Below are 48,125 nucleotides of genomic sequence, written 5' to 3'. Positions count from 1 at the left end.
CCTACACCTCTGAGTTGGAGAAAAATCTCCAACACCAGAAAGTGTAGACCCAAAATGAGCCACACCTCAAATTGAGGTGTGGCTCATTTTGCATATCCACGTTTAGTTAAATGCTGGTTTCTTGGGCAGAACTGACTTGAGCCATTCGCCGAGGAATGGGTACTGGTTGTCCAGTTCGATAATCTGGGTGGTTGGTTCGGGGTAGCCGAGGGTGACAGTGCCGCTCATCGGGTTGACACGGACGGTGAGGTCCTTGTGGTTCGGCAAGCTCAGACTGTATTCACCCGGGTTGACGCTTTCCTTCATCAGAATGGCGTTGCTGGAGGCGATGACAAACAGTTCGTCCATTGCGGGAACGTTGTCGACGGACTGAACAGATACTGCCAGCGTTAACTTCTGGCCGACGAGGTCTTCGGGGATGCTGGTGCTTTCCCAGACGAACTGGTCGCCTTCACGCGTGTCGGTTCCGAGGTCCATCCAGTCGTGGTGCTCTTCGTCGTACACGTGGTAACCAGCGGCCGTGCCGTTGATGGTGGCGGCCAGGCGAATGTTGCCGGCTTCCTGCACGGTGGCACTGGCCAGAAGTGGGCGGGAGGTGTCGAACTTGGTGGCGAAGGTGAGGCCATCAACCGGCTGCAAGACGGTTTCGTCGACGGTGCGGAACGCATAGCCGGCCGCGTACAGTTCCTTGACCATGGCGATGAGTGCGGTGACTTCATCGTCGCTGTAGCCGAGGGCATCATCGCTCTTGGCGGTAATCTGAATCAAGGTTGGCAGGTTGGACGCAACCAGCCGGCCGTCTGTCCGCAGGGGGTCAACGATGGTGAAGAGTTCCTTGTTGCCATCAGGAGTGGCCTGGAAGAAAACAATGGTGGTGTGGTCCGCATCGGGCACCACGGGCTTGAGCCACAGCTGCTTGAAGAAGTTGCTGGTGCCCAGTCCGTTCACGTCGGCGAGGCTCTGGTGAATCTTGTCCGCGAGCAGCGTGGTGAAGTCCAGCAAGGTGTTGGTCTGGGCAGAGTTGTTAGCAGCCCAGAGTTCGCTGTCCTTCATTGCTTCGATGGTGGCGTCGCTCTTGACGGTGATGCGTGTCCGCGATTCCGCGATTTCGAGGTCGCTGGTGATGATGCTCGTGATTTCTTTGTCGTTGTAATTAAGCACGGCTGTTGTCCTCCTCTGCCTTCTTCAGCGCCTGGGTGTAATCCTTGGGCAGGTTAGTGAGAATGTTGATGAACTGATCGATTGAACTGTAGGTGGCAAGGACAGCCTGGTATTCGTAGCGGGTAACCGCAGCGGCAACCTGCAGTGAGCGCTTCTTCGCGTCGAATTCAGCGTCAGCGGCTTCCTTAGCTTCCTGGAATTGGGCCCGGACGCGGTTGATGTCGACTCCGTGGTATGAACGACGGGTCGTTGGTGTTGGTGCGGCGTCAGTCTCGGGTTCTTCGGTGGTCTCCGCATCTGGATCCATGAAGTTCTTCAGCAAACCACGCAGACGCTTGGTGGTGTTCCCCCCAGCGGGTGCCGTAGTGCGCGCTGGTTCAGGACTGCCGGCACTGTCTGCTTCGAGTGTTTCGAGCTGACTGTGCAAGTCGGTTGCTTGTTGGTAGCAGTCTTTGCGCAGCTGTTCAATCTGGGTGTCCAGGTAGTGATCTGGGTCCGCGGCGAACGCTTGCAGGTGGGGCAAAATAGCACGCTGTTCTTCATCTTGGTGCATGATTTCGCGGGCGAAGACATCGAGCCGGCCGAATTCACGGCGGTGGTACCAGTCCCCGAAGAAGACGCGGCCATCATCGGCAACTTCAAAAAATGGGACGTATTCACGCAGCCACTGAATGAAGTTCTTGCGCAAGTAGTGGTGCAATTCCTCCTGCGCACTCTTATCATAGGCGAGCACGTAGCCAGGAACTTCGTGGATGTCCAGGCGCAGGGTGTGGGCGGCGTCGTCAATGCCCTTGTACAGGCGGTAGTCGGACTTATCAGCCCAAGCTTTGGCGAAGGCGGTGAAGAATTGCTGCTGGTATGCAAGGCTAGTTTCTACAGACATATCGTTACCTCTTATTTATAATTAACTGCCGTCAAAAACGGTTTCCAAGTGTTATTACTAAAGCCATTGTACAACAATGACGCCAGATTTAGGTACCGTTACCACGGATTTGGATGTTTTTTATTCGGCTTTTCACAAGTAAACGCACGGTTTGGTTTCTGGTTGCAATATTTTTGCGTAATCGTCCGTGTTTTTGCGGCTGGTAGGGACAAATGAAAGAGTTGCCCATGAAGTGCTCACGACTGTCTCAGAGACTGCCGCATGGAGCATTTTTTCGTCTATACTACTATGAGGACAAGGCCGGAAGTGGTCTTGATAAAATGAAAAATGCTGTGGAGAAGGTGGTTAGTTGCAAAACAAACAACAAAAACAAATTAAACTGTCGTGGCTATTCCTGGGCTACCTGATTACCAATACCGGGTCGAGCTTCATCTGGCCGCTAACCACCATCTATATGCACGAAACGCTGGGTGAGTCGCTGACAACGGCGGGGATTGTGCTGTTCTTCAACTCCATGTTCATGGTGATTGGGAGCGCAGTTGGTGGCCGGCTGTTCGACAAATGGCGGGAAGACGCGACAATTCTGATTGGGATTACGATGATGACGGTTGCCACCGCCGCGCTGATTTTTTGGCACGGCTGGCCGGCGTTCCCGATTCTGCTCGTGGTGTCCGGTTTTGGTAGCGGGATGGTGGTAACCTGTGTGAACGGGTTCGCCACGCGCATCCGCACCAAGCGCGCCAGCTACATTTTCAACGTGATGTATTTCATCAGTAACCTGGGACTCGTGTTCGGGACCCTCGGCGTGGGGATATTCCTGCCCATGGGCATTCAGTACATCTTCACCATCGCCTTCTTCATGTACCTGCTGTTTTTGATTATTGCCTTCTTTGAGTATCGGGGCAAAAATCGTGTGCGGACTGCGGGCCAGGCGAAGATGGTCAAGGACAAGATGCATATTTCCGCACCCGTCTTCACGGTGTTGCTCACGCTGGTAATTATCTGGATCTTCTACGAGCAGTGGCAGAGTAACATCTCCGCGTTCATGCTCGACGAAGGGCTCAAGGTGCGCGATTACAGTTTCCTCTGGACGGTTAACGCCATCCTCATCGTGGCGTTCCAGCCGGTACTGACGATGTTCGATGATTGGCTGAACGACCACCTGCACGGCCGGCTCTACGTTGGCTTTGGTTTACTCGGTGGTAGTTTCCTGATTCTGCCGTTTGCCCACCAGTACTGGGTGTTCGTCGTGACGATGGCGGTGTTGACGATTGGCGAAATCACCGCGTTGCCGGCAGTGTCGACCTTCGTCGATTTGACGGCGCCGGAAAGCCAGAAGGGCCGGTTCCAAGGCCTCGTGCAAGCCTGCGCATCTGCGGGCCGGGCACTCGGGCCACTGATTGGGGCGCTCGTGATTGAGCGCACGTCGTACCGGTTCATGTTCATCGCGGCCACGGTCGTCATCATGGCCAGCGTGCTGCTGTTCGCGTTTAGCAACGAGTTGTCCAAACTTAAAGCGCGGCGGCAAAACTAACAGTATTTAGCCAAATGAAAAAGCCGATTTCCACGGTGACCGCGGAAATCGGCTTTTTGGTTAGTGGATCTGAACGGGTTTAATACCGTTGCTTTGTAGAATGCTGATGTGATACGGGTTTAGGGCACGTTTGAGGGACGTTTCAGACACCGTGACCCCGGCCGTGACCCCGGATTGATGTTTTGACCCCGATATTTAGCTTAAACCAAGGTACCGGGCGCCAATCTCTGCTCCCTCTTTGGCTTGTTCTTTCGATACGTGGGCGTACACCTTGAGCGTTATCTCTGGGGATGCGTGGCCCATGCGCTTTTGGACGGTGGCCACGTCTACACCAGCCGCCAGCATGTTGCTAATGGCCGAGTGCCTAAACCCGTGAACAGAGATGTACTCGAGACCGTTGGCGTCACACAGCGCACGCAGACGCTTGTGCGGGGTATCCAGTGAATGCAGCCCATTCTTTCGATTCGAGAATACCAACTGTTTGCGTGCATCCCCGCGAACGCCTAACGCCAGTAGCCACTGGGCCTGTATGAGGTGCCAGCGCCGTAATACCTGCATGGCCCCGGTGTCCATGGGGATGGTGCGGCGGCTTGTCCTGGTCTTTGGCGCGTCGAGCATCAAACGGCCCTTAACGCCAGCTGCCAACGTCTTATTCACGGTGATACTGCTATCACTGAAACTAACGTCCGACCAGGTGAGGGCCAGCAATTCGCCACGCCGCATCCCACTAGCTGCCAACGTGTAAAACATGGCGTAGGTTTCCGGATCCGCGTCCTGGTCGATGCAGTCGAAGAACCGGCGCATTTGTACCGGCGTCCAGCTCTTTAACTTGTCAGTGCCTGCCTTGTCCTGGTGACGCGGTAAGGTGACCAATTTCGCCGGGTTGCTTTCGCAGTAACCTTGCTGCATTCCGTACTCAAACAGCTGCTTTGTGAAGATGAACCACCGCTTGTAATTCTGCGTTGTCTCCGCTGCCCACTGCTTAACGGCGCGCTGTACGTCTCTGGTGGTGATGCGGTCGATGTACTTTCTGCCAAACGCTGGTAGAATGTGAATATCGAAGAAGCCCACTGTTTTGCTCCAGGTCGATTCGCGCACAGTATTTTTATAATTGTCTAGCCACTCTACATACACCTCTGCGAAGGTGTATTTTTTTTGCTTTGGTTTATCTAGTTCGCCATTCTCAACGTCAATCATGAAACGCGCCGCTGCCAATTACGCCACCTTTCGAGTGGCGAATCCGCGCCGTGTGGTTGACCGTTCCCGGCCAGTCTGTGGATCCCGACCGATGTACGTCTTGAACATCCAGAACGTGCCCTTGCTTGTCTCGTACTGCTTAAATGCTGCCATGCTATTCAATTCCTTTCGTACAAGGCTGGGGCGGCCGTATGTATGAAGTATGAGCATGGTGGCAAGTGAACAGGAGGTAATTCCAGATGTGACGCCCTAATTTTAGCTTAGGGGGTTAACGGGGATGCTGCGTTTCATCGTTGCGCAGTTCTTTAAGAGCCTTTCTTGCAAGCCGACGTATTTCATCAGGATCATCAGTTTCTACAATCTGCCTAAGTCTTTTAACCAATTCCTTAGCTAACTCCAGGTCATGCAAATCACCAGTAATGGGTAATCCTTGGAGATACGACACCGGAACGTTAAAAACATCGGCGAGCTTCTGCCATGTTGCCATTTTAGGCTCAGTTTTCCCGTTTTCGTAGTTGTTTAGCGTGCCGCGTTTTATGCCGCTTCTTGCTGCCAAATCATCCAATGTCCAACCGAATGTATTACGAACCTGCTTAAGTCTATTTTCGATTTTAAGTCTCCTCCCTTCATGCTCACAATTGTAGCACCGCACCCAAGGTAAATCTAATTTTTTTAGATATTTCATTGACATCTAAGAAATTTAGATATATTGTACTTTGTGTTATCTAAGTTTTTTAGACGTAAGCAAGGGGGGTAAATATGACAAAAACAACAATTTCAACCGACTTCATTCATGCTCTACGAAGAAAGCGCGGAGATGAAAACATTAGTGTTTTAGAGCTTTCACGACAGTCTGGGGTTAGCCGGTGGACATTGGATAACATTCTGGCGGCTGATACTGAAATTCGGGTGTTTCCTTCCACGATTGCCAAGCTAAACGCATGGCTGTACACGAAGATCTAGGGGGATGAACATGGATATTCTGGTATTCCTTGACGGAGCAACCACCAAGGCCGACACATACACAACGACGGACATTATCGCCAAGTATGGACAAGTAGAAGCCCATGCCGTTCGACAGATGGTTCGTCGCCACGGAGCCGACCTTTCAGAGTTTGGAGTTTTGGCATTTGATGTGCCGAAACCTCCTAAGGGATCTAAAGGCGGACGACCGCACAAAAACTACAAATTGAACGAAGAACAAGCTGCGTTGCTGATTACTTATCTGGCCAACACGCCGCCCGTTCGTCGATTCAAAAAAGAATTAGTTCGGCAGTTTTTTACACAACGTGAGGAGCTGGCCACACGACGGGCATACCGCAGCATTGAACGCAAGACGCGCAGGATGCTGACCGATTCCATTCAGGCGTGGCCACACCGCAACCAGTGGAGTTACAAGCAATTCACTGACCTGCTGTGTAAGGCCACTACGGGGATGAATGTGAAGCAACTCAGGCAGGAACGTGCTGCCGGGACTAAGGCCCCTGCCGCTGACCTGTACACCGCAGCTGAGCAAGCCGACTACCAGCGGTTAGAACGCGGGACCATTGCGCTGATGGATATTGGCCAGACCTACGAGCAAATAAAGGCCGCCGTGTTGGCCATGAACGCGGTGGCCACGTCCTAACGATTAACAAATGAACCGCAAATGATTGTTCCGGAGCATGACCATACTGGGCAACAATGTGAAGTTACGTGTTCAAATAATCAAAAATTGCCAATTATTTTTGCGATTCATATATATTTTTCGGATTGTGCACGTACTTATAGTGCTGGAAGGAGATGACGAGGCTAACAGCGAGATCCACAGAATTTTGCGTGGCAACACAAAACTCTGCATTACTGATTTTTGAAGTTCTAGGGGCACGACCATCCCCGAGTTAGCTGGCGGGCCTAACCAAAAATCCCAACCGACCAAAGAGATAAATACGGGATTGAGCCGCATAGGGTATGCATCACAAATCACAAGCACAAAACGGGCAATGATTGACCTGACTACTCCCCATCGGCCTGTATTCGATTAAGGCACTGAGGCCAGTAATATCAGGTAGTTACGAGGTGATCGTGCAGAAATCGTTATAAATCGAACTTTTTTGAAAAAATGATAGATATTTTCCTAGCATGGTTCGTACTTATAGCGTTGAAGGAGGTGAGCATATGGCGGTGCATCCCCGTGAGGAACAAGAAACTATTATTCGGCGAGATTTCGAGTTGGACAGATGGTATTACTACTCAGATGTTCCCGCGGATAACAAGAAATGGCGGTCACTAGTCGATGCATCACGGTGCGAACTTGATTCATCGGGACACGTAACTGTTCTGGAGGGTGTAATTACCGGCACCGTGATACTCAGAAACAAGCCAAAGAAGTTAACACATGATCAACGTACCGAACACCTGAACAGGCTGAAGACCGCTAGAATGCAAAAATTGTAACTTTTTTCCCTGCAATACAGGGCAAAATTAGACCTCTCCCCCTTGGTCGGTGTAATTATACGTCTGATGGTCAGAGAGCCTCACAGGCGACGAGAGCGCCACGAAAGGAAGTGACACAGATGCAAGTAGCCATTGAAGTTCCAGCCGATGACATTACCAAGCAGATGCAGGTCGTAGCAGCCGAGGCGTTCGCCAACGCAGCCAAGCGGTACCAATACGCGGAACTGCTGAGCATCGAGGACGCAGCGGCGTTCGTCGGGTGCACAGTAACCACGTTCAAGGCGCAATTCATCAACGCGGGTTTACGGGTGGCCACCTTTTCCCCGAAGCTCAAGCGGGTGCGGAAAACGGAACTACTGGAGTTCATAAAAGAGCATGAATAAACACGACTGGGGCGGCCGTATTCATGATTCTTCACGGGGATGGCAACCATCCCCAACATACAGAAACACCCCGCAGCAGATAGCTACGGAGCACATACAGCAAGCAGAAAGGGACTAGCAGCATGACAAGAACCAAAGAACAGACGCTAAGAATGGCGTGCACATTGGCCTCAATTCGCAACCTGCTGAACAGTCTGGAAGGCTACACGGCCGACCAGACCAAGGCAGCAACGAAGATACGCAACACGGCCACAATCTACCAGAACAACCACACAGAGAGCACACGCGCCGAACTAGTGGCGGTGGCCACCGCCCAAGGTGATTTCATTTGGGGTGTTTCTGGAGCCGTGGCCAACAGCATCGACATAATTAAGCAGTTGGTCGATGACTTGGAAGAACAAAAATAGCCTTACCCGCACGGCAATGCGGACAAGGCCAGTAGGTTCAGTATGCTGAATACCCAACATGTTTAGTGTACTGAACCCTAAGACAAATTAACAGGGGGTTAAGCAATGCTAAGTAATAACGAACTAAGAACATTAATCACCCCGCGCGATGGCGACACCGTGCAAGGTTGGTTAGCAAGAATGGATTACGTTATCCAGCGTTCGGGTAATGATCCAATGCTTCCCGTATTGGCAGACACCCGCGAACAGATGCGGGACAAGTATCGGGACATTCTCCCCCGCCAACTAACTAGGGCAGTGTTACCGTTTCTGGCTTGGGCGGAATGCACTGGCGGTACAACAGTTATTCACTGTACTGACACCAACGGCAACGAGTTGGCGGCCAAAAAGAACGCATTCCCAATTGTGGCCAACGATTGGGAAGCGGCACACGTCGACACGTTCATTGAGTTGCTTAATGCTACGTTCTCTCACTCGCAGGAGGTGCAGCATGATTGAACTTTGGCGAGCGTTGGCGTTTGGAGCCGTCATGTTCCTCTGTGGGTTGTTAGTAGCTCACTGGCGGGAGGTGCTGGCCGTGGATGATGAGAGAGAACGAGGATCCGAAAAATGATTGTAAACGAACAAGAACAACAGCAACTAGCATTGATTACAGCTAATTTAAAGACCGCACGTCAGTTCACTTACACGCTAATGGATAGCATCGGCGAACTAGAAAACGCCTTGTCAGAGGATTCAATGCCGGCCACAACCGCAAGTTCATTAACTCTGCGCGAAGAACACCCCAAAATGACGGCAGCAGTAATCAATGCAGCTAACATCATGGACAATCTACTAGAGTTACTGAACACCATCACGGAAGCAGTTTACCTAGACAAGAAGCACGGTAGTCATCTTGCAGGAATTGAAACGGATTCGGCTGGAAAGTTGGAACTTGTTACCACCTTCAGAGAAGGAACGACCGGCGTCAACCCGGATAGCGTGGCGGGGTTGTCGATTGTCGACGACGCACCACACAGTAAGGCCACTGAATCACCTGCATCCCCCAATAACCAGGATGCAGTTCTAGATCTTACAGAGCAGGGTTCCAACATCATGCATATGCTGATGGTGGCACTGGATGAGTTAAGCACCTTTAATCCTCCTGCAAGCGTTGCGGAGCTGACTAACAACCAGCTAACCGACCTGGGACGTAAGACCGCAGTGCACTTCACGGGTATGAACCTGTTGTTGCTACACGTGCTGGACATGCTCGCGCAGCAGCAGGAAAAGACCAGGGACATGTTGGCCACCGGCAAGGAGGCGCAACATGCTAAGGATTAGGCACAGTCAAAATGTTAAGCGCGCGACGTTCGCACCAAACTACGGTAACCCTTGGACACCGGAATTAGACCGGCAACTGATGGTGCTAAACCAAACCGAACCCGATAAGGTAATTGCTGAACGGCTAGGCCGCACGATTAACAGCATCTGGGCGCGTCGTTCGAAAATTCGAGATCAATGGGAGGAGGCCAACAATGCCCGTGTTTAACACAGTTGTTCAACCATTCACCTCCATCATGAATGCAACATTGCGCGATGAACGATTAAGCCTAAAAGCGCATGGTTTGCTGGGATACATGCTTTCTATGAGCGGTGAATGGCAATTCTATACTGCCGAAATAGCCAAGCATTTCCCTGATGGTGAAAAGGCAATTCGCTCAGCTGTTAACGAACTAATCGCTGCCGGATATGTAGTTAAACAGCAGCCAAGAGTCTCGGGTGGCCGAATGGGTGAAACCGTCTGGAATGTGTACGGTGTACCGGACGCCCAAAACCGGCACGCGGTGAAAAGCCTGGCACCACAGCATTCGGAAAACGCAAACGCTGATATAACGGCACTCTCACCGGATAGCCAAAACCGGCACGCGGTGAAAAGCCCAGTATCGCAACGTTCCGAAAACGTAAACGCTGATACAACGGCACTCTCACCGGATGCCCAAAACCGGCACGCGGTGAAAAGCCCGGTACCACAGCGTTCTAAAAAGACAAACGTTGATATGAAGGCATTCTCACCGGATGCCGGTTTACGGCACGCCGTTAAGGGCCGACTAAGAAAGAACAACAGTAAGAATAATCAAAAAGAATTAACAACAAGAAACAACAAGGTTGTCGCCGACTACGACGACGACAACCAAGAACCAAAAGAAAAAGCGTCGTCGGTCGTCGTCAAAGGGCAAGTAACTGAATCGCATTCATTCCACCAGGTAACTCAATTCTGGCAGGAACAAGGATTCGGGGCACTTGCTCCCCTCACTGCTGACAAGCTACGCAACTGGCGTGACGACTTTCAGGCCATTGGCAGCAGTTCCGATGATGCAGCCGCATTGCTAATTCTGGGGATGGAAACGGCAATAGACGCCGGTCACACCAACTACGGTTATCTGAACGGCATACTCCATAATTGGGAATCCAAACGCCTCACCAATGTGGCAGCAGTCAAGGCAAGCGAACAACAGCGTGCTGCATCACAGTCATCCCCGGCGCGTGGCCACAACCGGCCCACAGATCTCCGTAGTGAGGTTTATCATGACTCGGACTGGGATGCCATTGATGCGAGGTACGCCGCTGAGGATGCAGCCAAGGCCAAACAGACCGGAGGCGAAGCGCATGGCTAACGGAATGGAAAGGCTAACCGGAGATGAATCCGGAAGCTGGATGACCGCTGAAGTTCAACGGGCCATGAAGCACGTCCGCAGAATGGACGACACGTGTCCGCTGTGTGGTCATCCCCTGTATCAGGTCACCACAGACGGAGACACTTGGAGTCCTGGCATATGCACAAATGTAGGTGTTTTCGGGTGTCCAGGATCATACCGCAACGATGACGGATCAGTGTTGCAGACCTACATGCAGAAAACCGGCCGTCATTCCACCGCCACCGAGGACATGGCCAAGCGCGCCAGATGGAGCGACGCCACTAACTTCATGCGTGGCCACTCAATCTATGCAACATCGAGTATGCGAGATAACGACCTGAACAACTGGAAGGCAGAAACACCGGAGCAAGGTAACGCTCTGAGACTAGCGCAGTCGTTTGTAGCTGATGTTATCGCAGGCAAAATCACCCACATGATTCTTCTTGGCCACACTGGTGCCGGTAAGTCGCACATTGCTAACGGTACGATAAAGGCCATTGCCAAGAAGTCGGAATTTAGACGTAAAGTGTACTTTGTTAGCTGGCCAGATTTTTGTGCCGCAACCAAGCAAGGCATTAACAAGGACGCGCAAGACCTGCGCAAGAAGGCCGACCGCATTCGCAAGGCCTGGCACAGTAATGCCGTAGTGGTCATTGACGATCTAGGCGCTGAGGACAGCACGCCATTCACGCGTAACCTTGCTACAGAAATGGCCTACGCTTTGGGTGACCGCGATTGCATTATCACGACCAACCAGCCATGGCCAAAGCTGATAGAACGCTACGGGGAACGTGTAACGCGCCGCCTACTTGATCACCGCGACAAGTACGTTATCCGCCTAACAGAGCAGTATGGGCAACCAATCGACGCCGAGCAAATGCGGTTATTGGGGATGTAATGTGAAATGGAATCAAGATTAAATAACAACAAGCTGAATATGTAACTATCTCCCCGCCGGTCAATTATGACTATCATCACGGCGGGGACTTTGTGTGTTAGAAACGGGAGGCAAACGCATGGCCAGAAATTCACTTTATAAAAGTTTGACTGCTGGACTGAATGAAGCAGAAACAGCGAAGGTGGCAGCACAGTCTATTTCTGACTATCAAAAATGGCGAGCTGAATCAGTAATCAACGGTTTAAGGACGGTGCACCTGGACGGTATGCCCCGCGCAGGCTCTAATTCGAATGTAGCCGAAACTAGGCTAGTTGATGCCATGACCGCAGCGGAAAAAATGCAAATTGTGGACGATTTATTACAGACCATGCGCACGATGTTCCATGAATACCCATACGCTGACATTATCAACTGGACTTACTGCCGGCCCCTGGGCACGTTTCAGATGGTAATTGACCGGATTGGCTACAGTTCGTCTCAGGCATTCAGATACAGGCGTCAGGCGCTCTGTATATTGGCTGTTTTGTGGCCGAAGGAATGGGGCGAAATTGTTGTACGTATCTGAGTTTGGAACCGTATAAGCGAAAGGAAAATCACACATGATTAGTCTATTTTGGCCACGCGGACAGCCTGAACCATTGCGGCGGGATTCGTGACCCAAGGAGGTACAACATGAATAAAATTGACGATCAAGCCAAAGCGATGGCTACTATTTTCGCAGAGGGCTTGACTAATACGAAGCAGGAGACACCTGCAAACAAGACCGACGCCGATTCTGGGAACAAGTTTCTGGAGGCGCTCAAAGCAAAGGAGAATGCACTATGACAATCAAAGAACAACTAGACGCAATGAACACCAAAGACGTTGCAGACTGGACGGACGACGATCAAAGCCGCTTAGACACGATGCTGAAGCCGTTCACTGACGGCTGGAAACTGGTTCATGACCTCGATAAACAGCTGACAGAGGTCAAGACGGCACTGGAGACGGCAAACAGCGCCAAAGTTAGCATGGATGCACTTGAACAGCGTGACGAGTTAAAAACCAAAGTTGTGCGCCTTGAACGGGTGCGCAACGAGGCACGCAAAGACCTAGAAGCTATTCCACGTGGGGACGTACGTGCGGCATTCAGGGCATTGAACAAGGACTACACAGCGTCGGCTAAGGATAGTTCGCAGCCGTACATTGAGCGCATGAACCAGGCAATGGCTGATTTAGCGATTGCCGAAACAGAGTTCGCATATTTCTGCAAAAACAGCAACGCCCAATGGCAAAAAAAGGCACAAGAATTTGCGGGACAGACCTCAATCACATTAGGATTCGATGGTGACATGGGCAATGCTGTAGCTTTTCAGCATAATCATATGCTACTCGGAGTGGTCTACGTCAACGCATTGATTAAAGAGCAGGAAAAGAACGCGTAACGCGAAAAGGAGCGCTCCCATTGAAAAGGAGCGCTCCTTTTCAATGGGTACACGACATTAACGCTCTTAAACCGCGTAATACCAACGTTCACAGCGAACATGGCGCTCGCTTTCTTGCCTTGAACATCCTAAGAAATCCTAAGGTTGTTTCCGATGCGGTAACGCTCCGATTAAGATGCCTGCACTGGTATTTCCATGGCGTGGCCACGGTAAAAATAATATCAAGGTGACGTTGGTACCAGGTAAAAAAAGGCCCTCACCGTTTCCAGTGAGAGCGCCGCCCCGAGCCGATAGAATTTCGTGACCCCGGCTGTGACCCCGGGACATTTTCAAATTATGTGATTTTACGTGTTTTTTATTTTTGGCAAATGCCTGATAAACGTGCATTCTAACGCTATTTGCTGTTATGAGAATACAAAAAAATGGATCTGAACGGGTTTGAACCGTCGACCTCCTACATGCGAAGCAGGCGCTCTCCCAACTGAGCTACAGACCCAAAAGTACGATTCCTATCTTAGCACACACGCTTACATTCGCCAAGCCGGACGGGATAAAAAAATCCCGTCGACCTGCAGTAGTCGGCGGGATGGGGGTAACCTCGGTTTTGGAGGAACCGGAGTTTGTGCTGGACTTGGAGGATCCAGCAGTTGGAGGAGAAATATTATGAAGAAGAAGTTTTAATGAGGAATGTATCTCATCTCTACGTTTATAAGAATACCGGCCGCGTGTGAAGAAAATGTGCCCGGAATTGGCCCCTTTTGCACCTTTTACGTAAAGGAAAAGTAATGGTGGTTAAGAAATTGTGTCCGCCAGCGCCACTTAGACAAAAAAATGGACTCCCAGGGGTTGACCAGGAGTCCAAGGAGTAAGGGTTGGCAGGTGGAAGGGTGGTCCACCTGCGATTTTACTTTGGAGGAGTAAAATGAAAAAAGTTGGGTTGGGTATCGAAATAAGGGGTTGGCTTATCTCGATACTTATATAGTATAGCCTGTTTGTGAAGAAAGTGTGACCGTGGACGCGAATTTCGCTAAAAATAGCTAAAGGATTCTTTAACTTACCGAAAATAAGCATTGCCAAAGCCACCGCACGCGTATAAAGTAGGGGGCGTAAGGTGTTGACTTATAAAAAGTAAGGAGATAAAGATTATGGAAATCAAGTTTGATGACGCGGCGCGGGCCAAAATTCAGCCCCATTTGGCACCGGACAAGAAACTGCTGTTAACGTTCGAAGACGGTGTGGGCCCCTACTCACAGCACGCCATGATCCACATGCAGGTGCAGTTCAGTTTGAATGTGGTGCCGGCAAGTGATGCAGCCAGTGATTACGACGCCACCATCACCAGCAATCTGGGCACAATCTACTATAAAGGTTACTCGGCAGAGGACCTTGATGCGCACATGGCGGTGCACCTGAACGAGCGCATGAACCAGCTAACCCTGTCTGGGGACATCGGCGTGATTGATTCGAACATGGGCTTCATTGACTTTACCCAGGCGGACGGGCTTAAGAACAATCCGGCGCGCTAAATGACGAACTGAAAACTTTTCACGGGTTTAAGCAATTATTCAGAATTTTTGCTGAAAATCTGTGGCGGAATGTTGTACTATACTCCATAGAACATTTGTGGGGGAAGAATTGTTGATTACTTATAGTTTTGAAAACGGCCTGAATATTCACGAAATCAAGGCGCTGTATGGCGGCACGAAGATGACTGAATACTTGAAGAACATCGCGGAAACGGCGGAGGGCCTGGCGAATTCCACGCTGATGACCGCCCGTGATGACGGCAAGCTGGTCGGTGTGATTCGGGGGCTGTCCGATATGCACACGGTGCTCTTCATCGATGACGTGGTGGTACTGCCTGAATACCAGGAAGATGGCGTGGACGTTGAGCTGCTGAAGCAATTCACCGCGTACTTCCGGCAGGTTGCCCGCGTCATTGCGTATGGCCGTGACGACCGGACCGTGGCCGCTTTGAAGCAAGTTGGTTTTGAAGACAGCGATACCGCTAACCAAGAATGCTTGGTACGCCCACAGCAGATTTTGGAGATTAAATACTAATATCGTAATTAGATGATGGAGGTAACCATGGCAGCAGAGGAACCAGTAACACGCAATCAGAAAATTAGTGGTGCGAACGCGATTATGGATTTCGGCTACGTCACTGAACGTACGATTCCGGAAATGATGGACCGCGCCTACGCCCAGCAGTTCCTGCTTGAGGTGCAAGATGAGCTGCAACTGCGCAGCTTAACGGTGCCCGTGGTGATGCAGACGTTCAACTACTACATGGGCTCAGGCGTCATCATCTACGACCCGAAGCGGTTCAGCACCGATGCCGCGAAAGAGACGCTGCAACACGAACTTGGTTACCGTAAATAAATGAGTGGTCCGCTACTGTGATGTGGCGGGCTATTTTTGTGCAAAAAAACACCCAACCGGAATTGCGGTTGGGTGCGCTGGTTTAAGCTTAGGTTAGCGTTCTTCCCGGACCCGATCATAGTCGGTTTCGGTGGTGATGAACTTGGTGCGCAGAGCCGCAATCATGGCGAGGAAGGCGATGATGCCAGAACCGGCACCGAGGAAGAGCCATTCGGGATCCAGGCCAATCATGTACAGGTGCACGAACGCGAGGAGGACGGTGCCCCACAGCCAGTCGCTCAGGAAGCGGACGAACTTGCTCCGGGCGCGGCCGTCCAGCACGGTGAGGATGATGAGCCCGAGGGTCAGGATAATCCCGAAACTGACGGTGCTCATGCGGTCGACCATGGACGTTGGCTTGGTCAAATAGAAATCAATGCCGATGAAGATGAGTGCGACAATGATGGTCGCGATGACGATACCTTTATTTGTGTGCTTTGCAGGCGCGCGGTGCATCCTGCCACCTCCGATTGAAACTAGTTGCCACTAGTCTCCGTATTTTCATCCAGTGTACCAGATAAGCAGCGCCCATGCTATGCGGCGGGGGTAATGGTCATGATAAAGTAACCAATGAAAAACTTTCGTAACACGCACTTTTGGTTTGCAAAACGTTGGTGGACGGGCAACCTTTCCTGCACCCACCCGCCATCGGGGCCCAGTTGGCGCGTAGTTTAACAATTGTCTAAGAATGCTTTTGCTTGTTTAGCGCGGGTGAGGTGCTAAAATAAATGTAGCGAGTATCTTACGCAGTGATGCGCCTTGAGCCGTTAACTGCGAAGTCTGGAAGGTAATACAATGACAGAAAATTACGGAATTGGATTCTATGCTGCAAAGCCAGTAACTGCAGACGATGCGTTCGTGCGGGTTGAGTTGCCCCTGCCCGAGCCGCGGGCGACGGACGTGGTGGTCAAGGTGGCGGCGTCCTCGGTTAACCCGGTGGACACAAAATTCCGCCAAAGTGCAAAGCCAAGCACCATTGCGCGAATTCTCGGATTTGATGCGGTCGGCACCATCACCGCGGTCGGTTCCGCCGTCCGTGATTTTCACGTCGGCGACCGGGTACTATATGCGGGGAGCAGTCAACGTAGCGGCAGCAATCAACTGTACCAAGCGGTGGACTACCGCATCATTGCGCACGCACCGCAGAACTTAGGCGACGCCGAACTTGCCGCGATTCCCCTCGTCGGGTTGACCGCGTGGGAGCTGCTGTTTGAGAAGATGGGCTTTGTAGCCCAGCCCGACGCAAACAAGGGTAAGACACTGCTGGTCATTAATGGTGCCGGCGGTGTGGGCTCCGTCATGACGCAACTTGCACAGTGGAGCGGGCTCAAGGTGATTGCGACTGCCAGTCCGAAGAACTTCCCGTGGCTGCGGGCGCGGGGCGTTGATTGCCGCATCGATTACCACGAAGACATCGCCCGCGAATTGCACGAGCATGGTTTCGAGCAGATTGACGGCATTGCTATCTTGTACGCACCAGAGCCATACCTCGAACTTGCGGGGCAGTTGGTCGCACCATTTGGCCACATTGGCAGCATTGTGCAGCCCACGCAGCCGCTGGACGTTGGGGCGCTGAAGAACAAGGCAGCCAGCCTCGACTTCGAGTACATGTTCGCTAAGACCGACAACCAGCACGACCTGGCGTCTCAGGGTGAGATTCTCACCCAGCTTGTTGCACTGTATGCCGATGAAACGCTAATGAGCAACGTCACTAAGGCATATTCCGGGCTCACGGTAGATTCGCTGCGGGCCGCCACAGCGCTGGTCGAATCCGGGCACGCGCAGGGCAAGGTCGTCATCAAATATTAAGTTGCAGCATGAAAAAAGCATCCGCAAGCAATTTTGCGGATGCTTTTTTAGTTTAGCTCAGGAGCACTGCGTCGTCGGTCATTGCCGCGCCGCTGCGTTCCTTGAACAGCTCGAGTAAGTCCGGAACGGTCAGATTCTGCTTCTCCTCGCCGCGCACGTCAACGACGATTTGGCCGTGGTCCAACATGATGAGCCGGTTGCCGTACTTCAAGGCATCAGCCATGTTGTGGGTAATCATCAGTGCGGTCAGGTGCTGCTCGGCGACAATCTGGGCGGTCAGGGCCATCACCGTGGCGCTAGTTTGCGGGTCAAGGGCGGCGGTATGTTCATCCAGCAGCAGCAGTTCCGGCTGGTTGAGCGTTGCCATCAGCAGGGTGATTGCCTGGCGCTGGCCCCCAGACAGGAGGCCAATCTCGGCCCCCAGGCGATCTTCGAGGCCGAGGTTCAAGCTGGCGAGGCGTTCCTTGAACATTTTGCGTTCGTTGCGCTTAACCCCGCTGCGCCAGAAGTTACGCCATGAGCCGCGCTTTAAGGCGAGCGACAGGTTCTCTTCGACGGTCAGAAGGGGCGCAGAACCTTGCTTCGGGTCCTGGAACACCCGGGAGATGAGCTTGGCGCGGGCTTCAACGCTCTGGTAGGTGACGTCCTTGCCCCCGATTTTGACCTGCCCGTACGTGACGGGCAAAGAACCGGCAACACTGTTGAGCAACGTGGACTTGCCGGCCCCGTTCCCGCCGATGATCCCGACGAATTCACCTTGCTCAAGCGTGAGGTCGATGCCCTTGAGCGCGTGATTTTCGTTGGGCGTGCCCTTTTCGAAGTACTGGTGCAAACCTTTAACTTCAAGTACTGGATTAGTCATTACTTTGCCTCCTTCTTCATTGCCTGGGTGTTCCGGCGCCGCTGCTGGGCCTGCTTAATATTTTTCTGGATCAGTGGCAGGGCGAGGAAGACGGTCAGCATCACGGCGTAGAACAGGCGCAGTGCGTTCGGGTCGACCCCCCATTCGAGTACCAGCGCGATAATTAGCCGGTAGATGATGGCCCCGCCGATGATGGTGATGAGGCGCATCCCGAATGACAGGTGCTTCAGCAGGATTTCGGCAATGATGATTGCGGCCAGGGCGATAACGATGGTCCCAATCCCCATGGAGATGTCGGCGTACCCGTTCGTCTGGGCCATGAGGGCACCAGACAGAGCAATCAAGCCGTTACTAATCATGTACACGACAATCTTCATGTTGTCGGCGCGAATCCCGTTGGCGGCCGACATGTCTTCGTTGTTCCCCACGGCGCGGGCAGCCAGGCCCATTTCGGTGTTGAAGAAGAAGACGAGCAGGGCGATGACGACAATCAGGAAGATGGCGCCGACAACGATGGTGGTCGTGGTGGAGTCACCGACCGCAATGGTGGTGAAGATGTTCTTGAGCGTCTTACCGGCTGCATCCATGGTCAGCGGCACGTTGGCCCGCCCCATGATGAACAGGTTAACGGAGTACAGACCGGTCATGGTCAGAATCCCGGTGAGTAGGTCGGGGATGTGCAACTTGGTGGTCAGGAAGCCTGACACCAGGCCGGCCAGCGCGCCACCAGCGGTTCCCATGAGGGTTGCGAGCAGGGGGCTGACGCCAGTAACGATGGCGTGGGCTGTAATTGCTGCACCGAGTGGGAAACTACCCTCGGCCGTCATGTCGGCGATGTCGAGGATGCGGAAGGTGAGGTACACCCCGATGGCCATGATTGACCACAGGATGCCTTGGGCGATGCTTGATGTCAGAATATCCATGTTTTCCTCCAATACGAAGCGGCAAGCCGCTTGGGACGATGAGTGCGCCCAGAACGGACGACACTACTTACAATAATTTATTTCAAAACGGATGGGTCAACGTTAAACAGCTTCATGCGCTTGTCGTCCTTCACGATGGAAGTCTTGGCCGGCTTTTCAACTGCCAGCTGCTTAACCTTCTTGCCCTTGAGAATCTTGATGGCCATGTCGGCAGTTTGCTTACCCAGCTGTTTGTAGCTAATCCCGCGGGTTGCAACCCCAGCCTGCTTGATCATCGTGGCGTCGGCGTTCACAACGGGCACCTTCGCCTTTTCGGAGACCTTACCGATGGTGGACATTGCGGCAGCAGCGGTGTTGTCGGTTGGGATGTAGATGGCGTCAGCCTGGCCGGCGAGGGCAGTGGCGGTTTGTTCCGCATCGTTGGTTGATGCGATCGTCTTCTCGACGGACTTCAGACCGAGCTTCTTGATGGCCTTCCGTGCTTCCTTAATCTGGATAACGGAGTTTGGTTCAGCGGCGTTGTAGAGCAGGCCCACCGTCTTAGCCTTTGGGAACATCTTGTGCAGCAGACCAATCTGACCGGGGATGTCGACGGCATCGGTGACCCCGGTGGCGTTCTTGTCGGGGGCGTTCACGTTGCTAACCAAGCCAGCGGACTTCGGGTCGGTGATGGCGGTGAACAGCATTGGCGTGTCCGGGTCCGCCTTTTGCAGTGCCTGCGCGGCTGGGGTGGCGATGGCGAGGTTGAATGCGTTCTTGTCACGCTTGAGGCGCTGACTCATGGTGGTCAGGTTGCTCTGGTCACCCTGGGCGTTAACGTAATCAATCTTGATGTTCTTGCCGTCCTTGTAGCCGTGAGCAGCCAGTTCCTGTTCGAAACCTTTGCGGGCGTCGTCGAGAGCGGACTGGTTAATCAGTTGCAAGATCCCAATCTTGGTGACCTTGTCCTTGCTGGCAGAACTGTCAGCCTTGTTGCCGCAAGCGGCGAGTAACGCAACGGTAGCGACGGTCATTGCCGCAGTCATAATCTTCTTGAGCTTCATAATATTTTTCCTCCAAATGTACGTTCAACAGCGAGCGTTTTGACTTGATAATTGCGTGGCGCGTAGGAGTCCGCAGCCGTGGTTGCCGGTACAAAAAGGCCGGCCACGGATTAATCCACGTGGCCGGCCTACTTTTTTCCGGAAAAATAAAAAGCCACATGGATTAACTTCCTCCATGTGGCGTCAGATGCACGTTAAGTGATACGACCATCATGGATACAAACCTTGAGTCGGCTTGCATCCTGATGCAAACCGCTATCCGTAATAGCCGTAGTAATAAGCGTTAAACAAGTTCTTGCTGTGTAAGTTAGTCATGGTTAACGCTCCTTTCAAGTAATAGCGGTATCGTATGGCTGTAATACTATACTCATGGATTTTTAAAGTCAAGGAGAATATTTATTTAGTTTTAACGCGGCGTCCGTGAAAACGGATTACTGCGCGGCGGTGCGGGGTTTAAAAAATCTGGTTACTTAATGGTACTTGGGTCAATGTTCAGTGCCTTAGCAATCTTCTTGTTCACCACGACGGAAACCTTGGCGGGGGATTCAACGGCCACGTCCTTTACGGCCTTGCCCTTCAGAATCTTCACGGCCATCTTCCCGGTCTGAACGCCGAGATCCTTGTAGTTAATCCCGTTAGTGGCCAGGCCACCATCCTGAACCATGGTGCTAGCTGCGGCGATTACTGGCGTCTTCGTTTCGCTGGTAATCTTGCCGACCGTCGCCATCGCTGCGGCCATCGTGTTGTCGGTTGGGATGTAGATAGCATCAACCTGGTGGGCAATGGAAGTCGTGGTCTGCGCGACGTCGTTGGTGGAAGCAACTGTCTTTTCGACCACCTTCAGGCCCTGCGCCTTCAGTGCGGCCTTGGCGAGCTTAATCTGCACCAGTGAGTTGGCTTCAGCGGCGTTGTAGAGCAAGCCAACCGTCTTGGCCTTTGGTGCGATGCGGTGCAAGAGCTTAATCTGTCCGGCAACGGAAACCATGTCGGTGACCCCGGTGGCGTTCTTGTCGGGCGCCTGCAAGTTGCTGACGAGCCCGGCTGACTTCGGGTCGGTGATGGCGGTGAAGACCATTGGCGTATCCGTGTCTTCCTTCTGCAATGCCTGCGCGGCTGGGGTGGCGATGGCGAGGTTCAGGTCGTTCTTATCCCGCTTGAGGCGCTGACTCATGGTGGTCAGGTTTGCCTGGTCCCCCTGGGCGTTGACGTAATCAATCTTCAGGTTCTTGCCTTCTTTGTAACCTTCCTTGGCCAGTTCCTGAATGAAACCTTTGCGCGCGTCGTCCAGTGCGGACTGGTTAATGAGCTGCAAGATCCCGACTTTCACGGTCTTGGTGCTGGCCTTCGAATCAGCCTTGTTCCCGCAGGCAGCGAGCAGGGCAACGGTAGCAACGGTCATTGCGGCGGTCATAATCTTCTTCATCTTCATGTTTGTTTCCTCCAAGTGTGTGTTCATCCAGTTGTTGCCATGCTTTGTTTACTAGGTGTGCACCCGAGGAAAACAAAACGGCCGGCCACAATTCATGTGGCCGGCCGTATATCTCCGGAAAATAAAAACCACCACATGGATTGAAGTTCAAAATCCATGTGGCGGTTGAATGGCAAGTTAAATTGCTTCGGCCTCATGGATGCAAGCTGCGCGGCTTGCATCCACGATGCAAACCGCTATCCGAAAAAGCCGAAGAAAAACGCGTTATTCAGTTGTGTTTGGCTGATTTTAATCATCAGGAGCACTCCTTACTTTGATAGCGATGTGTTTGTTTACGTGACTGAGAATACCGAATATTCATACAGGTGTCAACACTTTTTTTAATATTCGTGGGGACGATGTTGGTCAATAATGCGAAAATAATGAGAACAAAGCCCGAGCTGACGGGCGTTATGGAATACAAAAAAACCGCAAGTACCAGCCAAAAATATTTGGCGGCACTTGCGGATAAAGGTAATGCTAGTTGATTTTTTGAATGGTTAGGCGCGTTGAAGCGGGCACCGTTCCGCGCAGAGTTTCGAGCACGGTTTCCAGTGGCTGCTTGAAGATCAGTTGCACGTTGCGCCGGTTGAATGAGAAGACCGCAATGACGACGCCGCGACCGTTGCGGGCGTTGATTGGGGTGAGCGCGATGTTCTTGAGTGTGTCGTACTTGAACACGCGGCCGAATGCACCCTGGCCAATCAAGCGGTTGGGGCCAATCCCCCCGACGCCAGCCATGACGTAAATGAGGACGAAGGCGGCGGTGCAGACGACAAGTGGCCAGCTGTGCAGGCCCGTGGTGGTCATCCAGACGGCGATGATGGCACCCCAGAAGATTTCACCGAATGCGTAGTTGGCGCGCAGCTGAATCTGGGACTGCCAGAAGATGTTGTATGCGCCCAGTGATAGTAGCGCGGCTGTGATTACAATCAGAACGATATCTGCCATGAGGATTCCCTCCCTTTTCTTACTAACTCCATGATACCAGAGTGGGCGTGAAAAACCATGAACAAGGCGAGAGTTATCCTTGATTTACGATTTGCGTGGGCATAATTAGGTGCAAAATGCCGATTAAGCCTAATAAATCAATGTTTTTCGGCGTTTTGTGTTGCAAACAGGCGTTCGGATTGGTATTCTTAATTTAACGAAACGGAAGGCGAGGCAAACGGTATGCCAAATGAGAAGACCAAGGCGCGTTGGACACAGATTCTGACCACGATTCATGACGGAATTGAAGACCGCGGATTCCCCCCAACGGTGCGCGAAATCGGCGCGGCAGTTGGGCTGAGTTCATCATCCACCGTCGCAGTTTACCTAGAGAAGATGCAGGCAGCGGGGCTCATCGCCAAGGACCCCGCTAAGCCACGCACGCTCGAATTAACGGCTGCTGGTCTGGAATATATTGGGGTGCGTGAGCAGCTCGGTATTCCGGTGGTGGGCACGGTTGCGGCCGGGATTCCCATTACTGCCGAACAGAACATCGAGGATTACTTCCCCGTGCCCACGGGCCTCAACTACGACGAAGAAGACCTCTTCATGCTGCGCGTGCAGGGCAGTTCCATGATTAAGATTGGCATTTTGAACGGCGACTTGCTCATCATCAAGAAGCAACACGAAGCCGAGAACGGCCAGATTGTGGTGGCCATGACCGAGGATATCGAAGCCACGGTCAAGCGCTTCTACCGGGAGAACGGCCGCGTGCGCCTGCACCCCGAAAACGACGACATGGAAGACATGTACTTCGATACCGTCACCATCCTGGGGCTGGTCGTCGGGTTATACCGCGAAGATCTCGAATAACAAGTAAAAGAGTGTGACCACAGTTTTACGTGGGCACACTCTTTTTGCTTGCGTACATATGCGGATCTGGTATTACGAGGCCAAGAACGTCATGACGAGGGGAATGACCACCATGGCGAGCACGGTGGAGCTGGCCACCCCAATTGCGGCGAACTCCGTGTCGGCATCATACAGGCGCGCGACAACCGGCGCGTTGGTCATGACGGGCATGCAGGACTGAATGATGAAGATGGACCGCATCAAGGGCGACATGTCGGCGAACGACAGGAGAACCGTCATCACGAGGGGCGCGGCGATGAAGCGGCCAAACAGGACCCCGAGCAGGTCTTTATTAAACGTGAACGCCTTGCGCAGGCCCGCCTGGTAGATGGTAATCCCGATGAAGAACATGGAGCCGGGGATGGTCAGGCTGCCGACGTAGTTCAGGTCGGCCATCAAGAAGTCGGGTAGCTGGATGTGCAGCAGGACGATGATGATGCCGACAATGAAGCCCAGCAGGGGCGGGGAGAAAATCTTGCCCAGTGTCTTGCGCCAGTCGAACGACGCGGCGGTGGGGCCATCGTGCTGGATGAGGTACACGCCGATGGTCCAAAAAATCGTCGTGTTGGCCATGTAGTAGACCAGCACGTACGGCAGACTCTTGGCGCCAAACAGCGCGAGGTTCACAGGTAAGCCGATGAAGACGGTGTTGGAGTTTAGGAACATTGAACAGAACAAACCTTCGTGCATCTTCTCCACGTGAATGAGCCGCATGACGATGGCGGAGAGGACACCGAGAATGGCCATGGAAATCAGGGGGTACCGCAGTTGCGGCAGAAGGTTGATTAACTCTTTGGCGCTGAATTTGGAACTGACCGTGACGACCATGTACGCGGGCAGCGCGACTTGGGTCACAATTTTGGCAATGATTTTGCCGCTATCCTTGCTCAGCCAGTTTTTGGCCGCTAAGAAATAACCGAGGGCAATCAGGACGAGAATCTCCGTCACGCCCAAAACGCTAGATATGAATGCTGTCAATGTATAGGACCTCTTATGTAGGCGGGCGGACCCGCAAATTTAGTGGAGCGTGATGATATGTTGCAACGCAATGTCGAACTCGTCTTCCGGCCAGAAGCTGGTGTCAAATGCTTGAATGGGCAGGGCCAGCGCAACGGTTGTCCCGGTATATTGGGCCAGGAAGCGGTCGTAGTAGCCGCCGCCAAAACCCAGCCGTTTGTGTGAATCCAGTGCGTAGGCGAGCCCGGGCACGACGACCAGGTCGGGCGCGTTGTTCATGGTTGCCTCGTCATAGGCCGGCTCGAGCAGACCGAACTTGCTACGAATCAACTTGTCTTGACCGCGGTACGGCATGAAGGCCATTTGGCGCTTGGGCATGACGCGCGGAAGCAGAATCGCTTTGCCCGCCTTTTCAGCCGCCGCAATCACCCCGGCAGTGCCGAATTCGAACGGGCCACTGATCGTGGTGGCGATGGTTTGGGCTGCTTGCCAGGCGGGCAGCGCGGTTAACTGCGCAATTATGGCGGCAGTTTCGGTAGCACGCAAATCTTGGGGGTAGTTCTTGAGGGCGGCGATTTGCTGGCCGCGGGCGGATTGTTTGTCCATTGGTAACCTCCTCATGCAATTAGCGAGTGTGGTATGCGGGTGTTTCTGAAAATGTTACCTTCAATATAGCACGCAATGCGCGCACATGGGAAATTTGCCGCGCGGATTTTACTGGCCGGCGTTGTATAATTGAGCTAAGAGGTGAGTGCGGTGATTCAATATTATCGGATTAATGCAGGCCATGCGGAGACAACCACGGCGGATCTGGCGACGTGGGTCCACTTGGAGGCGCCCACGGACGCGGAGCTCGCGGCCGCCAGCACAACGTACCAACTTGATTTGCGTGAAATGCAGGCTGCTAGTGATGCGCATGAAGATCCGCGCAGTGCCTGGCTCGACCCTGACGACAATCGCCCCGGGCTCATTGTTGTCCGCTACCCCGTGCTCAAATTGAACGAAATTGGTTATTTGGAGTACGAGACTGCACCCCTGACATTGTTTTTGATGCCGGATAAGTTACTGACGATTAGCGCGGTGCGCATTCCGGCCCAGATTGGTGCGGGCGTGCGTGGCGGCCGTGAGATCAGCAGCCGGCCCGAAGAATTCGCCCTGCATATCTTGTGGTGTGTGCTCCATGATTTCGTGCACGCGATGGTGCGGGTGAACGACGAGGTGGACCAGATGCAGCTGGGGCTGGGCAAGGCCGTCGCGAACAAACAGCTTTACCAAATCATGGCGTTGCAAAAGTCGCTGATCTACTTCGAGTCGGTGCTGGACAACACGATGCCGGTGCTCAAGAAACTACGCGTTAAGGACCGCTACTTCACTACGGACGGCTACGATGAATGGCTCAAGTCGGTGATGGTGGAGGCGCACCAGGCACGCACGATGGTCGGGGTGACCGAACGCATTCTGGAACAATACAACACCACGGTCAGTTCGATTGTTTCGAACAACTTGAACATCATCATGAAGGTGCTCACCAGCATCACCATCATCCTCACCGTGCCTACCGTCATCGGCGGCTTGTGGGGGATGAACGTGCCGGTGCCCCTGGCGCACCACTACTGGTCGTTCTGGGCGATTCTGGCCGGGACCACGGTGATTTGTGCGGTGAGTGCGTACATGCTGCACAAGAAGGATTACCTCTAGCCGTGTTGCAACCGCTGACGTGCGGGTTGCAACATGCTAAGTGAAGACTTTTCATCAATAATCGAGTTACGTGAGCAAATAAAGCTGGTATTATCATATGTGCAAAGAGCAAACGTTGAGCAGGAAGGTGATTGCGTGATTTCAGGACTAGGCATTGATGTAACCGAACTAGCGCGAATTGCGCAGGCCCAAACGCGCAATCCCCATTTTGCTGCGAAGGTGCTGACGGCCAGCGAACTGGCACAGTGGCAGGCACTGGCGGGGCAGCGGGCACTGGAGTATTTGGCCGGCCGCTTTTCCGTCAAGGAGAGCTACGCCAAGGCGATGGGTACCGGCCTCGGGGTAGTGGCCCTGCACGCCGTGGAAACACTGAATGACACAAGCGGTCGCCCCGTGGTGACCGGACCGTTTGCGGGTACGGCGCACGTTTCGATTAGTCATACCGATGAATTAGTATTTACTGAAGTGATTTTGGAAGGAAGTAATCTTTGATGGTTGTAGCACTGCACCGACCAACCAAGGCAATTGTGCGTCGCAGCGCGATTAAGCATAACGTGGCAGCGGCCTGCGCGCAGCTAAAGGCGGGCACGGAACTGTTCGCCGTGGTCAAGGCCAATGCGTACGGGCACGGGCTCGTCGAGGTGGCCAAGTTGACCCGCGCTGCTGGGGCAACCGGGTTGTGCGTGGCGGTGCTCGATGAGGCGCTTGAATTGCGGCGGGCCGGAATTACGGGACCAATCTTGGTGCTCGGGATTGTCGACCCGGAGGCAGTGCAGCTGGCTGCAGACAACGACATTGCGGTGCCGGTTGCTGAAAATTCGTGGCTGCATGCAGCTAGTCAAAACTTGACCGGCACAAAGCCGCTGCGGGTGCACCTGGCCACCGATACGGGGATGGGCCGGATTGGCTTTACGGACACCGCCGAGCTGCAACAAGCGGCCGCATTCATGCAAGACGAACCCGCTAAATTTACACTAGCGGGCATTTTCACCCACTTCGCGACGGCCGATGAGGTGGACGATACGCAGTTCAAGGCTCAGTGTGCCCGCTTCAATGAATTCGTCGCGGCGCTGCCACAACGGCCGCGCTACGTTCACGTGGCCAACACCGCAACCAGCCTCTGGCACGACGCTTGTCACGGCAACATGGTGCGCTTTGGCGTCGGCATTTATGGCTTGAATCCATCGGGCCGCACCATTGCGCACACACCATATGCCTTGGAGCCCGCGATGCGCATTGAGTCCGCACTGGTAATGTGCAAACACGTGCCGGCGGGAACCACCGTTTCCTACGGGGCAACCTACGTCAGTGCCGAAGATGAATTCATCGGGACCGTGCCCATGGGTTATGCCGACGGGTGGTTGCGGCGGATGCAGGGCGCAACGGTGCTCGTTGACGGCCATCGGTGCCCAATTGTGGGGCGTGTCTGCATGGATCAGTTCATGATTCGGCTGCCGCACGCATACCCACGCGGCACGAAAGTTACCCTGGTGGGCCGCGATGGCGATGACGAAATCACGCTGCAGGATGTGGCGGATTTTGCCGGGACCATTCATTACGAAATCGCGTGCTGCCTAAGTGAACGGGTCCCCCGCGTATACGTAGATTAAGCGATGTGTGCAGCTTGGCCAACAACTGATTGCGGCCCTAACGATAATCGAACGTTAGGGCCGTTTTTGCGCGGATTTTGCTTAACTAATTTCGGTTTTTGTGCTATTTTTTTAGTAGTCGTTTGCACGTCTTGGCGATTGTGGATGGTTAACGGCGGGAGTTATTTTGGGAATTGTGCACTGGTAGTGTGGATTCAGGAGGAACGGTTATGCAGGTACAGCAACCAATGCCTATCATGCCGGCGACGCAAGATTGTGTCGCAGCCTTTTGTGAATATTACGGTGTTGATGAACATGCGGCGGATGACGCGGCGCTTAGTAGCTACGTCTGCACCCATGCACAGGAGTTGAATGGGTTAATCGATGGGTATCAGGCAATGGCGGCCTTGAATGAGGAAATCTGCGGTGAGTTCGCCGCGTGTGAATCAGAAGCCGACAGCGATATCCGTTAGAACCGGTGGTGAGGAAATGGATGGAAATATTAAACGTGGCGACTTGTACTTTGCAGACTTGTCGCCCGTGGTTGGGTCGGAACAGGGTGGAATGCGTCCGGTGCTAATCATTCAGAACAACGTGGGGAATCATTACAGCCCCACAGTGATTGTTGCAGCAATTACGAGTCGCATTTCAAAACCCAAAATGCCAACGCACGTAGGTCTGCTCGCAGCGAACGGGGGCTTAGAGCGGGATTCAGTCATCTTACTCGAACAGATTCGGACGATTGATAAGCAGCGATTACGCGACCGGATTGCGACGCTGCCTGCTGGCAAAATGCACGAGGTTGACGAGGCGTTGGCCGTGTCCCTGGCGCTAAAACCACTGCCCAACCGCAACAACAGTAACAAATAAATACATATTGACGGCCCAATCGGGGACCGCTGCACAGATGTAAAAAAACATCCCGCACAATTTAATGTGCGGGATGTTTCTTTGGTTTAATTAGTCTTCGTCGACGCGGACTGGCTGGCCAGATTGCAGGTCATCAATTTCAACAACCTGGAAGTGCTTCTTTTCCAGCTTGGTTACGCACTGGTTGAGCGTGGTTTCATCCGTCCCAGCGGGCAGGGTGAAGAGCGTGCGCCGGACGTATTCGCCCCGGCCGGCATCCAGCGTGACACAGCCGGAGATGGACACGTACTTGGCCAGAATCTTACTCATGGCGGCCAAATCGCCCTGAGCACCCGTACTCATCACGGTCAGCACGTAGGACCCGACATCGATGTTCCAGGCGTCAGACAGCATGCCCAGCAGCTTGGAGTGGGTGAGGATGCCGTAGAAGTTGGCAGATTCATCCAGCACCGCGATGTACGGCAGATCCTTGATGTTGAAGAAGACCTTGAAGAAGGGTGCGTTCACGGGAATTGTCTTGGTGGCATTCTTCAGCAGGTAGGTGACGGGCAACGTCATGTCGCCGCCCTGGCTCTTATGGCGGTAAATGTGCATTTTGTAGATGTTACCGCGGAAAATCGTGCCCGTCTCGTCAAGAATGGGCACACAGCGGTAGCCGGATTCTTCGAGGACGACTAGCGCTTCTTCGAGAGTCACGGTTTCCTTAACCGTAGTTAGGGACTCTTTCTTCGTGACGAGGGATTTAATGAGCATTGTGGGGCCTCCAAAATAATAATTGCATCCTGATTAATGAGGATTTTTCTAATGCCTACATCTTACCATTTAATGCAAAGAGCCACAAACCTATTTCTCGGTTTGTGGCTCTAGTTTTTTAATTCAATTACAGCGCGTGTTATTTGAGGTTTCCTGAAACTACGCCGTGCTGCTGGTTTCTTAGAATACGATGACAGGTGTCCCAACTTCAACCGCGTTGTAGAGCTTAGCAACGAATGCTGGTGGGTTGTTCACACACCCGTGGCTCCCGTGCTGCAGGTACCAATCGCCACCGAACTTCGGCTGCCAGGATGCGTCATGCAGGCCGACCCCGGTGTAATCGATTGGCATCCAGTAAGCAACCTTGCTGGCGTACTTGGATCCGTCCGCGTTGTTTCCGCGCAGGGTGGCGTTCTTCTGCTTACTCCAGATGAAGAAGACCCCGGTTGGCGTTGCGTGGTTCGTGTTGGGGTTCCCGGTGACAACATCGGAGTCCATCACGAGCTTGCCGTCCTTGTAGTACCATTCGTGCTGCGCCTTCTTGTCGACTTCGACGTAGGTGTTCCCGATATCGGAGCCGTCTGCGTGGTACCCGGAGCCGTTGGTGGTTGCGGCAAGCGTGAAGGATTTGCCCTTCTTGATGTCGTTAATCATGTTTGTGCTCGTGGTGCCTTCCGAAACAGCCCAGCCGTACGTACCAGCAGGCACAGTGACCGTGCCTTCCTTGGTGGACTTGAACTTCCGGGAGCGGCTAATGGTGTTGTACTTGTTCGCAAAATCACTAACGAAGCTACGCACACCGCTTTCGCTAACGGTAATCTTACCGTCCGCGTACCCGAGCCAGCTGGTCAAAGTTGCGGGGCTGACGGTGTCGGTGTGGCCGGCAACCGTGAGCTTGGCGCTGATGCTGCTGTAGTTTTGCAGCGTCTGCTTCTTGCTCTTGAAGGTTGCAGACTTAGTCGTCACCTTAGCCTTGTCGTAGGTTGATGCCAGCTTAACGGAGAGCCGGTTGCTGTCGACCATCGACTGCAGCTGCTTAGTAAGCTTATCAGCATTAATCTTGTCGCCGTTAACTTCCTTGGTGACCTGCAGCTTGCCGTTAACGAACTTCATGGAAGCGTCCGTTGATGCCGTGCGGTTCTTGTTCAGCTGTGCTGCCGTGGACTTAGCGTAGTTCTTGAGCGTTGCGGCGTTAACCGCGATGTTGGCACTTGCGCTCACCTTGCGTTCGCCACCCACCAAGCTGGCGGGCCAGCTCCAAGCGCTCTGGGCGTTCTTCACGTCCGTTGCCGTCTTGGCGAAGTCGTGGCTGATGCCGAGGTCATCGCTGGATGCGGTGGCGACCGTCTTGCTGCCGTCAATCAGTTTGTATTCACGCTGCTGAAACTTTGATTTGAGGGTACTCTCTGCCTGCTTTGTGGTCTTCCCACTCACATTAACCCCGAGTACCGTTGTGTTGGGGAGATAACGCCCCTGGTAGTGGACACCACCGTAAATGTAACCTCCGACGATAATAACTGCCGCGGTTCCTGCGATGGCTAGCCAGTGCTTTTTTTGCACTTTTTCCACTCCTTCCTGCATAATTGCCATTGAATTGTTACAAAAAAATTTCGTCACTAGCATACCGCTTTTTAGCACCTAGTTCAATTAGTCTGCCCCAAGATGAGGGGGCGATGAACGCAAACCTCATCTTGGCGCTTACACTGGTTGGCAGGCGCTAAATCTGGATGCACTTACAAATAATAAGTTCTTAATCTGATTGTACCCAATTGTACGCGGGCATTCAAGGTTGGGTTGCAGGTTTGACCAATAGTTAAATAATGGCGGACGACAAAAAAGCCCACGCACAGGGCGTGGACTTTTTGTTTTGCTCAAGCAGTAACGAATTACTGACGGAACTTGATGTCGCTTGCGGAGAATGCGCCATCGATGATCTTCTTAAGCTGGCTTGCGGAAGCCTTCATGCTTGCTTCTTCGTCTTCGGAAAGAGGAAGTTCGATGATTTCCTTGATCCCGTTGCGGTTGATAACTGCTGGGGTACCAATGTAAACATCGTTGATGCCGTACTGGCCGTCCATGTATACGGACAGTGGGAGAACGGCGTTTTCGTCGTTGAAGATAGCCTTAGAAATACGTGCCAGGGCTGTACCAACACCGTAGAAGGTAGCACCCTTCAAGTTGATGATGGTGTAAGCTGCGTCACGAACGCCTTCGTACAGCTTCTGGAGCTGTTCGTTGGTGATTTCTGGGTGTGCCTTCTGGTATTCGGCAATGGTCAAACCACCGATAGTGGTGTGGCTCCATGCAGCGAATTCGGTGTCACCGTGTTCACCAAGAATGTAACCGTGAACGGAGTGTGCGTCAACGCCGGCAAGGTCTGCCAGTGCCTGACGGTAACGTGCGGTGTCAAGGGAAGTACCGGAACCGATAACCTTGTCCTTAGGGAACCCAGAAATCTTCCAGGTAGCGTAGGTCAAGATGTCAACTGGGTTAGCAGCAACCAGGAAGATACCGTTAAAGCCGGATTCAACGATTGGGTTGACAACGGCGTTGATGATACCAAGGTTCTTGTTAACGAGGTCGAGACGAGTTTCGCCTGGCTTCTGAGGTGCACCGGAAGTGATTACAACGAGGTCTGCATCCTTGCAGTCGCTGTAGTCAGCGGAGTAGATCTTCTTGTTAGAAGTAAATGGAAGTGCGTCGGAAAGGTCAATTGCATCACCCTTCGTCTTGTCCTTCACAATATCAACAATACCAATTTCCTGTGCAATGCCCTGCTGGACCATTGCGAATGCGTAACTAGAGCCGACAGCCCCGTCACCGACCAGAATAACCTTCTGGTGCTTAATAGCTTCTGCCACGGTTTAATCATCCTTTCTGAATATACCTTTACAATACGTCACACATTATAACATAGTTGCGGAAAAGGTTGCTCGCTAAATGATAATTTTTCCATGGATTTTCTTGACGCTTTCAGAATATTCAGCCGGACAGAATCCGGATTTTTGGCGGTTAATTGCCGAATTAATGCGTAATTACAAGCGGAGTACCGCCGACTTTGCTTCTGTAGTTGTTAGACGGCGTGAATGTGACAATCGTGCACTTTCGTCAGTTTTGCCGGACCATCAGCGCGTGTTATACTTTCATATGGAAGAAATCCGTCAATTTTGCGTTGACGGAAGAGTGCACGTAGCCACTAGCTGGAGTGGGGGAGGCCCCCGTCCGGCGTTTTTGCGTTTAGTGTCGGTGGCGCGGCAGATATACATGAGGTGAATATTTTGTTAATGGTTGTTGGCCTGGGGAATCCCGGGAAGAAGTATTTCGAAACTAAGCACAACGTTGGCTTTATGGTGCTGGACCAATTGGCGCAGGACTTCGGGGTCAAAATCGACAAGCTCGAATTCGATGCCGCAACGGCGACCGTGCGCCTTAACGGGGAGCGCGTGTTGCTGGTTGAACCCCAGACGTACATGAACGAATCTGGGCGGGCGGTACGGCAGTTGATGTCGTTCTACCAGATTCAAGAAGACGAAATCATTGTGGTACAAGACGATTTGGACATGCCGATGGGCAAGTTGCGCCTGCGCACCAAGGGTTCAGCTGGAGGCCACAACGGCATCAAGGATATCATCGCGGCAACGGGCAGCAGCAATTTTGCCCGCGTCAAGGTGGGGACGGATCACCCCGCTAAGCAGACCGTGGTTGATTGGGTGCTCACGCCCTTCAGCAAGGACGACCGGCCACTCATCGACAGTGCGGTGGATCAAGCGGTCAATTTAATCAAGGACCGCATCAATGGTGAACCAATTAGCAAGCTTATGAACAAGTACAACTGATTGGTGGTTCAAGGAGGGGCGTAATGGACGTTATATCAACATTTGGCCAGATTCCGGCATTGCAGGAGTTGTGGCCCAAATTAACTGCGGGCCGGCACTTGGTCACCGGACTAACTGGTTCCGCAAAAACGATGATGATTGCGGCGACGGTTGCGCATCTCCAGCACCCGGTGCTGGTGGTTGAAAACGACCGGAATCACGCCGACGAACTGGTGGCGGACCTCACCAACGTGCTGCCGGTGTCGTCGGTTTTTGCGTACCCCGTTGAGGATGTACTGACCGTGGAGGCGGCGGTGACGTCGCTTGACGCCCGTAACGACCGGATTAACGCGCTCAACTTCTTATTGAAAGACGAGGCGGGCGTAGTCATCACGAGTGTGGCTGGGCTGCGGCGCTTGCTACCAGCAGTGCCGCTTTGGCAGGATGCCCAGCTACACGTGGATGCGACGACCGAGCTGGACCCACAGGAGGTGGCACAGCAGCTAGTAGCGATGGGTTACCGGCGTGACAACTTGGTCAACGCGCCCGGCATGTTTGCCATTCGTGGGGGCATTATTGACGTGTACCCGCTGGATGCAGACCAGCCCGTGCGCATCGAGTTATTTGACACCGAAGTTGATTCAATTCGCAACTTTGACGCGGACACACAACGCAGCCAGGACACCATCGACGCGGTGGACATCACGCCGGCCAGTGACCTGATTGCTTCTGCCACGCAGATGCGTGATGCTGCCGTGCGCATTCGGGCGGCGGCTAAAAATGCGGCGGCTGTTGCCGATGGGGATACCGAAGCCGAAGTAGTGCGCAGCTTTGCCCAGGCGGCGGAGCGCGTGACGGCGGACCTCGATGACGGCATTATGCCCGCTGACATTGCAGCGTGGACTGGCGCGCTTTACCCGGAGAAAAACACGGTGCTGGCATATTTGCCCAAGCAGGCCGTGGTGTTCTTTGACGATTACAGCCGCATCCTGGATGGGGATGCCGGGGCGATGCAAGAATTTGCCAGTGCCGCGACGAATCCGGCCGTGGCGGTGCAACCAGAAATGCGCCCGATGCAGGAGATTGAGCGCGGCGATAAGCACGCGCACGTTTTTCTGTCCCTGTTCCAAAAAGGGATGGGCAACATGCGCCTGGCCAGCTTGACGAACGTCCAGACGCGTGCGGTGCAGCAGTTCTTCAGTCAGATGCCGCTCTTAAAGGCCGAAGCGGACCGGTGGGCTAAGCAAGGCGAAACGGTGGCGGTGCTCATCCAAGAGCCCGTGCGCGAGCCCAAGGTGTTAGCGACCTTCCGTGATTTTGACATCAACGCGCGCCTTAGCCAGGATAACGAACTGATCGCCGGTCAGTTCCAGATTATCCACGGCAACTTGGCATCTGGTTTTGAGTTGCCCGCCGAAAAGTTGGTGGTGCTGACCGAGCATGACCTGTTCAATGCCCGGCAGGTGCGCAAGGTGCGGCACCAAACGCTGGCCAACGCGGAACGCCTTAAGAGCTACAATGAACTGCACGTCGGCGATTATGTCGTTCACGTCAACCACGGGATTGGGGTGTACCGCGGCATTCAAACGCTGGAAGTCGACGGGGTGCACCAAGATTACATCACGGTGGAGTACAAGGATAACGGGCAGCTGTTCATTCCCGTGACCCAGCTCAACCTGGTGCAAAAATACGTTGCGTCCGAGGGCAAGAAGCCGACCGTCAACAAGCTTGGCGGGAGCGAATGGCAGAAGACCAAACGCCGGGTTGCCGCGAAGATTGAAGACATTGCCGATGACCTGATTGAGCTCTATGCCGCTCGGGAAGCGGAAAAAGGGTACGCTTTTCCTAGTGACGACGGGATGCAGCGGGACTTCGAGTCAGAATTCCCGTATCCCGAAACACCCGACCAGGTGCGTAGTGTCAAGGAAATCAAGCACGACATGGAACGGCCACGGCCAATGGATCGCCTGCTGGTTGGGGACGTCGGCTTCGGGAAGACCGAAGTGGCGCTCCGGGCGGCGTTCAAGGCCATCGAAGCGGGCAAGCAGGTGGCGATGCTGGTGCCGACAACCATCCTGGCCCAGCAACACTACGAAACGATGCAAAACCGCTTTGCTGATTTTCCCGTCAACGTCGGCATGCTGTCGCGGTTCCAAACCGCCGCGCAGAACAAGGAAACCATCAAGCAACTGCGTGACGGGCAGATGGACATCGTGGTTGGCACGCACCGGCTGCTTAGTAAGGACGTGACGTATAGCGACTTAGGGCTACTAATCATCGACGAAGAGCAGCGATTCGGCGTGAAGCATAAGGAAAAGATCAAGCAGCTGCGCAAGAGCGTCGACGTTTTGACCCTGACCGCCACGCCGATTCCGCGGACGCTGAACATGTCGATGCTCGGTGTGCGCGATTTGTCCGTGATTGAAACGCCACCGACGAACCGGTATCCGATTCAAACCTTCGTGATGGAGCAAAACGCGCTGGCAACCCGTTCGGCCATCCAGCGGGAACTCGACCGGGGCGGGCAGGTCTTTTACCTGCACAACCGCGTGGAAGACATCCAGCGTACGGTCAGCAACCTCGAACAGCTGGTGCCCGAGGCCCGCGTTGTGTACGCACACGGGCAGATGAGCGAAGTGCAGCTTGAGTCAGTGATTAGCGACTTTCTGCACGGGGATGCTGACGTACTGGTGACGACGACCATCATCGAAACCGGGGTCGACATGCCGAACGTCAATACGCTGATTATCGAAGACGCCGACCGTTACGGCCTATCCCAGCTCTACCAACTGCGCGGTCGGGTTGGTCGTTCTAGTCGCCTGGCCTACGCGTACTTCATGTACCGTCCGGGTAAGGTGCTGACGGAGGTCGCCGAAAAGCGGCTGGCCGCAATTCGCGACTTCACCGAACTTGGTAGTGGGTTCAAGATTGCGATGCGCGACCTCTCGATTCGGGGTGCGGGGAACCTCCTTGGCGCGCAGCAACACGGATTCATCGATTCAGTCGGGTACGATTTGTACACGCAGATGCTGCAAGAGGCCGTGGCCAAGCGGCAGGGACACAAGGCAAGCATCAAAACGGACGCTGAGGTTAACCTCGACGTTGAAGCCTACCTGCCCGGTGATTACATTTCTGATCCGCGGCAGAAGGTGGAAATCTACAAGCGGGTCCGGCAGATTGAAAACCACGACCAGGAAGTTGAACTGCAAGACGACCTGATTGACCGCTTTGGCGATTACCCAGAGCCAGTGGCCACGCTGCTGACCGTGGCTAAGATTAAGCGGCTGGCCGATACGGCGCTGGTGGATTCCATCAAGCGTACGGACCGGAAGCTGATTGTCCGGCTCAGTAAGCGGGGAACACGTGTTGCGGCGGGCGAACCGATTTTTGCGGCGCTTAGTAAGACCAAGCTGCGGGCCACCGTCACGACCAACGAAGACCACCTGGTGGTTTCACTGCTGATTGAACGCGGCACACCAGAATATTTGTGGCTCGCTGAACTGGAACACTTCACTGAGGCGTTAGCAGGACTGCAAACGCCAAAGAATAGTTAATAGAAAGCTAAGACATTTGACTGGCCGTCTGCGCTAGACTTTGAATTAGGAAACTACAAAAATGGGCCCAGAGGAGGTGCGCGCATGCGGCAAAATCATTTACAGAGCTTAATGCGTGGTGCCTGGATTCTGAGTCTTGGCGCACTCATTACCAAGATTTTGAGTGCTGTTTACCGCGTCCCGTTCCAGAACTTGGTGGGCAACACGGGCTTTTACGTCTACCAGCAGGTTTACCCCCTGTACGGGCTGGCGGTGGTGCTCGCACTATCGGGTGGTCCCGTGTTTATTTCGAAGCTGGTTGCGGGCGCGCGCACGCCGGAGCAGCGGGCGAACGTCACGCGCCAATCCCTGGTGATGATGCTGGGCGTTGGCGGGGTCATCTTCGCCGGCCTGTTCCTGGGGGCGCCCGCCATTGCGCGGGCCATGGCGGATGCCCAGCTGGCACCGCTCATCCGGACCATTGCCTGGTTGTACCTCATCGTGCCGTTTGTCGCGGTTGCGCGTGGCTATTTCCAGGGCAACAACAACATGGTCGCGACGGCCACCAGTCAGGTGGTTGAACAAATCATTCGGGTGGTCATCATCATTGCGGCGGCCGTCATCGGCACGGCGCTGCACTGGTCGGTGTACGTGATTGGCGCGCTCGCTCTGGGCGGCGCGCTGGTTGGCGGGCTGGCAGCGGCGGGCATGCTCGTGCCCCAAGTGCACGGCGCACTGGACGGCCGGATGTTACCGGCCAGCACCCCGGAAGCTGGTTGGCGGCAGTTCGCGGCCCGCTTCTTTGCGGATGGCGGCGCACTGGTGCTGTTTTCCGCGCTGATGATTCTGCTGCAGCTGGTCGACAGCTTCACCATCACCAAGGGGCTGCAGGCCTCAGGCATTCTGCCGGCCGCCGCGCGGAACCTCAAGGGTATCTATGACCGCGGCCAACCGCTCGTGCAGCTCGGTCTGGTGGTGGCAACGGCGCTGGCCCAAAGCCTGCTGCCGGCACTTACCGTGGCGCAGCGCAAACAGGCGCACGGCTTTTACAACCGTACCGCCGTCATGATGCTGCACCTGGCCATTGCCAGTGCGGTCCTTGCAACGACTGGCCTCATCGCCATCATGCCGTTTGCCAACCAGTTCCTGTTTGGTGATCGGGCTGGGACCGGTGCGCTGTCGGTTTACGTGCTCAGTGTGGCCTTGGTGGCTGCGATTAACGCGGTGGCGAGTCTATTGCAGAGTCAAGACCAGTTCAAGACGACAACCGCGGCCCTCGTGGCGGGCGTGCTGGTCAAAATCATGTTGACGGTGCGCTTGACTAAGATGCTCGGCATCACGGGCAGCGCGTGGGCGACGTGCATCGCATTATTTGTCACCCTCGTCATCGTTTACCGGGCATTGGCCCCAGCAATTCGCCGCGCAATCTGGCATAATGGGTTCAAAGCCCACCTAATCGGGTTAGCTGCGGCCGTGCTCCTTACCGGTTGGTTCGTCGGTGGCCTGATTGGCACGACTTCCCGTATGGGCGCACTCCTGGGCTGCGCGGTGGTCGGCATCGCTGCCCTCGCTGTGGCCCTATTTACCGGTTATAAATTGAAGCTGCTGACGGTGCGTGAAGTCATCATGTTACCTGGTGGCAGCAAGATTCTACACATCATTAAACGCAAAACGCGAAAGGAATAGAATATGCGATTAGACAAATTTTTGAAGGTATCCCGGATTATCAAGCGGCGCACGGTCGCTAAAGAAATCGCGGATAAAGGACGCATCCAGGTCAACGGCCGGGTTGCTAAGTCGAGCACTGATTTGACGGTGGGCGACACGCTCATTATCGGCTTTGGGAACCGCACGTTGCAGGTTCGTGTCGACGAGCTCGTTGAAACCACGAAGAAGGACGCTGCAGAATCTATGTACACGATTATTAGCTCCGAAAACGAGTAATCACGCTTAGAATTAACTATACCTTGGCCGTAGTTCTTGGTATACTTTGCATTAGAACTAGACAAAATGGCCACACGCATAATTGCTTACTGCGGTATTAGATATGGAGGAGCGATAACGATGAGCAAGGCACCAATTAGCCAAATTGATAATTCGTTCACACGGGCAAAAGCGCATGCCGACGCACAAGCTGTGCTGGCAAGCAAGCGCCGCCGTGTGCACAAACGTCGACTGGCAGTCCTCGGTGCATTGCTCCTCATTGTCTTCATCGTTGGCCTCGTGCGTTTGCACACGATTGGCGCGCAGCGGGAAACCGCCGACGCTAACGTGCGCAGCGCCCAGAAGCGTTTGTCTAAAGTCAAGAGTAAAAAGAAGGCACTGAAGGTTCAGGTGGATCAATTAAACAACGAGGCCTACCTCGAAAAACTCGTGCGTTCTAAGTATTACGTTTCGAAATCCGGCGAGGTGATTTTCACCCTGCCGGCACAAGCAAACCAAATTGGCGGTCTGAATACCACCAAATAATCGGTTGCGGGGACACGCACAGGCGTAGTTCCACCATCATCAAGGAGGACTTGTTCGTTTATGTCAGTAACAGTTGGGACAAAAGTTACCGGGAAAGTTACGGGGATTACTAATTTCGGCGCTTTTGTCGATTTGGGTGAGGGTCAAACCGGCCTGGTGCACATCTCGGAAGTATCAAATGAATTCGTCAAGGATATTCACGACGTGCTCAAGGTCGGGGATGTCGTGCAGGTGCTCGTCATGACCGTGAAGGATGGCAAGATTGGGTTGTCCATCCGCAAGGCCAGCGGCGACTCTGAGCAAGGCCACCATGGAGCGCATAACAACCACGACCGCGGTAATCGCGAGCACGGGAATGCGCACAATGGCGACCGGCCAGCGGGCAACCGTAGCCACGGACCTGGTCAAAACAACCGGCCCGCACAAAACGGTCGTCCCAGTGCCCGGCACGATTTCAGCAAGAAGCCAGAGCCCAAGGGTGATGATTTTGACTCCCTGCTGTCAGGCTTTTTGAAGGATAGTGAACAGCGTCTGTCAACGTTGCGCCACAACACAGAAGGTAAGCGTGGCGGTCGTGGCGGCCGGCGGAGCTAAGAAGGAACAGAGCCTACAGCCCGATTGGGGGTTGTGGGCTTTTCTTTATTGACGCGGAGGGAGGATGCAATGCTGAACGCGAAGAAAATGCTGACGCTGCTGGCAGAAACGGGCGTGCAGCCGGGCAGTAAGATGCTAGTTGCGGTGTCTGGCGGGGCCGACTCGCTTGCACTGCTTGATTTGCTGGTGCAGGTGCGTGCGCGGCTGAACCTGCAGCTCACGGCCTGTCATATTAATCACGAACTCCGCGCCGCTTCGGTTACTGAAGAACAGCGCGTGCGGCAGTATTGCGACCAGGTTGACGTGCCGCTCCAGGTGCGCCACTGGCCGGCCGCAGCGCATCCAGCCACCGGGACGGAGGCGGCGGCCCGCGAATTTCGCTACCAGATTTTCGCCGACCTTGGGCGAACGCTCGGCTGCAATGTTGTGCTGACGGCGCACCACCGGGATGATCAGGTGGAGACGGTGTTGTTTCGCCTGGTGCGTAGTGGCGATGTGCGCAGTGTGCAGGGGATTGCCAGTGTGCGGGAGTTTGCGGGGATGCGGCTGGTGCGGCCCCTGCTGCAGGTGACCAAGGCCGAGTTGCGTGCGTACGCCGACGAACGCAACCTGCCCTATAGCGATGATGCTAGCAACGCCGACACTCACTTTAGCCGTAACTTCCTCCGCCACGAAATTATGCCGCGCCTGCAGAGCGTTGATGCACAGGCCCCAGCACATATCGCCCACTTTGCGGAAGAACAGGCTGGACTGGTGGAATTAGCCGAGATGACAACGCGTCATTTTCTCAATCTTCTCGGTCCAAAGTCTGATGAGATTGACTGGACGGTGTTGCATACTGAATCACACCCGTTGCAAAAACTGGTGTTATCTTCTGCATTACGCCAGTTGACGCCGGCTGTGTCTGCCAAGCAGGTCGACGCCGTGTTCCGTGCACTTAGCAGGAACGACGGTGTCACCCGCAGTTTTCAGTTAAGCAAAGATGTTGAAATCCGGGTGCAAGGTCTGCTCGTTACCAGTGCGCAGCCGTCAGTGGCTGTGCCTGTGTCCCCCGTGTCGATTAACACCCTGGAGGTGCCGCAACCGTTCATGAACAAAACGATTGTGGCGACCACTGCAGTGCAGCCGGGGGACAAAGTTCTTGCGCAGGACATTGCCTTACCCGTTACCATCCGCAAGCGTGCACCGGGTGACCGCCTCGAACTGAGTAATGGCCACCACCAACTGCTGCGGCGCTGGTTGATTAATCAGCACGTGGATTTGGCGGTGCGCAATCAGCTCCTGGTCGCTGCCCAAGCAAGTAATTTACTTTGGTGCGGCACAATTGACGGTAATCAATTGTGGCACGGCTTACAAACTGCTAAAATCAAGTCATCATTGGTGCTGCGATAAAAGCGGAAGGAACGAAAAATGCAGGAAGATATTTTAAAGGTGCTATTCACCGAAGAGGATATTCAGGTGCTTGTGCGCAAGCTGGCCAAGCAGGTCGAACGCGATTACAAGGGCCGCAACCCGCTCATGATTTGTATCTTGAAGGGCGCGGTGGTCTTCATGACCGACTTCGTGCGGAACATCGACGATTATGTGGAGATGGACTTCATGGACGTGTCCAGTTACTACGGGGGCACTAAGTCCACGGGTGAAGTGCGGATCATTAAGGACGTTGACACCAGCGTCCGTGACCGGGATGTCATCTTGGTTGAAGACATTATCGATACCGGGATTACGCTCAAGTCGCTGATGGAATTGTTCAGCCACCGCGGCGCTAAGTCCGTGAAGGTTTGTTCTTTGTTCAACAAGCCAAGCGGGCGGCAGGAATTCGTCACTGCGGACTACGTGGGGGCGACAGTGCCCGATGAGTTCATCGTGGGTTACGGCCTTGATTACGATGGACGCTACCGGAACTTGCCGTATATCGGGGTACTAAAACCCGAAGTATATGCGAAGTAATACCCAAAATCACGCCGCAGTGTGGTATCTTTGGGGAGTAACTAATTATTAATTGCTGAGTGCTGGAGGTTATGCATGAAGAACAACAGAAACAGCTTGTTCAGCAGCACTCTCACTTACCTGGTCATTTTCCTTATCCTGATAGCAGGGTTTGGCTACTTTATGCGCGGCAATTCAGGCAGTGCATCGGAGCAGATTAAGTCAAGTGAGTTTATTGCTGATTTAAAGCAGAACGACGTCAAAGATTTTTCCATCCAGCCGGACGGCAGTATCTACAAGGTTACCGGTACTTACCGGAAAGCACAAAAGAGTAAGCAGTCCACTGGGATTGGCCTGTTCAGTAACACCACCACATCGAGTGTGAAGCAGTTCACCACGATTGTGCCGGGTACTGACAGTTCAATCGCAAAAATCCAAAATTTGGCGGCTAAAAACGACGTTAAGAACACGACTAACGCCGAGTCCCAGTCCGGTACCTGGATCAGCGTTCTGCTGACCATCGTGCCAATGTTCCTGATTCTGATTTTCTTCTACATGATGATGAATCAGAGCGGCCAGGGCGGCGGTGGCAACCGGATGATGAGCTTCGGTAAGTCCCGCGCAAAGCAAGCAGATAAGGGCCAAAACAAGGTGCGCTTCTCTGATGTTGCTGGGGCCGAAGAAGAAAAGCAGGAACTGGTTGAAGTCGTTGAATTCTTGAAGGATCCGCGGAAGTTCGCTAGTCTGGGCGCCCGGATACCATCTGGGGTGCTCCTGGAGGGCCCTCCTGGTACTGGTAAGACTTTGCTGGCCAAAGCTGTGGCTGGGGAAGCCGGGGTTCCATTCTTCTCCATCTCAGGTTCTGACTTCGTTGAAATGTTCGTCGGGGTCGGGGCTTCCCGTGTCCGGGATCTTTTCGAAGAGGCCAAGAAGAAGGCACCCGCAATCATCTTCATTGATGAAATCGATGCCGTTGGTCGTCAGCGTGGTACCGGTATGGGCGGTGGCCATGACGAACGTGAACAAACCCTGAACCAGTTGCTGGTTGAAATGGACGGGTTTACGGGTAACGAAGGGGTCATCGTGATGGCCGCAACGAACCGTTCCGATGTCCTTGACCCAGCGCTGTTGCGTCCAGGCCGTTTCGACCGGAAGATTCTGGTTGGCCAGCCTGACGTTAAGGGTCGTGAAGCCATCCTCAAGGTGCACGCGAAGAACAAGCCACTTGCCGATGACGTTAACCTGAAGACTATCGCTAAGCAGACGCCAGGGTTCGTTGGTGCGGACCTTGAAAACCTGCTGAACGAAGCCGCACTGGTTGCTGCACGGCGGAACAAGAAGGCCATTGACGCTAGTGACGTTGATGAAGCTGAAGACCGCGTGATTGCCGGGCCAGCGAAGAAGGATCGCGTTATTTCCGAAAAGGAACGCCGCATGGTTGCCTTCCACGAAGCTGGGCACGCGCTGATTGGGCTTGTCCTGTCTGACTCCCGGGTTGTCCGGAAGGTAACGATTATTCCACGTGGTCGCGCCGGCGGTTACGCAATTACGCTGCCTAAGGAAGACCAGTTCCTGATGAGCAAGAAGGACCTGAACGAACAGATCACCGGGATGCTCGGTGGCCGGACTGCCGAAGAAATCATCTTCGACCAGGAAAGCACCGGTGCTTCCAATGACTTCGAACAGGCAACCCAGATTGCCCGCGGTATGGTTACCACGTACGGGATGAGCAAGAAGATTGGGACGGTTACCCTCGAACGTGAGGGCGGCCAGCCATTCGTTGGTGCTCAGTACGGTCAGGGTTCAGGCTATTCAGAAGCAACTGCCGCAGCAATTGACTCTGAAGTGCGCGAAATCATTGATGCAGCCCACAAGCGTGCTTACGATATTATCCAGGCACACCGTGAACAGCACAAGAACATCGCTGAAGCCCTCCTGAAGTACGAGACACTGAATGAAGAGCAAATCCTCAGCATCTTCAACACTGGCAAGATGCCAGAGAAGAAGGGCAATGAATTCCCAAGCGAAAAGGCCGCAACCTTTGAAGAATCAAAGGCCGCTTTGGAACAGCGGGAAGCAGCTAAGCAAGCAGACGGCACTGAAGACACTGCCGCTACTGCTAAGCCTGCTGCACCAGACGAGGACGCTAAGGCAACTGAACAAGCCGCGGCACCAACTAAGTCTGAGCCAGAGGAAGCAAAGACGCCAGCAGACGATGCAGACGCCCAGCACAAGCAGGACGACGACCAGGAATAGCTTGGTGATTGTACTGCATTAGCAGAGAAGGGGTTAACGGAATTTTTCCGCTAACCCCTTCTCTTTGTCTTTGCGGCTGTGATAGGCTATACTCAATATGCTTTTCAGTAAACATAAATGGGGTGGCGTGACGTTGCAAAATGCGCCAGATACCACCCGAATAGATAATTTGCAGGGGAATTCTGCACGGCGATTAACGCCGAATTTAAACTAGGAGGATTTTCAATGACGGACTATTTGGTTAAAGCACTGACGGCCGACGGGATGTTCCGCTTGTTCGCAGTTGACGCAACGCAGACGATTGCGGAAGCACAGAAGCGGCACGATACGTGGTCCGCGTCTTCCGCTGCTTTGGGGCGCACGCTGATTGCGACGGGCTTATTATCCGCCTCCCGCCTGAAGAATCCGCGGGACTTGCTCACGGTGCGAGTCCAAGGTAACGGTCCAGCCGGGATTATTGTGGCTGATGGGACCGCAAGCGGGACGGTCCGTGGCTACATGACGAACCCGCACGTCCACCTGCCGTTGAACGCTACCGGTAAAATTGACGTTGCCGCAACGGTCGGCAAAGAAGGGATGCTCGCGGTCACCAAGTACACGGATGGCGAGGCCCCATTTACCGGACAGGTACCACTGATTTCTGGCGAACTTGGCGCTGATTTCACCTATTACTTGGCTAAGTCCGAACAGATTCCGGCCTCGATGGGTGTGTCTGTCTTCGTTAACCCCGACAATACAATTGGCGTTGCTGGCGGTTTCCTGGTTGAAGCATTGCCTGGTGCCACCGATGCCCAGCTGGCGAAGCTGGAGGAGAATATCAAGACGCTGCCGCTGGTATCAGAAATGCTGCACGCCAAGATGACGCCGGAAGAGATTTTGGACCGGATTGTGGACGGCGGCAAGCTGATGATTCTGGACAAGCAGGACTTTGCTTACAAGTGTCCGTGCACCAAGGCCAAGTTCTACAACGGTATTGCCACGCTGAAACGGGCAGACCTCAAAGCAATGATTGATGAGGATAATGGCGCCGAGGCCGTCTGCAAGTTCTGCGGGAAGAAGTACGAGTTTAGTGCCACCGAACTGCAGCGGATGTTAGATAAGAAATAGTGAGGTACAGAAATGACTGAGTGGAAAATCGGCGATATCACAATTCCTAACCAGGTTGTGGTTGCGCCCATGGCCGGGATTACCAACGCCGCCTTTCGGGTAACCGCCAAGGAATTTGGCGCCGGGCTGGTTGTTTGTGAAATGATCAGTGACCGTGGCATTATGTACAACAATAAGAAAACCAAGGAAATGTTGTTCGTCGACCCCCGGGAACACCCGATTTCAATTCAGGTGTTCGGGGGTTCGAAGGAGACCCTGGTGAACGCGGCGAAGTACATTGCCGAGAACACGGCCGCCGATATCATCGACATCAACATGGGCTGTCCAGTGCCAAAGGTGACGAAGACCGACTCTGGTGCGCACTGGTTGCTTGATCCAGACAAGATTTACGAGATGGTAGATGCGGTGACCCACGCGGTGGATAAGCCAGTTACCGTCAAGATGCGCACTGGTTGGGATGAGGACCACATTTACGCGGTCGAGAACGCTCTGGCAGCTCAGGCCGGCGGGGCCAAGGCCCTCGCGATGCACGGTCGGACGCGCAAACAATTGTACTCAGGGCACGCCGACTGGGACATCCTGGCGAAGGTGAAGAGTAAGCTCAGCATTCCGTTCATGGGTAACGGTGATATCCGTACGCCGCAGGACGCCAAGCGCATGATTGATGAAGTTGGTGCCGACGCCGTGATGATTGGCCGGGCCGCTTTGGGGAATCCATGGGTATTGAAGCAGGTGGTTGACTACCTGGACACCGGGATTCTGGAAGACCAGCCTACCCCACGGGAGAAGATTGTCACCGCCAAGCTGCAACTGCACCGGTTGGTTGAACTTAAGGGGGAGAACGTCGCGGTGCGGGAATTCCGTTCCCAGGCGGCCTACTACCTGAAGGGCATTCCCCGTTCGGCTAAGACTAAGGCCTTGGTGAACTCAGTGGATACTGAAGAAGAAGTCTGTGCAATTTTCGATGACTTCGTGAATAAGACCGAAAACGCGCCAATTACGCGCGAAACGCACTAAACAGACACGGATTAGCAAATTATCGGCGGTGCACCTTGCAATTTGCGCGGATAATTGGCAAGATACGGAAGTAAAGAACGGAGGAATTCGAGTGGCAAAGAAGACTGCTGAAGAAGCACAGATGAATGACCAGATGCGGGCACGCCGTGAAAAAATGGATGCTCTGCGGGAAGCGGGGATTGACCCATTTGGGCACCGTTTTGACCGGACCCACAACAGCGAAGAGATTCGCCAGCAGTTCGGTGATAAGAGCAAGGAAGAACTCGAAGCGCTGAACGCCCAGGTTGTAATTGCGGGCCGCATGATGACCAAGCGTGGTAAGGGGAAGGTCGGTTTTGCCGACATCCAAGACCGCGATGGCCGGATGCAGATTTATGTCCGCAAAGACATGGTTGGCGACGAGAACTACCAAATCTTCAAGAAGGCTGACCTGGGGGACATTCTCGGGATTGCCGGGGATGTTATCCGGACGGACATGGGTGAACTCACCGTTCGGGCCAGCAAACTGACTTTCCTGTCCAAGGCTTTGCGGCCACTGCCAGATAAGTACCACGGTTTGACCAACATCGAGCAGATTTACCGTCAGCGGTACCTCGACCTGATGACGAACAAGGAGAGCTTTGACCGGTTCGTTAAGCGGACGAAGATTATCAGTGCGGTACGTGAATTCCTCGACGGGAACGGCTTCCTGGAAGTTGAGACCCCCGTGCTGCACAACCAGGCTGGTGGTGCTAGTGCCCGGCCATTTATTACCCACCACAACGCATTGGACATTGACCTGTACATGCGGATTGCGCTGGAATTGCACCTCAAGCGGCTGATTGTCGGCGGCATGGAACGTGTCTACGAAATCGGCCGGGTTTTCCGGAACGAAGGGGTGGACACTAAGCACAACCCTGAATTTACGGAACTTGAAACTTATGCGGCATACTGGGACCTGGGCGACGTGATGAACGAAACTGAGGGTATTTTCCGCTATGTTGCCAACAAGGTGCTTGGAACCGGGAAGATTACGTACCAGGGTCAGGATATCGACCTGGATGCGAAGTTCGGCCGTGAACACATGGTTGACGCAATCAAGCGGGTAACCGGCGTTGACTTCTGGCAGCCAATGACTGACGAGGAAGCGCGCAAGGTAGCAGATGAACACCACGTGCACTATGAAAGCTACTGGAAGACCGGCCACATCATCAACGCATTCTTTGAAGAATTTGTTGAAGACACGCTGACCCAGCCAACCTTTATTTACGGGCACCCACTGGAAATCTCCCCACTGGCCAAGAAGGACGAGAAGGATCCACGCTTTACGCAACGGTTCGAATTGTTCATCGGCGGGAATGAGTACGGTAATGCCTTTACCGAATTGAACGACCCAATTGACCAGCGCGAACGTTTTGAAGCCCAGGCTGCTGAGAAGACTGCCGGGAATGATGAAGCGCAAGGGATTGATGAAGACTTCGTTGAATCTCTGGAATACGGGATGCCACCAACGGGGGGCCTTGGTATCGGGATTGATCGTTTAGTAATGCTTTTAACTGATGCAGCATCAATTCGCGACGTATTGCTTTTCCCAACGTTGCGTCCATAATTTTAAGTTTTAGGCGGCAAATACAACCGGTTTGGTGGTGTTTGCCGCCTTTTTGTTTGCATTTGCGTGTTTCCGCGCGGGTAAAGGGTGGAATTTGCGAAAAAAGTGCGGCATTTTTGAAAAAACTTTGTGACAAAATTACCCTAGCGTGAAAATCATCGTCCAGCTTTATTCGGCATTTTAACCTGTAAGTTGATATTTATGCGTTAGTAGTTCGGATATAGTGGAAAGATTGGGGTGCATCCACGCGACAAAGTTCGCAAATAAGTGCCAAATGGGGTTTCTTGACGCTGAAGGGTAATCCTGATAATATAGTGAAGTCGTAAAGAGCACTGCTTCTTACGGCGAACGGCTTAGAAAAAAGATGTTGACAACGTGTTCTATAGTTGATATGATATCTAAGTTGTTTCCAACAAGATAGTTCCTTGAAAACTGAACAAAGTTTCGTATAAATGTAGGTTCTTCAGCTTAATTGCTGAAGGAGAATTATCACATTATAACGAAGTCAATTCGCTTATAACAATAAAAAAACAATGAGCTCTTTGAGCTCTCTTAATTTGAGAGTTTGATCCTGGCTCAGG

51 protein-coding genes and 1 tRNA gene are annotated in these 48,125 nt (G+C 53.6%); 35 read left to right on the top strand and 17 right to left on the bottom strand.

Annotated features, from left to right (window positions below; genetic code table 11):
* Positions 1-102: 102 nt before the first annotated feature.
* Positions 103-1,161: a hypothetical protein gene (locus tag FC18_RS02200; RefSeq protein WP_056975378.1), complete on the bottom strand. Its 1,059-nt coding sequence runs from the start codon at positions 1,159-1,161 to the stop codon at positions 103-105.
* Positions 1,154-2,044 (bottom strand): hypothetical protein, encoded by an 891-nt coding sequence (locus FC18_RS02195; protein WP_056975377.1) that lies wholly within the window; start codon positions 2,042-2,044, stop codon positions 1,154-1,156. The genes FC18_RS02200 and FC18_RS02195 overlap by 8 nt, the downstream gene beginning before the upstream one ends.
* 349 nt (positions 2,045-2,393) lie before the next feature.
* Between FC18_RS02195 and FC18_RS02190 the strand changes: the two genes are divergently transcribed.
* Positions 2,394-3,578 (top strand): MDR family MFS transporter, encoded by a 1,185-nt coding sequence (locus FC18_RS02190; RefSeq protein WP_056975376.1) that lies wholly within the window; start codon positions 2,394-2,396, stop codon positions 3,576-3,578.
* A 195-nt stretch (positions 3,579-3,773) separates the two neighbouring features.
* Here the strand turns inward: FC18_RS02190 and FC18_RS02185 are convergent, their stop codons facing one another.
* The 3 genes from FC18_RS02185 to FC18_RS11885 all read right to left on the bottom strand — a co-directional run bounded on the left by FC18_RS02185 (position 3,774) and on the right by FC18_RS11885 (position 5,460).
* Positions 3,774-4,793: a tyrosine-type recombinase/integrase gene (locus FC18_RS02185; RefSeq protein WP_225353750.1), complete on the bottom strand. Its 1,020-nt coding sequence runs from the start codon at positions 4,791-4,793 to the stop codon at positions 3,774-3,776.
* Positions 4,794-4,928, bottom strand: coding sequence for an Arm DNA-binding domain-containing protein (locus tag FC18_RS12270; RefSeq protein WP_225353751.1), 135 nt, complete (start codon positions 4,926-4,928; stop codon positions 4,794-4,796).
* A gap of 115 nt (positions 4,929-5,043) precedes the next feature.
* On the bottom strand, positions 5,044-5,460 hold the full coding sequence (locus FC18_RS11885) for a helix-turn-helix domain-containing protein (protein ID WP_082404132.1): 417 nt from the start codon (positions 5,458-5,460) through the stop codon (positions 5,044-5,046).
* Positions 5,461-5,534: 74 nt separating this feature from the next.
* Here FC18_RS11885 and FC18_RS02175 point away from each other — a divergent pair, with 74 nt between their 5' ends.
* The 12 genes from FC18_RS02175 (at position 5,535) to FC18_RS02120 (ending at position 13,001) form a co-directional block, all read left to right on the top strand.
* A complete protein-coding gene (locus FC18_RS02175) occupies positions 5,535-5,738 on the top strand; it encodes a helix-turn-helix domain-containing protein (RefSeq protein WP_056975375.1) in 204 nt (67 codons plus the stop codon).
* 10 nt (positions 5,739-5,748) lie between these two features.
* On the top strand, positions 5,749-6,402 hold the full coding sequence (locus FC18_RS02170; RefSeq protein WP_056975374.1) for a Rha family transcriptional regulator: 654 nt from the start codon (positions 5,749-5,751) through the stop codon (positions 6,400-6,402).
* 928 nt (positions 6,403-7,330) lie between these two features.
* Positions 7,331-7,594 (top strand): hypothetical protein, encoded by a 264-nt coding sequence (locus FC18_RS02160; protein WP_054679894.1) that lies wholly within the window; start codon positions 7,331-7,333, stop codon positions 7,592-7,594.
* Between the two features lie 122 nt (positions 7,595-7,716).
* Positions 7,717-8,001 carry a hypothetical protein gene (locus FC18_RS02155; protein ID WP_156300952.1) on the top strand — a complete coding sequence of 95 codons (285 nt, stop codon included), beginning with the start codon at positions 7,717-7,719 and terminating at the stop codon, positions 7,999-8,001.
* 105 nt (positions 8,002-8,106) lie between these two features.
* On the top strand, positions 8,107-8,499 hold the full coding sequence (locus FC18_RS02150; protein WP_054679899.1) for a hypothetical protein: 393 nt from the start codon (positions 8,107-8,109) through the stop codon (positions 8,497-8,499).
* 111 nt (positions 8,500-8,610) lie between these two features.
* A complete protein-coding gene (locus tag FC18_RS02145; RefSeq protein ID WP_054679902.1) occupies positions 8,611-9,324 on the top strand; it encodes a hypothetical protein in 714 nt (237 codons plus the stop codon).
* Positions 9,311-9,532: a hypothetical protein gene (locus tag FC18_RS02140; RefSeq protein WP_056975373.1), complete on the top strand. Its 222-nt coding sequence runs from the start codon at positions 9,311-9,313 to the stop codon at positions 9,530-9,532. Before FC18_RS02145 ends, FC18_RS02140 begins: the two co-directional genes overlap by 14 nt.
* Positions 9,519-10,658 (top strand): DnaD domain protein, encoded by a 1,140-nt coding sequence (locus FC18_RS02135; protein ID WP_056975372.1) that lies wholly within the window; start codon positions 9,519-9,521, stop codon positions 10,656-10,658. Before FC18_RS02140 ends, FC18_RS02135 begins: the two co-directional genes overlap by 14 nt.
* Entirely contained in the window at positions 10,651-11,577 is a 927-nt protein-coding gene (locus tag FC18_RS02130; protein ID WP_054679908.1) for an ATP-binding protein, read from the top strand. The genes FC18_RS02135 and FC18_RS02130 overlap by 8 nt, the downstream gene beginning before the upstream one ends.
* Before the next feature lie 118 nt (positions 11,578-11,695).
* Entirely contained in the window at positions 11,696-12,142 is a 447-nt protein-coding gene (locus FC18_RS02125) for a hypothetical protein (protein WP_054679911.1), read from the top strand.
* A gap of 107 nt (positions 12,143-12,249) precedes the next feature.
* The gene (locus tag FC18_RS12000) at positions 12,250-12,402 is read left to right on the top strand and encodes a hypothetical protein (protein ID WP_156300953.1); all 153 of its coding nucleotides are present in this window, start codon (positions 12,250-12,252) and stop codon (positions 12,400-12,402) included.
* The gene (locus FC18_RS02120; RefSeq protein WP_054679914.1) at positions 12,399-13,001 is read left to right on the top strand and encodes a hypothetical protein; all 603 of its coding nucleotides are present in this window, start codon (positions 12,399-12,401) and stop codon (positions 12,999-13,001) included. Before FC18_RS12000 ends, FC18_RS02120 begins: the two co-directional genes overlap by 4 nt.
* 423 nt (positions 13,002-13,424) lie before the next feature.
* Here FC18_RS02120 and FC18_RS02115 read toward each other — a convergent pair.
* A tRNA-Ala gene (locus FC18_RS02115) sits at positions 13,425-13,497 on the bottom strand.
* 649 nt (positions 13,498-14,146) lie between these two features.
* Between FC18_RS02115 and FC18_RS02110 the strand changes: the two genes are divergently transcribed.
* From FC18_RS02110 to FC18_RS02100, 3 genes are all read left to right on the top strand, one after another.
* Positions 14,147-14,527 (top strand): iron-sulfur cluster biosynthesis family protein, encoded by a 381-nt coding sequence (locus FC18_RS02110; protein ID WP_054679920.1) that lies wholly within the window; start codon positions 14,147-14,149, stop codon positions 14,525-14,527.
* 112 nt (positions 14,528-14,639) lie between these two features.
* A complete protein-coding gene (locus FC18_RS02105; protein WP_054679923.1) occupies positions 14,640-15,062 on the top strand; it encodes a GNAT family N-acetyltransferase in 423 nt (140 codons plus the stop codon).
* A gap of 27 nt (positions 15,063-15,089) precedes the next feature.
* On the top strand, positions 15,090-15,383 hold the full coding sequence (locus FC18_RS02100; RefSeq protein WP_056975371.1) for a hypothetical protein: 294 nt from the start codon (positions 15,090-15,092) through the stop codon (positions 15,381-15,383).
* A 93-nt stretch (positions 15,384-15,476) separates the two neighbouring features.
* Here FC18_RS02100 and FC18_RS02095 read toward each other — a convergent pair whose 3' ends face one another.
* Positions 15,477-15,878 (bottom strand): hypothetical protein, encoded by a 402-nt coding sequence (locus FC18_RS02095; protein ID WP_054679925.1) that lies wholly within the window; start codon positions 15,876-15,878, stop codon positions 15,477-15,479.
* Positions 15,879-16,217: 339 nt separating this feature from the next.
* On the opposite strand from FC18_RS02095, the gene FC18_RS02090 reads away from it, so the two are divergent.
* On the top strand, positions 16,218-17,231 hold the full coding sequence (locus FC18_RS02090; RefSeq protein ID WP_054679928.1) for a zinc-binding alcohol dehydrogenase family protein: 1,014 nt from the start codon (positions 16,218-16,220) through the stop codon (positions 17,229-17,231).
* Between the two features lie 52 nt (positions 17,232-17,283).
* Here the strand turns inward: FC18_RS02090 and FC18_RS02085 are convergent, their stop codons facing one another.
* From FC18_RS02085 to FC18_RS02065, 5 genes are all read right to left on the bottom strand, one after another.
* On the bottom strand, positions 17,284-18,093 hold the full coding sequence (locus FC18_RS02085) for an ABC transporter ATP-binding protein (protein ID WP_056975370.1): 810 nt from the start codon (positions 18,091-18,093) through the stop codon (positions 17,284-17,286).
* Positions 18,093-19,016 carry an ABC transporter permease gene (locus FC18_RS02080; RefSeq protein ID WP_056975369.1) on the bottom strand — a complete coding sequence of 308 codons (924 nt, stop codon included), beginning with the start codon at positions 19,014-19,016 and terminating at the stop codon, positions 18,093-18,095. Before FC18_RS02080 ends, FC18_RS02085 begins: the two co-directional genes overlap by 1 nt.
* Positions 19,017-19,093: 77 nt before the next feature.
* Positions 19,094-20,059 carry an ABC transporter substrate-binding protein gene (locus tag FC18_RS02075; protein WP_054679931.1) on the bottom strand — a complete coding sequence of 322 codons (966 nt, stop codon included), beginning with the start codon at positions 20,057-20,059 and terminating at the stop codon, positions 19,094-19,096.
* A gap of 466 nt (positions 20,060-20,525) precedes the next feature.
* Positions 20,526-21,488 (bottom strand): ABC transporter substrate-binding protein, encoded by a 963-nt coding sequence (locus FC18_RS02070; RefSeq protein WP_056975368.1) that lies wholly within the window; start codon positions 21,486-21,488, stop codon positions 20,526-20,528.
* 519 nt (positions 21,489-22,007) lie between these two features.
* A complete protein-coding gene (locus tag FC18_RS02065) occupies positions 22,008-22,478 on the bottom strand; it encodes a hypothetical protein (protein WP_054679934.1) in 471 nt (156 codons plus the stop codon).
* A gap of 222 nt (positions 22,479-22,700) precedes the next feature.
* On the opposite strand from FC18_RS02065, the gene lexA reads away from it, so the two are divergent.
* Positions 22,701-23,330 (top strand): transcriptional repressor LexA, encoded by a 630-nt coding sequence (gene lexA / locus FC18_RS02060; protein ID WP_056975367.1) that lies wholly within the window; start codon positions 22,701-22,703, stop codon positions 23,328-23,330.
* A 72-nt stretch (positions 23,331-23,402) separates the two neighbouring features.
* Here lexA and FC18_RS02055 read toward each other — a convergent pair whose 3' ends face one another.
* Complete coding sequence (locus tag FC18_RS02055) at positions 23,403-24,347, bottom strand: AEC family transporter (protein ID WP_056975366.1); 945 nt, start codon at positions 24,345-24,347, stop codon at positions 23,403-23,405.
* A 39-nt stretch (positions 24,348-24,386) separates the two neighbouring features.
* A complete protein-coding gene (locus tag FC18_RS02050) occupies positions 24,387-24,932 on the bottom strand; it encodes a 5-formyltetrahydrofolate cyclo-ligase (protein WP_082404138.1) in 546 nt (181 codons plus the stop codon).
* 150 nt (positions 24,933-25,082) lie between these two features.
* Between FC18_RS02050 and FC18_RS02045 the strand changes: the two genes are divergently transcribed.
* The 5 genes from FC18_RS02045 to FC18_RS02025 all read left to right on the top strand — a co-directional run bounded on the left by FC18_RS02045 (position 25,083) and on the right by FC18_RS02025 (position 28,483).
* On the top strand, positions 25,083-26,024 hold the full coding sequence (locus FC18_RS02045) for a magnesium transporter CorA family protein (protein WP_054679937.1): 942 nt from the start codon (positions 25,083-25,085) through the stop codon (positions 26,022-26,024).
* Between the two features lie 135 nt (positions 26,025-26,159).
* Positions 26,160-26,516: a holo-ACP synthase gene (gene acpS, locus FC18_RS02040; protein ID WP_054679939.1), complete on the top strand. Its 357-nt coding sequence runs from the start codon at positions 26,160-26,162 to the stop codon at positions 26,514-26,516.
* A complete protein-coding gene (gene alr / locus FC18_RS02035; RefSeq protein ID WP_054679942.1) occupies positions 26,516-27,634 on the top strand; it encodes an alanine racemase in 1,119 nt (372 codons plus the stop codon). Before acpS ends, alr begins: the two co-directional genes overlap by 1 nt.
* Positions 27,635-27,843: 209 nt before the next feature.
* Positions 27,844-28,086, top strand: coding sequence for a hypothetical protein (locus FC18_RS02030; protein ID WP_054679946.1), 243 nt, complete (start codon positions 27,844-27,846; stop codon positions 28,084-28,086).
* Positions 28,087-28,102: 16 nt separating this feature from the next.
* Positions 28,103-28,483 carry a type II toxin-antitoxin system PemK/MazF family toxin gene (locus FC18_RS02025; protein WP_054679949.1) on the top strand — a complete coding sequence of 127 codons (381 nt, stop codon included), beginning with the start codon at positions 28,103-28,105 and terminating at the stop codon, positions 28,481-28,483.
* Between the two features lie 90 nt (positions 28,484-28,573).
* Here the strand turns inward: FC18_RS02025 and cbpA are convergent, their stop codons facing one another.
* The 3 genes from cbpA to FC18_RS02010 form a co-directional block, all read right to left on the bottom strand.
* The gene (cbpA, locus tag FC18_RS02020; protein ID WP_054679952.1) at positions 28,574-29,236 is read right to left on the bottom strand and encodes a cyclic di-AMP binding protein CbpA; all 663 of its coding nucleotides are present in this window, start codon (positions 29,234-29,236) and stop codon (positions 28,574-28,576) included.
* 180 nt (positions 29,237-29,416) lie between these two features.
* Positions 29,417-30,796: a L,D-transpeptidase family protein gene (locus tag FC18_RS02015; RefSeq protein ID WP_054679954.1), complete on the bottom strand. Its 1,380-nt coding sequence runs from the start codon at positions 30,794-30,796 to the stop codon at positions 29,417-29,419.
* Between the two features lie 326 nt (positions 30,797-31,122).
* Positions 31,123-32,097, bottom strand: a complete 975-nt coding sequence (locus FC18_RS02010) for an L-lactate dehydrogenase (RefSeq protein WP_054679957.1) — start codon at positions 32,095-32,097, stop codon at positions 31,123-31,125.
* Between the two features lie 417 nt (positions 32,098-32,514).
* On the opposite strand from FC18_RS02010, the gene pth reads away from it, so the two are divergent.
* The 12 genes from pth to lysS all read left to right on the top strand — a co-directional run bounded on the left by pth (position 32,515) and on the right by lysS (position 47,544).
* Positions 32,515-33,072 (top strand): aminoacyl-tRNA hydrolase, encoded by a 558-nt coding sequence (gene pth, locus FC18_RS02005; RefSeq protein ID WP_054679959.1) that lies wholly within the window; start codon positions 32,515-32,517, stop codon positions 33,070-33,072.
* A gap of 23 nt (positions 33,073-33,095) precedes the next feature.
* Positions 33,096-36,605 carry a transcription-repair coupling factor gene (mfd, locus tag FC18_RS02000; protein ID WP_056975365.1) on the top strand — a complete coding sequence of 1,170 codons (3,510 nt, stop codon included), beginning with the start codon at positions 33,096-33,098 and terminating at the stop codon, positions 36,603-36,605.
* A gap of 84 nt (positions 36,606-36,689) precedes the next feature.
* Positions 36,690-38,270, top strand: coding sequence for a putative polysaccharide biosynthesis protein (locus FC18_RS01995; RefSeq protein ID WP_056975364.1), 1,581 nt, complete (start codon positions 36,690-36,692; stop codon positions 38,268-38,270).
* A gap of 3 nt (positions 38,271-38,273) precedes the next feature.
* Entirely contained in the window at positions 38,274-38,528 is a 255-nt protein-coding gene (locus tag FC18_RS01990) for an RNA-binding S4 domain-containing protein (protein WP_054680575.1), read from the top strand.
* A gap of 120 nt (positions 38,529-38,648) precedes the next feature.
* The gene (locus tag FC18_RS01985; protein WP_054680579.1) at positions 38,649-39,053 is read left to right on the top strand and encodes a septum formation initiator family protein; all 405 of its coding nucleotides are present in this window, start codon (positions 38,649-38,651) and stop codon (positions 39,051-39,053) included.
* Between the two features lie 60 nt (positions 39,054-39,113).
* A complete protein-coding gene (locus FC18_RS01980) occupies positions 39,114-39,647 on the top strand; it encodes a S1 domain-containing RNA-binding protein (RefSeq protein WP_054680582.1) in 534 nt (177 codons plus the stop codon).
* 69 nt (positions 39,648-39,716) lie between these two features.
* Positions 39,717-41,039, top strand: coding sequence for a tRNA lysidine(34) synthetase TilS (gene tilS / locus FC18_RS01975; protein ID WP_054680583.1), 1,323 nt, complete (start codon positions 39,717-39,719; stop codon positions 41,037-41,039).
* A gap of 18 nt (positions 41,040-41,057) precedes the next feature.
* Positions 41,058-41,597 carry a hypoxanthine phosphoribosyltransferase gene (hpt, locus tag FC18_RS01970; RefSeq protein WP_054680585.1) on the top strand — a complete coding sequence of 180 codons (540 nt, stop codon included), beginning with the start codon at positions 41,058-41,060 and terminating at the stop codon, positions 41,595-41,597.
* Between the two features lie 75 nt (positions 41,598-41,672).
* Positions 41,673-43,832 (top strand): ATP-dependent zinc metalloprotease FtsH, encoded by a 2,160-nt coding sequence (gene ftsH / locus FC18_RS01965; protein WP_054680586.1) that lies wholly within the window; start codon positions 41,673-41,675, stop codon positions 43,830-43,832.
* A gap of 225 nt (positions 43,833-44,057) precedes the next feature.
* The gene (hslO, locus tag FC18_RS01960; protein ID WP_054680589.1) at positions 44,058-44,939 is read left to right on the top strand and encodes an Hsp33 family molecular chaperone HslO; all 882 of its coding nucleotides are present in this window, start codon (positions 44,058-44,060) and stop codon (positions 44,937-44,939) included.
* Positions 44,940-44,951: 12 nt separating this feature from the next.
* Positions 44,952-45,956 (top strand): tRNA dihydrouridine synthase DusB, encoded by a 1,005-nt coding sequence (gene dusB, locus FC18_RS01955; protein ID WP_054680592.1) that lies wholly within the window; start codon positions 44,952-44,954, stop codon positions 45,954-45,956.
* 121 nt (positions 45,957-46,077) lie between these two features.
* A complete protein-coding gene (lysS, locus tag FC18_RS01950; RefSeq protein ID WP_082404200.1) occupies positions 46,078-47,544 on the top strand; it encodes a lysine--tRNA ligase in 1,467 nt (488 codons plus the stop codon).
* Positions 47,545-48,125: the final 581 nt, after the last annotated feature.

It is taken from the genome of Lacticaseibacillus sharpeae JCM 1186 = DSM 20505 (assembly GCF_001436225.1).
Taxonomy (GTDB): Bacteria; Bacillota; Bacilli; order Lactobacillales; family Lactobacillaceae; genus Lacticaseibacillus; species Lacticaseibacillus sharpeae.
This window is presented reverse-complemented; position numbering and strand designations above follow the sequence as displayed.

Bases quoted from the DNA above. Each gene is read 5' to 3' on its own strand.
- tilS (WP_054680583.1), top strand. From the start codon at position 39,717: ATGCTGAACGCGAAGAAAATGCTGACGCTGCTGGCAGAAACGGGCGTG.
- lexA (WP_056975367.1), top strand. From the start codon at position 22,701: ATGCCAAATGAGAAGACCAAGGCGCGTTGGACACAGATTCTGACCACG.
- FC18_RS02030 (WP_054679946.1), top strand. From the start codon at position 27,844: ATGCAGGTACAGCAACCAATGCCTATCATGCCGGCGACGCAAGATTGT.
- FC18_RS02085 (WP_056975370.1), bottom strand. From the start codon at position 18,093: ATGACTAATCCAGTACTTGAAGTTAAAGGTTTGCACCAGTACTTCGAA.
- FC18_RS11885 (WP_082404132.1), bottom strand. From the start codon at position 5,460: ATGAAATATCTAAAAAAATTAGATTTACCTTGGGTGCGGTGCTACAAT.
- FC18_RS02175 (WP_056975375.1), top strand. From the start codon at position 5,535: ATGACAAAAACAACAATTTCAACCGACTTCATTCATGCTCTACGAAGA.
- FC18_RS02155 (WP_156300952.1), top strand. From the start codon at position 7,717: ATGACAAGAACCAAAGAACAGACGCTAAGAATGGCGTGCACATTGGCC.
- FC18_RS02065 (WP_054679934.1), bottom strand. From the start codon at position 22,478: ATGGCAGATATCGTTCTGATTGTAATCACAGCCGCGCTACTATCACTG.
- FC18_RS02050 (WP_082404138.1), bottom strand. From the start codon at position 24,932: ATGGACAAACAATCCGCCCGCGGCCAGCAAATCGCCGCCCTCAAGAAC.
- lysS (WP_082404200.1), top strand. From the start codon at position 46,078: ATGAATGACCAGATGCGGGCACGCCGTGAAAAAATGGATGCTCTGCGG.
- FC18_RS02170 (WP_056975374.1), top strand. From the start codon at position 5,749: ATGGATATTCTGGTATTCCTTGACGGAGCAACCACCAAGGCCGACACA.
- FC18_RS02140 (WP_056975373.1), top strand. From the start codon at position 9,311: ATGCTAAGGATTAGGCACAGTCAAAATGTTAAGCGCGCGACGTTCGCA.
- dusB (WP_054680592.1), top strand. From the start codon at position 44,952: ATGACTGAGTGGAAAATCGGCGATATCACAATTCCTAACCAGGTTGTG.
- FC18_RS01985 (WP_054680579.1), top strand. From the start codon at position 38,649: ATGAGCAAGGCACCAATTAGCCAAATTGATAATTCGTTCACACGGGCA.
- FC18_RS02095 (WP_054679925.1), bottom strand. From the start codon at position 15,878: ATGCACCGCGCGCCTGCAAAGCACACAAATAAAGGTATCGTCATCGCG.
- alr (WP_054679942.1), top strand. From the start codon at position 26,516: ATGGTTGTAGCACTGCACCGACCAACCAAGGCAATTGTGCGTCGCAGC.
- FC18_RS02080 (WP_056975369.1), bottom strand. From the start codon at position 19,016: ATGGATATTCTGACATCAAGCATCGCCCAAGGCATCCTGTGGTCAATC.
- FC18_RS02120 (WP_054679914.1), top strand. From the start codon at position 12,399: ATGACAATCAAAGAACAACTAGACGCAATGAACACCAAAGACGTTGCA.
- FC18_RS02145 (WP_054679902.1), top strand. From the start codon at position 8,611: ATGATTGTAAACGAACAAGAACAACAGCAACTAGCATTGATTACAGCT.
- FC18_RS01995 (WP_056975364.1), top strand. From the start codon at position 36,690: ATGCGGCAAAATCATTTACAGAGCTTAATGCGTGGTGCCTGGATTCTG.
- FC18_RS12270 (WP_225353751.1), bottom strand. From the start codon at position 4,928: ATGGCAGCATTTAAGCAGTACGAGACAAGCAAGGGCACGTTCTGGATG.
- FC18_RS02195 (WP_056975377.1), bottom strand. From the start codon at position 2,044: ATGTCTGTAGAAACTAGCCTTGCATACCAGCAGCAATTCTTCACCGCC.
- FC18_RS02090 (WP_054679928.1), top strand. From the start codon at position 16,218: ATGACAGAAAATTACGGAATTGGATTCTATGCTGCAAAGCCAGTAACT.
- cbpA (WP_054679952.1), bottom strand. From the start codon at position 29,236: ATGCTCATTAAATCCCTCGTCACGAAGAAAGAGTCCCTAACTACGGTT.
- hpt (WP_054680585.1), top strand. From the start codon at position 41,058: ATGCAGGAAGATATTTTAAAGGTGCTATTCACCGAAGAGGATATTCAG.
- FC18_RS01980 (WP_054680582.1), top strand. From the start codon at position 39,114: ATGTCAGTAACAGTTGGGACAAAAGTTACCGGGAAAGTTACGGGGATT.
- FC18_RS02100 (WP_056975371.1), top strand. From the start codon at position 15,090: ATGGCAGCAGAGGAACCAGTAACACGCAATCAGAAAATTAGTGGTGCG.
- FC18_RS02075 (WP_054679931.1), bottom strand. From the start codon at position 20,059: ATGAAGCTCAAGAAGATTATGACTGCGGCAATGACCGTCGCTACCGTT.
- FC18_RS02110 (WP_054679920.1), top strand. From the start codon at position 14,147: ATGGAAATCAAGTTTGATGACGCGGCGCGGGCCAAAATTCAGCCCCAT.
- FC18_RS01990 (WP_054680575.1), top strand. From the start codon at position 38,274: ATGCGATTAGACAAATTTTTGAAGGTATCCCGGATTATCAAGCGGCGC.
- FC18_RS02025 (WP_054679949.1), top strand. From the start codon at position 28,103: ATGGATGGAAATATTAAACGTGGCGACTTGTACTTTGCAGACTTGTCG.
- FC18_RS02150 (WP_054679899.1), top strand. From the start codon at position 8,107: ATGCTAAGTAATAACGAACTAAGAACATTAATCACCCCGCGCGATGGC.
- mfd (WP_056975365.1), top strand. From the start codon at position 33,096: ATGGACGTTATATCAACATTTGGCCAGATTCCGGCATTGCAGGAGTTG.
- FC18_RS02070 (WP_056975368.1), bottom strand. From the start codon at position 21,488: ATGAAGATGAAGAAGATTATGACCGCCGCAATGACCGTTGCTACCGTT.
- FC18_RS02130 (WP_054679908.1), top strand. From the start codon at position 10,651: ATGGCTAACGGAATGGAAAGGCTAACCGGAGATGAATCCGGAAGCTGG.
- FC18_RS02125 (WP_054679911.1), top strand. From the start codon at position 11,696: ATGGCCAGAAATTCACTTTATAAAAGTTTGACTGCTGGACTGAATGAA.
- hslO (WP_054680589.1), top strand. From the start codon at position 44,058: ATGACGGACTATTTGGTTAAAGCACTGACGGCCGACGGGATGTTCCGC.
- ftsH (WP_054680586.1), top strand. From the start codon at position 41,673: ATGAAGAACAACAGAAACAGCTTGTTCAGCAGCACTCTCACTTACCTG.
- FC18_RS02135 (WP_056975372.1), top strand. From the start codon at position 9,519: ATGCCCGTGTTTAACACAGTTGTTCAACCATTCACCTCCATCATGAAT.
- FC18_RS02160 (WP_054679894.1), top strand. From the start codon at position 7,331: ATGCAAGTAGCCATTGAAGTTCCAGCCGATGACATTACCAAGCAGATG.
- FC18_RS12000 (WP_156300953.1), top strand. From the start codon at position 12,250: ATGAATAAAATTGACGATCAAGCCAAAGCGATGGCTACTATTTTCGCA.